Origin of the sequence: Ensifer sp. YR511 (assembly GCF_900103045.1) — a bacterium.
Taxonomy (GTDB): domain Bacteria; phylum Pseudomonadota; class Alphaproteobacteria; order Rhizobiales; family Rhizobiaceae; genus Ensifer; species Ensifer adhaerens.
This window is the reverse complement of the sequence record NZ_FNGR01000006.1, coordinates 172,242-228,052: the sequence shown is the minus strand read 5'-3', so window position 1 is coordinate 228,052 and position 55,811 is coordinate 172,242. Positions and strand designations below refer to the sequence as shown.

The window sequence follows — 55,811 nt, the reverse complement described above, 5'->3', positions numbered from 1 at the left end:
TCGATGACGGCGCGGGACGTGATGACGAGGGATATCGTCTATTGCCGCACGGACGAGACGATCGAACATGCCGTTCATCTGATGGAGGCCAAGCAGGTGCGGCGTCTGCCGGTGATCGACCAGGACAAGCGCATGGTCGGTATGCTGTCGCTGGGGGACGTCTCCCATGCGGGCAGCCAGCAATTGTCGGGCGAACTCGCCAGAGCCGTCACGGCCCACCACGTCTAAGGTCGGGCTCTACAGGGTGCGGCGCCTTTAAGAGGGCGCCGCAAGCCGTTTCGTTTGGGGCCATCAGAACCGGTAGCTGATACCGGTGCCGATCAGCCACGGATCGAGCTTGACCTTGCCGCTGACAGCACCGGCGCCGGGCAGGGTGGCGTTGACCTCCGGTTCCAGGAACAGCTTCTTCACGTCGAAGTTCAGGCCCCAGTGGTCGTCGAGCTTGATGTCGACGCCCGCCTGCAGCGCCACGCCAAAGGTGTTCTTCAGGTTGAAGCTGGAGAAATCGCCGCGGGGCTTCTCGTTGTAGAACATCGTGTAGTTCACGCCTGCGCCGACATAGGGCTTGATCTCGTCGGTGACGTTGAAGTGGTACTGTAGCGTGAGCGTCGGTGGCAGCAGCCAGGCCTTGCCGATCTCGCCGAGGCCGGCGATCGAGCCGCTGCCGCGTGCCGTGTGTGGCGTCGTGCCGAGGATCAGTTCGGCGGCGATGTTGTCGGTGAAGAAATAGGTGATGTCGAGTTCCGGCACCACGGAATTGCTGACGCCGACCTTTTCGCCGTCGAGCGCGCTGCCGTTGAGATAGAGCGTGCCCTTGTCGTCAGGCAGGACAGCCAGTGCGCGGCCGCGGATCATCCACGGGCCTGGCTCGCTTGCGAGAGGCATTTCCGGTGCCGCGACCGCGCCCGACTCGGAGAGATCTGCCGCCGTCGCGAGCGCGAGCGGCGCCGCAAGGGCGGCGAAAAGGACGGCAGATGGCAGAATGGCGCGAGTAGGCATGATTTTCCGGACCCCCAGAAGAAGTTGAACATCGCCGGTCAGGGCGTTGGCGGCAGGGATTCTGCGGCCGACGGCACTATGCTCAACAGGGCGTCTCAGCGGTTGTCTTGGATCAATGCGCGCGCGAATCACCAAGCCCTTGGGGATAAAGGTGGATTCGGCTGAAGATGCGATATCCGCGCCAATCCCCTGTCAGGCGGGCATGCGCGGAATGCTGGCAAGAAGACGCTGTGTGTATGGGTGCTTCGGGGCGGCCAAAATGTCGCGGGTCTTGCCGCTTTCGACCACCTTGCCGCGCTCCAGAATGACCATCTCCTCGCAGAGGGCCGCGACGACGCCGAGATCGTGCGAGACGAAAACCAGCGTCAGCTTCTCGGCGAGTGTCTTGAACAGCTCGACGATGCGGATGCGGGTGGAAAGGTCGAGCGCGCTGACCGCCTCGTCGGCGAGTACGATCTGCGGTCGCGCGACGATGGCGCGGGCAATGGCAATGCGCTGGCGCTGGCCGCCGGAAAACTCGTGCGGGTAGCGGTGGAGTGCATCGGCAGGAAGCCCGACCGCTTCGAGCGCCGCGGTGACCGCCTGCGTCCGGTCACCCGGGATCCGCAGCGACCGCAGCGGCTCGCCGATAATGTCGATCACTCGCTGGCGCGGGTCGAGAGAGGAATAGGGGTCCTGGAAAACCGGCTGCACGGCACGACGATAGCGCTGCATGAAGGCGCCGCTGCCGGTGTCGAGGATCTCCTCGCCGAAGCGAATGCTACCGCTCGTCGGGCGAATGAGCCCGAGCATCAGTCGAAGCAGCGTCGTCTTGCCCGATCCGGATTCGCCGACGAGACCGACGCTCACTCCCGGTCGCACCGATATCGAGACGTTGTCGAGGGTGGTCTGCTGGCGGGAATAGCCGAAGCTGACGTTTTGAAGATCGAGCATCATGATCCGGTTGCTCCCAGCGCCTCGTCGAAGAGACGGGCGGCCTCGACCAGCGTCCTGGTATAGTCGTGCTGCGGCTTGCCGAAGACCGAGCCGACCAGTCCCTCCTCGACAGCGATACCGTTCTTCAGCACGAGGACGCGCTCCACCACCTGGGCAACCACGGGCAGGTCGTGGCTGATGAACAGAAGCGCCATGCCGGTCTCGCGCACCAGCTGGTCCAGCAGCTTCAGGATCTCCGCCTGCGTCGTGACGTCGAGCGCGGTCGTCGGCTCGTCGGCAATCAGGAGCTTCGGGCGGCAGGCGAGCGCCATGGCGATGGCGACGCGCTGGCGCTGGCCGCCGGACACTTCGTGTGGGTAGGAATTGATGATGCGGTCGGGCTGCGGCAACGCCACCTTGTCGATGAGGTTGCGGACTTCGCGTTGGACCGCCTCCTTCGTTGCCTTGCCGCCGTCCCGTTCCAGACGCCGGCGAACGGGCTCGGCGATCTGTCGGCCAATCTTCATCAGCGGATCGAGCGCGGTCAGCGGCTCTTGGAAGACGACCGCTGCGGCCACGCCGCGCAGCCGGTTCATCACCCGATCTGTGGCGCCGACCACCTGTTGCCCGTCGAGCGTGATCGAGCCGGCGACAGTGATCGACGGCGGCAGCAGGCCGGTCGCTGCCATTGCCGTCATCGATTTGCCGGAACCGGACTCACCGATCAGGCCGATGCGTTCGCCGGGCCGGATTGAGAGGGAAAGGTCAGAGACCAGCGGCTTGTCGCCGGCGCGGATGTCGAGACCCTTGATGTCGAGAAGCGGCGTCATCGCGATCTCCCCCGTGTCGGATCGGCGATATCGCGCAGGCCGTCGGCTAGGAGGTTCATGCCGATGACGAGTGCAACGAGGGCGATGCCCGGCGCGATCGCGCCGATCGGCGCCGTATAGACGGTCCCTTGCGCTTCCTGCAGCAGCCGTCCCCAGGAGGCGTTCGGCGGCGGCGCACCGAGCCCGAGATAGGAGAGCGACGCCTCGGCGATAACGGCCAGGCCGAACTGCAGGGCGAAGTTGACCGAGAGCGTCGGCCAGATGTTGGGAAGCACATGGCGGAAGACGACACCGGCCCAGGAGGTTCCCGATGTGCGCGAGGCGACGATGTAATCCTGCCGCAGCACCCGCTTGGCAAGGATGCGGGTCAGCCGCGCGACGATCGCCGAGATGGCAAGCCCGAGTGCCAGGATCGCCGACCAGAGACTGGCGCTGTCGCTTGCCGCCACCACGAGCATGGCAAGCAGCAGGGTCGGAAAGGCGATCAGGATATCGAGCGTCGCGGCCATCACGTCGTCGGCAAGGCGCGTGGCGAAGGCTGCGAGAACGCCGAGGCTGACGCCGATCGCAGCCCCGATCACAACCGCACCCGTGCCGACCAGCAGCGCTGTGCGGGCGCCGATCATCAGCTGGGTAAGCAGGTCGCGGCCCAAGCGGTCAGTGCCGAGCCAGTGCAAAAGCGACGGCGCTTCCAGTCGTCCGCCTGAGGCGTTCAATGGATCATAGGGCGTCCAGAAGAGCGTCAGTACCGCAACGGCGACGTTGAGGCCGACGAGCGCAAGGCCGACGGTAAGCGCCAGCGAGCGCCGGCGCTTCGGCGCAGAAACGGATGTACCGATCGAGGTCATGCGTTGCCTCCGACGGCCCGTTCGCGCAGGCGTGGATCGATCAGCCGTTGGGTGAGGTCGGCGGCAAAGCCGATCAGCAGCACCAGCAGGGTGGAGATGAACAGCACGCCCTGAACGTTCGGATAGTCGCGCTGCTCGATCGCCAGCAGCAGCATCGAGCCAAGGCCTGGCAGCGCGAAGACGCGCTCGACGACGACCGCGCCGAGCAAGGTCGTCGCAAGCTCGATGCCGAGGATGGAAACGATCGGCACGGCGCCATTGCGGATGCCGTGGCGAATGAGCGCTTCGGGGAAGCTGGCGCCGAGGGCGCGCGCCGTTCGCAAGTAATCGCTACCGAGAACGTCCTGCGTCGCCGAGCGCACATAGCGCAGCAGTGACGCGCCCATGACGAGCCCGATCGTCATGACGGGCAGGGCGAGCGCATAGAGCACCTGCCCCTCATTCTGCCAGCCGCGGCGGGGAAAGCCGCCCGAAGGGAACAGCCGGAAGGTGACGGCGAACAGCGTGACCAGCAGAATGCCGACCCAGAAGACGGGGATGGCGATGCCGAGCTGCGAAACTGTCGAGATCAGTCCGCCATACCAGCGATCGGCCTTGACGGCTGAGAGGATGCCGAGCGGAACGGCGATCAGGATAGCGAGCACAAAACCCATCAGCGCCAACGGCACGGTGACCGTCAACCGCGCGGCGATCTCCTCGATCACCGGCTTGCCGCTGACGAAGGACGTGCCGAGATCGAAGCGGGCGAGGCTGCCGGCAAAGCGCAGGAACTGCTGCCAGAGCGGCAGGTTCGAGCCGACCTGTTCGCGCGCCTTCTCGATCTGCACGGCATCGGCGCCGACGGAGAGAAGCGCATTGGCGGGGTCGCCGGGCAACAGGCGCAACAGCACGAACAGCACCACCGCTGCGATCAGCAGGGACAGAAGCAGAATGGCAAAGCGGCGGACGAGATAGGTGAGAATGGCTGCATTCCTTTCTTCTCACGGGATCCGTGATCAGAGAGCTGGCTTTTGCACCAAAAAGAAGAGGGAGGCTAGAGCGTCTCTCGTCTTTGGGAGTGCCTGTGGAAGGCCTGAGAGGTGCTCGGACGAATTGGCGCGAAACGCAATCAGCCCCCGGAACGGATCCAGGGGCTGTCGTTTACGCATCCGGCGCGGATGCGCGCCGGATGGCCATGCCGCTTACTGCTCGCTCTTCTTGATGCCGAAGGCGAAGAACTGCGAGTTCAGGCCGTTCACGGGATAACCGGTGACGGCCGAGCTCGAGACGACGATCTGCGGGTAGAGGTAGAGCCAGTTGCTGGCGGCATCCTCGGCGATGATCGTGTTGGCTTCCTTGAGCTTGGCGGTCTGCTCGTCGGTGTTGGCCGCTGCCTCCGACGCTTTGATCAGGTCGACGACTTTGGGATTGTTGTAGCCCCAGTAGAAGTCCGGATTGCCGTAGAAGACGATGTCGCGGTGATTGACGTGCTCCTGCAAAGTCGCCTGGAAGTCATGCGCCTTGTAGACCTTCGTGTACCACTCGTTGGCGGTGATCACGTTGATCTCGACCTTGATGTTGACCTTGGCGAGTTCGCTCTGGATGAACTGGGCGACGATCGGATGAGGGTCGTAGTTCGGCGTGTCGAGCTTGAAGGTGAAGCCATCGGCAAAGCCCGCTTCCTTCAGCAGCGCCTTGGCGCTCTCGACGTCATAGGCATCGACGGCGGTGAGGTCCACGTACCAGGGGTCCGTCGGCGGAACGAAGGAGCCGATCAGCGTGCCGTATTCGCCCCAGATCGACGTCAGCAGCTTCTTGTCGTCGATGGCGCGGGCGATCGCTTTGCGGACCTTGACGTTGTCGAAGGGGGCGACGCGGTCGTTGAAGGCGAGCAGTTCCTTGGTCGTCGACTGGCCGGCGGTGACGGTGAAGTCAGGATTGTCCTTGAACTGGGCGATCGAGTCCGGGCTCTGGACGCTGGTGATGATGTCGACGGCGCCGGTCAGGAGCGCATTGTTGAGCGCGGTCGCGTCGGTGAAGTACTGGAAGACGACTTCGCCATTGGTCGGCGCGGTCCCCCAGTATTTGTCGTTGCGGATCAGGGCCAGCGACGAGCCGCGGCGCCATTCGTCGAGGCGGTAGGGGCCTGTGCCATCTTCGCTGGCGTTCAGGTCCTTGGCCGCATCGTTGACGATCCAGACATAGCTCAGATTGTAGGGCAGCGAGATCGAGCGGGCAGACAGCTTGACGACCACCGTCTGGTCATCGGGCGCCTCGATGGCGCTGATGGTTGCAAGGCTCTTCTTGCGCGAGCTCTTGGATTGCTCTGCCGTCACGCGTTCGATGCTGTACTTGACGTCTGTCGCCGTCAGCGGATCGCCGGAGTGGAAGGTGACGCCGGGGCGAAGCTTGAAAGTGTAGGTGAGGCCATCGTCGCTGACGCTCTGCTCGGCCACGAGACCCGGCTGAACGTCGCCGGCATCGGTCAGCGTGAACAGCGCTTCATAGACATTGCCGTTGAAGGCTTCGTTGATGCCCTGGCCGGCGCCGGCGGTGTTGTCGAGGTTCTGCGGCTCATAGAGCGAGCCGATGGTGATCGAGGCGTTGGGATCGAATTTCGCGTCCTCGGCAAGAACGGCCGTGCTCGACGAAAGAGCCAGCGCCAGCGTGGTGGCTGCCAAGGTTGCGCCGCGCGCCCGGCGGGTTTGCCCCGCGGTCTTGCCAAAGCCGATGATAGTGCCAGTCATGTCCCAAACTCCTGCTTATGCCTGTTGTGCGGATCGCACCGCCGCCCGAATTCTAGCCATCGGACGATTGCCGTGCATCATACTTATTCCCTAGTAATTTAGTGGGAAAATTGATTTCTTTTGTCAGGCGAAGTTGAAATTTGTACCCGCGATTGCGGCGGTTGGGCAGATGCGTGTTTCGCTTTTCATCGCTCGGTGTCGGCGGAGATATATCAGGCAGACTTTGGACGGCCCGTTGGCGCTTGAGGAATTGACGTGAACTCCTTCCGCTGATTGTGAACGCCAGGCGCCAAGCGGAAATCGATTGTCGTTCGCAAATCTTTTCCCTCGAAAATTGCAAAATGCAACGAGTCGACAAAAGGATTCGACAGTCGGGAGATTCTGATATATCGGCTGATTAATCGTTTAATCACGCGATGGCGGAAACCACTGATTTGGCGCGTTCCGGACCAAAACTGACGAGGATTGCCAGAACGCTGGGCGTCTCCGCGGCGACGGTTTCAAACGCGCTCTCGGGCAAGGGGCGCGTCTCCGCCGAGATGGTGGAAAAGATCCGCGCGACCGCTGCCGAGCTCGGCTATGTGCCGAGCCAGGCGGGTAGGGCGCTGCGCACCGGCCGCACCGGTGTTCTCGGCCTCGTGCTTCCCGATATCGCCAATCCGCTCTTCCCGCAGATCGCCCAGGCAATCGAGCTTGCGGCTTCGTCCTCGGGCTATGGCGTGCTGATCGCCGACTCGCGCGGCGACGTCTCGACCCAGACCAAGGCGATCGAGCGCCTGATCGATCGCGACGTTGATGGCCTCGTGATCGTGCCGCGGCGCGGCACGCGCATTGCCGATGTCGGCTGTCCGGTCGCTGTCATCGATACGCCCTCGACGCCGGGCAACACGGTCGCCGCCGACCATTGGGGTGGCGGCCGGCAGATTGGCGAACACCTTAAGGCTCTCGGCCACCGCCGCGTGATGATCATCGGCAACAATCCCGCCTCGAACGTGCAGAACGACCGCGCCGGCGGTATTCGCTCGGTCTTCGGCGAGGGCACCCATACCGATACGCTCTGGATCGAGCCGTTGGAAAAGGCGGCCGGCAAGGGCTGTCCGCTCGGCCTCGCCGACAAGGTGGCGGAAGGCTACACGGCCTTTGCTTGCATCTCCGATCTCCATGCGCTGAGGGCGCTCACCGAGCTGCAGCGCGCCGGCATCAACGTGCCGGAAAAGGCGAGTGTCACCGGGTTCGACGACCTGATCTGGTCGCCGGTCATCACGCCGGCGCTGACGACCGCGCGCATGGACATGACCAAGATCGCGGCGATCGCCGTCGCAGCCCTGGTCAAGGCGATCAGCGAGCGCGACCCGTCCGATCCGGCGATCGGCGCACCGGTTACGGCGGCGACCTGCAAGGTGCCGATGCATCTGGTCGTCCGGCAATCGGCCGCGGCACCGCCCGCGTCTCAACCCATTCTTACCACTGCCACCGCAGCTACATCCGTCACCGAAGGAGGACACCAGCCATGAAGAAGTTCTTGCTTGCCTCGAGCGCGCTCTTGCTCGTTACCGCCCCTGCCGCATCCGCTCAGGAAAAGACGCTCACCATTTCCGTCTACGGCTTTGCCCAGGACGCATTCAAGGAACTGGTCTACACCCCGTTCGAACAGAAGTGCGGCTGCAAGCTCGTCGTCGAAACCGGCAACAGCGTCGAGCGCCTCGCCAAGATGGAAGCCAACAAGGCGAGCCCGGTCGTCGACATGGCCGTCGTCTCGATGGCCGACGCGCTTTCGGCCACCCGCGCCGATCTCATCGAAAAGATCGACACCTCGAAGCTCCAGAACTTCAACAAGCTCTACGACCTTGCCAAGGATCCGAACGGCGACGGCATGAGCGTCGGCTACACCTTCTATGCCACCTCGATCGTCTATCGCTCGGACAAGATGGAAGTGAACTCCTGGGCCGATCTCCTGAGCGACAAGAACGCCAGCCACGTCGCCTTCCCGAACGTCACCACCAACCAAGGCCCGCCGGCGCTCTACATGGTCGGCGAAGCCATCGGCAAGAACACGCCTGACCTCAAGGAAGCGATCGCCGCCGTCGGCGCCAAGAAGGACGATATCGTCACCTTCTACGTCAAGTCCTCCCAGCTCGTTCAGCTGATGCAGCAGGAAGAAATCTGGGCCGCTCCGATCGGTCGCTTCTCCTGGGAAGGTTTCACCAAGCTCGGCCTGCCGATCAAGTGGGCAACGCCCAAGGAAGGCCAGACCGGCGGCATGAACGTCATGGTGCTGACCAAGGGCAGCAAGAACCAGGATCTGGCGCTTGAGTTCATGGACTTCTGGCTCTCGACCGAAATCCAGACCGCACTTGCCGAAAAGCTGGTCGACAGCCCGGCCAACAAGGACGTGAAGGTTTCGCCCGAGATCGCCGAAAACCTCACCTACGGCGAAGAGACCGTGAAGAACCTGAAGCTGATCCCGTCGGCCGTTGCCCTCGACAACCGCGAAGCGTGGCTGTCGGAGTGGAACGCCCAGGTCGGCCAGTAAGACCAAGCCATTGCGACCTCCACCGGCGGATCGTGATCGCCGGTGGAGACCTGATGCGACGAGCGCGATGAGACGCGCCCAGGAATGCCTTGAAAGGAAGAAGGATGTTCCAGAACCGCGCCGAAGCCCTGGCGCTCGCTCTGCCCGCAGCGGTCTTTGCGGCGATCGTCTTTCTGGCGCCAGTGGTGATCCTGCTGGCGGAAGGCTTTCGCAGCGCCGACAGCTGGTCGCTGTCGGCCTATACGACCTTCTTTTCCGATCCGCTGAACCGCACCGTCTTCCTACGCACCTTCCGGCTCGGCCTGATGGTTACCGTCGTTTCGGCGGTCATCGGCTATGCCGCCGCCTTTGCGATCGTCAATCTGACGCCGCGCAGCAAGGGACAGATGATCGGCCTTGTCGTGCTGCCGCTGATGATCTCGTCGGTTGCCCGCACCTATGCCTGGATCGTCATTCTCGGCCGCACCGGCATCGTCAACCAGGCGCTCCAGTTTGTCGGCCTCTCGGATGAGCCGATCCGCTTCCTGTTTACCGAGACCGCCGTGTTCATCGGTCTCTTGCAGCTTTTCCTGCCGCTGATGATCCTGTCCTTGATCAGCGCGCTCGAAAACATGCCGAAGGATGCGATCCCGGCTGCCCGCGTACTCGGCGCCAACTGGTTCCAGGTGTTTTTCAAGGTGATCCTGCCGCTCACCAAGGAGGGCCTTGTTATTGGTGGTACCCTGGTCTTCACCGGCTCGCTGACGGCTTACATCACACCGGCGATCCTCGGCGGCTCCAAGGTGCTGATGCTCGAAACGCTGCTCTATCAGCGCGTCACCGTCGCCAACGATTTCGTCGCGGCCAGCGTCATCGCCTTCATCCTGATCGTCATGAGCTTTGCCGCCAATCTTCTTTTGAAACGGCTTGCCACCGCGAGGAACAAGCGATGACACCCCGCGTCTTTTCACCCCTCGTCCTCTTCCTGGTGATCGGCTTCCTGATCGGGCCGTTCTTCATCATCGTCGCCGCGTCGCTCTCCGGCGGCGAGACGCTGGCCTTCCCGCCGCAGGGCTTCTCGCTCAAGTGGGTCGCCAAGGTGTTCACGGTCGAGAGCTTCCAGGAAAGTTTCGCGATCTCGATGCTGCTGGCGATCGGCGGAACGGCGGCCGCTCTCGTGCTCGGCGTTCCCGCCTCCTACGCCCTGTCGCGCTACAAGCTGCCGTTTGGCGAAACCATCCGCACGATCGTGTCGCTGCCAATCATCGTGCCCGGTATCATCGTCGGCCTGGCGCTCTTGCGTTACATCGTTGTGCCCTTTGGCCTCAACATCACGCTGACGCTGTTTCTCGCCCACACCGCGCTGGTTCTGCCCTATGCGGTACGGGTCGTCTCGGCGAGCCTCAACAACCTGCGCTCCGATATCGAGGAGGCGGCTGTGCTGCTCGGCTCCTCGCGCGCCGGCGCCTTCTTCCGCGTGGTGATGCCGAACATCCGCAGCGGCATCCTCGCCGCCTTCATCCTGGGCTTCGTCACGAGCTTCAACCAGGTGCCGGTATCGCTCTTCCTCTCCGGCCCGGGCGTGCGCACGCTGCCGATCGACATGCTCTCCTACATGGAGATCACTTACGATCCGTCGGTCGCCGCCCTCTCCGCGCTGCTCGCCTTCATGTCCATCGGCATCGTCTTTCTTGCCGAACGCTTCCTGGGATTCTCTCGCTATGTCTGACGCCCCCTTCCTCAGCCTTGAAAAACTGACGCTCGCCTATGGCGATACCGTTGCGGTGAAGGACCTCGACCTTTCGATCCGCAAGGGCGAACTGGTGGCCTTCCTTGGGCCCTCCGGTTGCGGCAAGACGACGACGATGCGCTCGATCGCCGGCCTGCTGTCGCCCGCGTCCGGCGCGATCAAGCTCGATGGTGCCGACATCACCCGCGTGTCCGCCAACAAGCGCTCGGTCGGCCTGGTCTTCCAGTCCTATGCGCTGTTTCCGCACCTGACCGTGTTCGAAAACGTCGCCTTCGGCCTGCGGCTGAAGAAGCTGCCGGCCAACGAGATCGAGAGCAAGGTGACCGCCGGTCTCAAGTCGGTCGGGCTTTCGAAGTTTTCCGCCCGCAAGCCGGGCGAACTCTCCGGTGGCCAGCAGCAGCGTGTCGCGCTGGCGCGTTCCATGGTCATGGAGCCGAAGGTGCTGCTGCTCGACGAGCCGCTGTCGAACCTCGACGCTCGTCTGCGCCTCGAAATGCGCACGGAACTGCAGCGGGTGCAGACGGAAACCGGCGTCACGATGATCTTCGTCACCCACGACCAGGGCGAGGCCCTGTCGCTGGCGGACCGCATCGTCGTCATGCTGAACGGCGCGATCGAGCAGATCGGCACGCCCGAGGATATCTACAACCGCCCGATCTCGCGCTTCGTCGCCGACTTCGTCGGTTTCGAAAACATCTTTGCCGTCGAGGGCGGCAAGCTGAAGGCCGAGAACGGCCCGATCGATCTTTCCGGATCCCTGCCGCCTGACACGGCAGGGCTTGCGTGGCGTCCGCGCATGGTGACCCTTGGTTCAGGTCCTTTCCAAGGCACCGTGCGCGGAGCCTCTTTCTCCGGCAGCACGCGCGAGTACCTGCTCGATACGCCGCTCGGCGCCATCAAGGCGGAAGAGGATGCAGCACTTGCAGCCCGTGAAACCGGTTCTGCCATTGCCTTCGACCTGCCGGTCGAGAAGGCCGCACGCCTCAAGAAGTTCGGGTAAGGTCCGATGGGTGTCTGGATCGATACGGACATGGGGTTCGACGACATTGCCGCAGTGCTTGTCGTCCTTCATGCCGGTGAAGAGATCGACGGCGTTTCGCTGGTTTTCGGTAACACGCCGCTTGACCAGGTGAAGCGCAACGCTGCCGGCGCCGCGCGCGCTTTCGGCTGGGCTTTCCCCATCCATGAGGGGCGCGCCCTGCCGGTGCTCGGCAAGCTCGAAACTGCCGAACGCATCCTTGGCGAAGCCGGCATGCCGACAGCGGGATTGACGCTGCCGGAGGCCGACGCCTTGCCGGTAAGCGACGCCTTTGCGGCACTTTGCGCCTGGCTGGAGCAGGAGGGGCCGAAGCGGATTCTGGCGCTCGGGCCGCTCACCAATCTCGCTGCCCTTTGCCTTGCCCGTCCGGACTTGGCGAGCCGGATCACCGACCTCACCTGGATGGGGGGCGGCGTCACCAGCGGCAACCATACGGCATCTGCCGAATTCAACGCCTTCGCCGATCCGGAAGCGCTGGCGATCGTGATCGCTCATGGCCTGCCGCTGCGCATGGTCGATCTCGATCTCTGCCGCAAGGTCTTTGCCTACCCCGATGACGTCGCGCCGATCCGCTCGGCGGGTGGCGTCCATGCCGCCCTCATCGCCGATCTGCTTGCCGGCTTCATTTCGATCGGCACCAGTCGCGGCCGGCCGGGCATGGCGATCTACGACCCTTGCGCTGCCGTTGCCTTCGTCAATCCGGGCGCAATCTCGTTTCGCAAGGCGCGCATTGATGTCGAACTCGGAGGGACGCTGGCCCGCGGGCGCACCGTCGTCGAAACGCGCGAAAGCCACGCGATCTTCAATGCCGAATATGCCGTCGATGCCCATGTCGAGACGACCAGGGCTCAGATCCTGGGCGCTTTGATGAAGGAAGCGCAGAAGTGAGTTCCATAGAGCAGCCTCAGGACTTGATGGATGCGGCGCTCCGCAGCCGGGCAGTGGCGGCAGCGCGTGGTGCTGAACCGTTCGACGTTCTGATTTCGGGCGGTACGCTCGTCGACGTGGTGACGGGCGAGTTTCGCCCGGCCGATATCGGCCTTGTTGGATCGTTGATCGCAAGTGTCCACGAACCGGGCACGCGCTCCGATGCGGCAACCATGATCGATGCGACGGGCGCTTACGTTTCGCCCGGTCTGATCGACACCCATATGCACGTCGAAAGCTCGATGGTGACGCCGGCGACCTATGCCAATGCGGTGCTGCCGCGTGGCGTGACGACCGTCGTCTGGGATCCGCATGAGTTTGGTAATGTCAACGGTGTGGCCGGCGTGCGCTGGGCCGCAAACGCCAGTCGCGATCTGCCGCTGCGCACGGTGCTGCTGGCACCGTCGAGCGTGCCGTCAGCACCCGGCCTGGAGCTGGCCGGTGCCGATTTCGACGCTGATGTGATCGCCGACATTTTGAGCTGGCCGGAAATCGGCGGCATCGCCGAAATGATGAACATGCGCGGCGTCATCGACGGTGAGGCACGGATCACCGGGATCGTTCAGGCGGGGCTTGCCGCCGGCAAGCCGGTCAATGGCCATGCGCGCAGCCTTGCGGGCTCTGATCTGCAGGCCTTCGTGACCGCCGGCGTCAGCTCCGACCATGAGCTCGTTTCCGGCGACGATCTGCTGGCAAAACTCAGGGCAGGGCTTTCGATCGAACTGCGCGGCTCGCACGATCACCTGCTGCCGGAATTCGTCAAAACGATCAAGGCTCTGGGCCATCTTCCTCAGACGGTAACGCTCTGCACCGACGACGTTTTCCCGGACGATCTTGCCCATGCCGGCGGTCTCGACGACGTCGTTCGCCGGCTGGTGCGCTATGGCCTGCCCGCCGAATGGGCGCTTCGGGCAGCCACGCTGAACGGCGCGGTCCGCCAGGGCCGGCATGATCTTGGACTTGTGGCGCCAGGGCGTCGGGCGGACATCGTGATCTTCGAAGATCTCGCTGATTTCCGTGCGCGCACGGTCATCGTCGACGGCAAGTCGATTGCAGACGCCGGACGGATGATCGAGCCGCTCTGCGGCATCGCCGCCGAGACCCTGCACGGCACGATGAAGATCGCGCCGCTGTCGGAGAACGATTTCCGCATTCCAGCAGATGGCACGAAGGTCCGCGTCGCGACCATCGACCGGCCGCGTTTTACCCAATGGGGCGATGCCGTTGCCGCGGTCGAGGGCGGCTTCGTCGTTCCGCCCGAGGGGACGACTCTGATCGCCGTGGCGCATCGTCACGGGCGCGCCGACAGCCGACCGGCTGTGGGTCTGCTGTCGAGTTGGGGCGCCTGGCGCGGCGCCTTTGCAACCACGGTATCGCATGACAGCCACAACCTCACGGTTTTCGGCGGCAATGCGCAGGATATGGCGGTCGCCGCCAACGCGGTGATTGCTGCCGGTGGCGGCATGGCCGCTGTGTCCGGCGGCAAGGTCGATGCACTCCTGCCTCTGCCGCTCGCGGGGCTGGTCTCCGAGGAGCCGCTGGAAGAGGTGGCGGATAGCTTTGCCGCACTCCGCGAAGCAGTCGGCCGCATCGTCGATTGGCAGCCGCCTTACCTGGTCTTCAAGGCCTGCTTCGGCGCGACGCTCGCCTGCAATGCCGGACCGCACCAGACCGATCGCGGCATCGCCGACGTGGCGACGGGCAAGGTCATGGAAAGCCCGATCCTGGAGATCCTTGAAGCCTGACATTCAACGGCCGCCCAGGCAGGGCGGCCGTTGAAGTCCGACGTCATTTCCGTATGACAGCTTGCCTCGCCCTTCAAGCGCAGGTTCTAAATCCTTGAGATCGCACGCTCCCGCCTGCTTCTTCGCGATGCAAGCGTTACTCGGCGCGTGCCAGTTCCTGCTCCACGAGGGTCGACCAGAAGGTGGCGCCCGGACCGATCGCGTCGTCGTTGAAATCATAGGCAGTGTTGTGGTGCAGCGCGCCGTCGACGGCGGGGCCGTTGCCGAGCCAGACGTAACAGCCGGGCGCTTCCAGCCCGAAGAAGGCGAAATCGTCGCCGGCGGTCGACGGTGGAAATGACGTCCGGGTCTTCTTGCCGAACACCGCCTGAGCGGCGCTCAACGCCCGAGCAGTGGCATCGGCGTCGTTGACGACGGGCGGAATGCGGCGTTCGAATTCGTAGTCAACGGAAATCCCATACATCTCGGCGGTACCACGCGCGAGCCGGCCGATCTCCGTTTCGAGCTGATCGCGCACTTCAGGCGTATAGGCGCGGGCCGTGCCGCCGATTTCCACCGTATCGGGGATGACGTTGAGCGCCTTCGGGTCGCCGGCGCGCACGGAGCAGGCGCTGACGACGGCTGGCTGTAAGGGATCGACGACGCGGCCGACGATCGACTGCAGCGAGGCAAGGAAGGTGCCGGCGGCCGTCACCGGATCGCGGCCAAGATGCGGCTTGGCGCCATGGGTGCCGACGCCGCGAAAGGTGAGCCGCCAGCTATCCGAAGAGGCAAGCTGCGGACCCGTGACGACGGCTATCTCGTTCGGGTCAAGGCCCGGCATGTTGTGCAGGCCGTAAACCGCGTCGCAGGGGAAAAGTTCAAAGAGGCCGTCTTCGACCATGCGTTTCGCACCGCCACGCCCTTCCTCGGCAGGCTGGAAGATGAAGTGCACGGTGCCGGAGAAATTGCGGGTCTTAGCCAGATGGCGGGCAGCGCCGAGCAGCATTGTCGTGTGGCCGTCATGACCGCAGGCATGCATCTTTCCGGCCTCGCGGGATTTGTAGGGACGGTCGGCGATCTCCGGCATGGCGAGCGCGTCCATATCGGCGCGAAGGCCGATCGAGCGTGTGCCGTTGCCGACCTGCAGCGTGCCGACGACGCCGGTTTTTCCCAAGCCGCGGTGGACCTTTAGACCCGCTTCCTCAAGCCACTTGGCAACGAGATCGCTGGTGCGTACCTCCTCGAAGCCGAGTTCCGGATGGGCATGCAGGTCGCGACGGAAGTCGGTGAGGAAGGTGAGGTCGTCGGCTATTCCGTCTGGCAGGCGCATCGTCAGGCATTCCCATGTTTCATTGCGCGAAGGGCTTGTGAATTCCGCGTGCTTTGCTTGAGCCGCAGCGCCCTTTCGGTTTGATCGAAGTCGCAAACGGTATAGACGAAAACGGCCGGAACCAGAACAGCAAGCCGGCCTTTTTGATCGCCTTTCATTTCGGGCGAAAGCGCGCAGACGAGGACCGGACCGATGCAGCCCCACGACTTCTGGCAGGAAATCTACCCGCCGAAAAGTTTCGATATTCAGGCGGGTTATCGCGATTTCTTCCCGGCGTCCCTCGGTGATGGCAGGCAGATTCTCCTGCCGATCCGTCAACTCGCCGACGGCAAACATGCGCTGGCCTCGCTGATCGTCAATCAGGCGAGCTTTGCTGTTGAGGACGCACTGGCAACGGAACTTGCGGCGAAGCTCGCCCCCTATGAGCCCGAAGTCGTCGCCGGTCTGCCGACGCTCGGCCTCACGCTCGCTTCGGCCGTTGCCCGCAAGCTCGGCCACAGCCGCTACGTGCCACTCGGGACGTCCAAGAAGTTCTGGTATGTCGACGATCTCTCCGTGCCGCTCTCCTCGATCACCACGCCCGACCAGAAGAAGCGTCTCTACGTCGATCCGCGAATGTTGCCCTTGCTTGAGGGTAAGCGCGTGGCTCTGATCGATGACGTCATTTCCAGCGGCACGTCGATCCTTGCCGGGCTGACGCTGATGGAAGCCTGCGGCATCGAGCCGGTCGCGATCGGTGCGGCTATGCTGCAGACCGAGCGCTGGCGCCAGCCGCTTGCGGACCTCGCGCCCCACTGGCCCGAGCGCGTGGTCGGCGTTTTCCAGACACCGATGCTTACCCGCAACGGGGACGGCAGCTGGCGAAGGGCGTGATCTCGCGGCGGCTGTAAGCCTGTGGCCGGCGCGGATTTGTACCCTTCCGCGAATGAACTCCTTTGCCTCTTGAGACATGCGCGTTAGCCTCGTCTCGTCGTATCGGCCGCGTCTGCGAGGAATTCATGCGCTTCATCAATCCGATCCCTTTTGTCAGCGACATCGAGCGATCGCGAACCTTCTACGAGACGACACTCGGTCTGACGATCCGCGAGGACTTCGGCAATTTCGTGCTTTTCGTGGGCGGCTTTGCCATCCATGAAGGACGCTCGCTCGAACGGACCATCTGGCGGCAGGAGCTGTCTTCCGCCGAAGCCTATGGCCGACGAAACGTGCTTCTCTACTTTGAAGATGACGATGTCGACGCGGCCTTCGCGCGCATTGCACCGCATGTGGACCTGATCCATCCGGTCGAGCGCCAGGAATGGGGCCAGCGCGTCTTTCGCTTTCATGATCCGGACGGACATGCCGTCGAGATCGGAGAACCGCAGGATCTGGGAGCCGCGAGCACGACAGTCTAGCGTCCATCCAACGGCCAGGCTTCATCGGCGTTCGGGCACCGCCGCGATCGCAGAGATGCCCGAACTGTTCATGGAAGGCAGCCTCGGAGACTGCCGATCGGTGGGGAACTGCTTAGTTCGCCGGCCGGACCTGATAATAAACCGTCGACTTCGCGCCGCCCGCCTTGGCGATCGTGTAGACATCGTACGAGGCCTGCGGATCGTTGCCCATGCCGAGCGAGCCTGAAGGCATGCCGGGAACCGCGATGCCGGCGACATCCGGCTTTTCGGCCAGCAGCTTCTTGACCGCTTCGAGCGGTACATGGCCCTCGATGACATAGCCGTCGATGACGGCGGTATGGCAGCCTTCCATGTCGGCAGGAACCGCAAAGCGCGTCTTGATCACCGACATGTCGGCTTCATCGCGCACCTCGACCTTGTAGCCGGCCGCTTCCATTGCGTCGGCCCATTGTTCGCAGCAGCCGCATTGCGGATCCTTGTAGACGGCCATGGTGCCGGTTGCCGCGACGGCGCCCGTCGCAAAGAGGGTGATGCCCGCGATCGTGCCCGCCACGAAATGCCTGCGTAATACGTTCATCGAACATTCCTTTCCATTCTTGCCTGATCTCAGGATTGTGGCGCCCGGGCCGCGCAAAGTCGACCCGGGCAGTTTGTCGCTGCTACTTGATCTCGGTCACGGTCAGCTTGCCGTTGACACGGTCGGCGACGAATTCGATCGACGCGCCTTCCTTGAGCTTGGCAAGCACCGCGTCATCGGCGCGGAACACCATGGTCATGGCCGGCATGTCGAGGTTCTTCAGAGCCTCATGGTCGATCGTCACCTTCTTGGCCTTGGTGTCGATCTTCTTGACCACGCCCTTGGTGAACTCCGCGGCCTGGGCGGGTAGGGAGAAGGTGGCGGTGGAAACAGCCAATGCGAGCGCTGCGAGGAGTTTGCCTACGGTTTTCATGGTTTCATCCTTTCCTGTTTTCTCGGGCTACTTCTTCACGACGTCGAGCGGGCCATGCATGCCGGCGTCGTAATGGCCCGGCACCAGGCAGGCGAATTCGAAGGTGCCGTCGTTGGTGAAGGTCCAGTAGATGTCGCCGGACTTGCCCGGCTCGAGCCGGATGGCGTTCGGGTCGTCGTGCTCCATGTCGGGGAATTTCTCCATGGTGATCTTGTGTTCCTGGATCGTCGCCTTGTCGTCGAGCACGAATTCGTGGGCGAGTTCGCCGGCGTTCTTGATGGCGAAATGGACCGTCTGGCCCTGGCGAACCTTGATGGTTGCCGGGGTAAAGATCATCTTGCCGTCGTCGGTTTCCTTCATGGTGACGCGGATCGTCTGCGTCGACTTCTTGCTGTCGCCGGGCTCGCCGATCGACACCTTGTCGTGGCCGCCGGCGTGGCTGCCGCTGGCGAGCGCCTGGGAGGAAAGGGCGGAGGCGATAACGAGCGCCAGAGCAAGTGCTGATTTCTTCATCGTAATGTTCCTGATGGATTTGAAAGAGGTCATTGCAGTCGGCCGCCCTCTCACGGTTTGGGCGTGAGCACGGTCTTGGCATCCTTGGCCCGCGTCGGTTCCGGCAATGCGCCGGTCCATTCCCAGGCCTGTGTTCCCGGCGGGTTTTCGTACCAACCGGGATCGCTGTAATCGCCGGCGGAGATACCTTCGCGCACCTTCACCACCGAGAACATGCCGCCCATCTCCAACGCGCCGTGCGGACCCCAGCCGGTCATCATCGGGATCGTGTTGTCGGGGAGCGGCATTTCCATTTCGCCCATGTCGGCCATACCGGCCGTACCCATGGGCATGTAGTCGGGCTTCACCTTGCGGATCTTTTCCGCGACCGATTTCTTGTCGGCGCCGATGAAGGTCGGGATATCGTGGCCCATCGCGTTCATCGTGTGGTGCGACTTGTGGCAATGGATCGCCCAGTCGCCCTCGTACTTGGCGTCGAATTCGTAGGCGCGCATGGCGCCGACGGGAATGTCGATCGACACTTCCGGCCAGCGTGCCTCCGGCCGCACCCAGCCGCCATCGGTGCAGGTCACCTCGAAGTCGTAGCCGTGCATGTGGATCGGATGGTTGGTCATGGTGAGGTTGCCGACCCTGACCCGCACGCGGTCGTTCTTGGACACGACCAGCGGGTCGATGTCCGGGAAGATCCGGCTGTTCCAGCACCACATGTTGAAGTCGGTCATTTCCATGATGCGCGGCACATAGGTGCCGGGATCGATGTCATAGGCATTGAGCAGGAACACGAAATCCCGATCGACACGCATGAAGTTTGGATCCTTCGGGTGCACCACGAAGAAGCCCATCATGCCCATGGCCATCTGTACCATTTCGTCGGCATGGGGGTGGTACATGAAGGTGCCGGATTTCACGAGGTCGAACTCGTAGACGTAGGTCTTGCCGGCCGGAATATGCGGCTGCGACAGGCCGCCGACGCCATCCATGCCCGAAGGCAGGATCATGCCGTGCCAGTGAATGGTGGTGTGTTCCGGCAGCTTGTTGGTGACGAAGATCCGCACGCGGTCGCCTTCGACCGCCTCGATTGTCGGGCCTGGCGACTGGCCGTTATAGCCCCAGAGATAGGCGGTCATGCCGTCGGCCATCTCGCGTTCGACCGGCTCGGCGACAAGGTGGAATTCCTTGATGCCGTTGTTCACACGGTGCGGCAATGTCCAGCCGTTGAGGGTGACGACCGGGTTGTAGTCCGGTCCGCTCGTCGGCACGAGCGGCTTCTGGGTCGCGGCATTGTCCATGCTTGCCGCTTCGGGCAGGCCGGAGTTTGAGGTTTGGGCCCAGGCGGCGGTCGAAACGAGAGCAGCACCGGCGCCGAGGAAGTTTCTTCTGTTGAACATATCTGATCCTTTTTTGATTTAGGGCGGGATGCGTACGGAAAACCGCACACACTTTTCCTGCTCCCGCCCTAGTGTCCGGCGCCGGCTTCCGCTGCCGCGGGCGCTGCCGCGCCTCCAGCCGAGCCGCCCGATCCGCCGCCGTGGATTGCGGTCATCAGATCGGCATCGGCCAGCCAGAAATCGCGCTTCGCGTTGACGGAGAGCACGGTCGAATTGACCTTGGCCCTGACGTCGGCAAGCAGCTCGAAGGTGCTGGTGATCATGCCGTTGTAGCTGAGCGTCGCTTCTTCCTCGATCTTGGTGCGCAGCGGCACGACGTTGTTGCGGTAGTGCCGGGCGATGTCGTAGCGCGAGCGATAGGCCTCGTAGGCTGAGCGTGCTTCCGAGCGGATGTTGACCGCCTTTTCCGCCAGCAGGTTCGCCGAGCGCATATGGGCAAGCTCGGCCTTGCGCATGCGCGCATTGCCGCTGTCGAAGATCGGGATCACGAATTCGAGCTCGAACTGGCCGGTCGTCTCGACCTTGGTGCCATGATCCTCCTTCTCCCGTTCCGCCTCCGCACCGGCGACGAGTTCCAGGTCGGTCACGTAGCGGGTCGCCTCGGTGAGGCTGTAGGACTTGGCCACGGCTTCGAGATCGAGGCGGGCGATCTGCAGGTCGACGCGGCGCTTCAGCGCTTCGGCCTCGATGCTGTCCTTGCGGGCCAGGTTCTTCGGCAGGTTCGGCAGGCGGTTCGGCACCTGGTAGTCGACATCGCTACCCCAGAGACCCATCAGTCGCGTCAGATTTTCCTTGGCAAGACGGGCTGCAAGCCGGGCTTCGGCTGCCTGGCCGGCGAGTTCAGCGTTGAAGACGTGCTCTCGCGCCTGGTTGCCCTTGCCCATGGCGCCGGTCTCACCGAGTTTTGCGGCGAGTTCCGAGGAGGCGTCCGCAGCCGCCTGGGCCTGGTTCAGTTGTGCGACGGTTTCCCATGCGGCAACCGCTTCGATCCAGGCGCGGCGGGTTTCGGCGGCCAGCTGCAGCGTGCTGAGCGCGGCGTTGAGCTGCGCCTGGCGGAAACGCGCGTCGGCGACCGCGATGGTCTTGTCGCGGGTCAGGAGCGCCAGGATGTTGGTGGTGACCAGCCCCTCGATCGCCTTGTAGGCCTGCAGTTCCGGTGTGCCGATCCCGGTCGTGCCGATCGAGACAGTCGGGTTGAGGAACAACGTCGCCTGCCAGGCATCCGCCGACGCGTCGCCGAGATCGGCATAGGCGGCCTGCAGGCCCTTGTTGTTGAGGAGTGCGACCTGAACGGCGGTGTCGGCGTCGATTGTCTTTCGCTTCAGGAGCGCCTTGACCTCGGCATTGACCTTGTCTGCCTGTTCGCGGTTCTGGATCCAGACGCTTTTCTTGGTCGCGGCCGTCGAGACCTTGGCATCCACGGTGGTGAAGCCCGCGTCCTTGGCCGAGTATTCGGTCACGCAGCCGGCGAGCACGAGGGGCAGACCGATGGCGGCCGCGAGGTTGAGCTTGCGAAGCCTCATGACGCGTCTCCCTTGGCGGTCGACTGTGCGTCGTTGAGCGGTCCCCAGGCCTTGGGGCCGGTCGGTTCGCGGTGAGTGTAGCCCGAAATGGGGCTGCGATACTGCGTGCTTCGAATGCCGTTCGTGCTATTGGCGGGATCGCCAAGGCTCGAGACCTCGGCAGGCAATGTGGCAGCGCATCCGCCCAGGATCATGGGCAGGAGCGCCATGGAAAACAAACGTTTCATGGTCAAACCTGAAATGTGAATGGCAGAGGTCGGCGATCGACCGGACGAAACCGGGCGAGCCTTGTCGCGGACGGCGCTAGAGGTGGTCGAGCGTCACATCGGACACGCGGAAACCACGGCAACGCTTCGCACCACTGCAGATCCTTCCGTCGGCCAAGACCAACGGAGACCCGCAGCAGCGGTCACGGATTAACGAAATCAGGCTCTTGGGGGACGATGAAGGCCGTCGAGCTCACCGGGGGTGAGCTGCGGGTGCGGGCCGAAATTGCGGATGGAGCGCGGGAAAGCCGGATGGCTTCCGTCGACATCGCCGAGCACCGCCACGGCGGCGCAGAAGGTCTTGCAGCAATCCTTCTTGTCCGCCTTGCCGTTTTCTTGTGCCGGCTTCACCTTGCCCTTGTCGAGGCTCGGGCAATGCTCGGTCGCAGCTTGCATCGGATTAGTGGCTGCCTCGATCTGCATCGAGCCGTGCGCGGCCGCATGCATCATGCCGGAGGCGGTGGAAAAAGGCAGCACCGCCAGCGACAAAGCGATCGCCAGCTTCAGCACTATCAGCAAACGCAGATATGTGGTTCGCACGTTCTCCATGATCGATCCGTAGAAACGCCTTTGATTCCTGTCAATGATGCTTGCGCCTGGCGCCGTCACGAATGCGTGAGGCTCAAGGATGCGCACTCGTCGTCACCCGTGCCGCCGGTTGCGGACCGGATCGATGCCGGCCGTACCGAAGCGGGCGGGCTCGGTTGCCTTCGTCGGCGCGTTCGTGGCGTCGGCGAGATCCTCGAGAATGGGACAGTCCGGGCGGCCGTCGCCATGGCAATGGGCGGCGAGATGTTTCAGCGTCCGGCTCATCGCCTTCAGCTCCTCGGCCTTGCGCTCCAGGATCTCGACATGTTCGAGCGCGATCTTCTTGACCTCGCCGCTGGCGCGCTCGCGGTCGCGCCAGAGCGCCAAGAGGTCCGCCATCTGCTCGACAGTGAAACCGAGATCGCGCGAGCGGCGGATGAAGCGCAGCGTATGGACGTCGTTGTCGCCATAGTTGCGATAGCCGGCTTCGCTGCGGTCGGCCTGCGGGATGAGGCCGATCGTCTCGTAATAGCGGATCATTTTCGTCGAGACGCCGGAGGCGCGGGAAGCTTCGCCGATATTCATGATGTCATCCTTTTTACCGCCGTGCGGCCATTCCCTTGAGAATATAAGGGCTCTCCCCGGCTTCCGCCATGCTGGCAATAGCCGGGGAGACGATCGAACCTAGGCCGCCTGTGCTGCGGCAACCGGGCGAAAGGCCCGAAGCCGCAGGGCGTTGCCCAACACGAAGACGCTCGACAGCGCCATGGCACCGGCCGCAAAGATCGGCGACAGCAAGAGGCCGTAGGCCGGGTAGAGCGCGCCGGCGGCAACCGGGATCAGTACCGCGTTATAGGCAAAGGCCCAGAACAGGTTCTCCTTGATGTTGCGGATCGTCGCCTTGGACAGCGCGATCGCATTCGGCACACCCAGGAGATCGCCGGACATCAGCACCACGTCGGCGCTCTCGATGGCGACGTCCGTACCGGTGCCGATCGCCAGGCCGACATCGGCTTCGGCGAGCGCCGGCGCATCGTTGATCCCGTCGCCGACGAAGGCGACCGCGCGTCCGCCTTGCTTCAGCTTCTTCAGAGCCGCGACCTTACCATCTGGAAGCACTTCGGCGATCACCTCGTCGATGCCGAGCTTGGCCGCGATCGCCTCTGCGGTGCGACGGTTGTCGCCGGTGATCATCGCAACCTTCAGGCCGAGATCGTGCAGCATGCGGATCGCCTGCGGCGTCGTTTCCTTGATCGGGTCGGCAACGGCGATGATCGCCGCCAACTTGCCGTCGATCGCGGCATAGAGCGGGCTCTTGCCTTCCGAGCCAAGGCGGGCCGCCTGGTCGGCGAAGGCCGACACGTCGAGCTTCAGTTGCGTCATCAGGCGGTCGGCGCCGACATGGACCGTGCGGCCCGAGACCTCGGCGCTGGCGCCGAACCCGGGGATTGCTTCGAACCTGGCCGGTTCGGCGATCGCCAGTCCCTTTGCTTTGGCTGCGTCGACGATTGCTTCGGCGATCGGGTGCTCGGAGCGGGTCTCCACGGCGGCGATCAGCGTCAGCACGGTATCACGATCGAAGCCTTCGGCGGTTTCGAGGTCGGTTAGTTCCGGGCGGCCTTTGGTCAGCGTACCGGTCTTGTCGACGGCGATGACGGCGGCGTTCCGCAGCGTCTGCAGCGCCTCGCCCTTGCGGAAGAGCACACCCATTTCGGCGGCGCGGCCGGTGCCGACCATGATCGAGGTCGGGGTGGCAAGGCCCATCGCGCAAGGGCAGGCGATGATCAGCACGGCGACGCCGTTGACGAGCGCGAAGGTGAGCGCCGGATCCGGACCGAAGACCAGCCAGACGCCGAAGGTTAAAAGCGCAATCGCGATGACGGCTGGCACGAACCAGGCGGTGACGCGGTCGACCAGCGACTGGATCGGCAGCTTGGCGCCTTGGGCCTGCTCGACCATCTTGATGATCTGCGCCAGCACCGTATCGGCGCCGACCTTGGTGGCCCGGAAGGTGAAGGAGCCGGTTTTGTTGATCGTGCCGCCGACGACTTCGCTGCCGGCCACCTTTTCGACCGGAACCGGCTCGCCGGTGATCATCGATTCGTCGACATAGGAGTTTCCGTCGAGGACGCTGCCGTCGACCGGAACCCGGTCGCCCGGGCGCACGACGACGGTGTCGCCAGTCTGCACGTCGGACAGCGGCACCTCGACCGTCTCGCCGTTGCGGATGACGCGGGCGGTCTTTGCCTGCAGGCCCATCAGATGCTTGATCGCCTCGGAGGTCCGGCCCTTGGCGCGCGCCTCGAGGAACCGGCCGAGCAGGATCAAGGTGACGATGACGGCTGCAGCTTCATAGTAGACGTTGGCGGTACCGTCGGGCAGAAGGTCCGGCGCGAATGTGGCAACGACCGAGTAGATCCAGGCGGCGGACGTGCCGATCGCGACCAGCGAGTTCATGTCCGGCGCCAGGCGGAAGAGGGCGGGGACACCCTTCTGGTAGAAACGCAGGCCCGGGCCGAAGAGCACCAGCGTCGTCAGCGCGAACTGCAGATACCAGCTTTCCTGCATGCCGATATTGTTCATGACGAATTCGTGCACGCCCGGGATGAAGTGCGAGCCCATTTCAAGCACGAAGATCGGCAGCGTCAGGACGCCGGCAATCAGCAACGCGCGCGCAAGCTTTCGCGTCTCCTGTTCGCGCTTCTCGCCTTCGCGGTCGACGCTTTCGTCGCCGGTGATGCGCTTGGCGGCATAACCGGCAACGCGAACCGCCTCTTCGAGTGCGGCGGCGGTGGCGATGCCCTTGGTTATGCGCACCGAAGCGCGCTCGGTCGCCAGGTTGACGTTGGCTTCGGTGACGCCCGGAACGGTCTTCAGCGCCTTTTCAATGCGGGCGACGCAGGACGCGCAGGTCATGCCTTCGATGGTGAGCTCGACCGTGTCTTCGGCCGCACCATATCCGGCATTCTCGATCGCCTTGACGATGTCGGCCGACTTGGTGCTGGCATCGAAGCGGACGTCGGCGCGTTCCGTTGCGAGGTTGACCGAGGCTTCGGTCACACCAGGCACAGCGCGAATAGCCTTTTCGACGCGCGCCACACAGGATGCGCAGGTCATGCCCTCGACGGGAATGCTGGCGCTCAATGCCGCGGCGGACATCGCTTCGAGATCGTTTGTTCTAATGGGGGTCACAGATCCCATGATCGTGCTCCTTTCTCTGTCTTTTGTCACAACATGGGGCTTCCAACGATGGGAAGGTCAAGGGCGCAAAAGAGATTTCTGCACGCCATCTTCAGAGCGGCTGGGAGAGGTCTGCCACCGTAGCGACAATGGCCCGATTCACGATGGAAGCCGCCTTGACGCAAGCTTGGCCAAGAAGCCCGGCAGGTTTGTCAAAGCGCAGTTCGAATGGCTCCCGGTTTGCCCGCGATCGCAAGGCTGCGACCGTGCTTCGCCTGCCTCTTGCGAGTGAACTGCATCGGATCCATCCTGTAGAAGTTGCGTCCCATAGAGAGGTTAGGATGACGGCTTATAATTGTGTCCGTTTCCGCGTGAGACCCGGTCAAGAGGAACGGTTTGAGCAGCTGCTTCGCAGCGCTGGTCGCGACTTTGAAGGCTTGAGGAAGATGGCGCTCAGCAAGTCAGCGGATGGATCGTATTTCTCAATTGCCGAATGGGAAAGCCTTGAGGCGATCGCCGCGGCACGGCCCATGATGAAGGCGAACCTCGACACGTTCCGCGATACGCTCCTGGAACTCAGCCAGGATCTCGGGGTCACGGACCCGATTTCCGGCGAGGCGATCTTCGAAATGACGCGTTAGAGCAATATGCTGCGCAAGGCGTGACGGCAACAGCTCCGTCGGTTGGTTGACGGGGAGGTCGGCCTTGGCTGCTAAGGTCGCGGACCCGATAACAGTGATGTCGTCGGCTTGCGAACGCGTGGGGCAGCATCAGGACGGGCGCGACATCTAGCGCCGGATTTTGGATAGATTGAGAGCAGAACACTGCGACGAAGGCGCGATGACGGGTTGAGGTCACCGCGGGCAATGGCTATGTCGTGCCGCACACACGCGTCACGAACCATAAGGCCATTCGGAATGATCCCAGACTTTCTCGTTACACATTCCGGTGGTTTCCACGCCGACGAGCTGCTTTCCAGCGTCATCCTTACGCGGCTTTTCCCTGAGGCTCGCCTCGTTCGCAGCCGGGCGCCGGAATGGCTGAAGCCCGGGGCGGACCGCATCATTTATGATGTTGGTGGCCAGTATGATGCCGGGGCCGGGCTGTTCGATCATCATCAGCGCGGGGCGCCGGTTAGAGAGGATGGCCAGCCCTACAGTTCGTTCGGCTTGATCTGGAAGCATTACGGCCGCGCCTATCTGGCAGCGTTCGGCGTTCCTGAGGCCCATGCGGAGGCGGTCCATGCGGCCTTCGATGCGCGCTTCGTGCTGCCGGTGGATCTGGTCGATAACGGCGCGCTCGACCCCTCCGTGGCCGGCCCCTTGGCGGGGCTGACGCTGTCGGCGCTGCTGGAAACCTTGAAGCCTGTCTTCGACGAATCCGGCCAGGAGGCCGAGGACCGCAGCTTCCATCAGGCCCTTTCGATCGCGCGCGCCTTCGTCGAGGCTGGCGTGTCGCAACGCGCCGCCAAGCTTCGGGCCGAGGCGCTCGTGCTGCAGCAGATCGCCCTTGCCGGTGAGAGCCGAGTGCTCGAACTGCCGCGGGGCATGCCGTTCCGCCCGGCGATCGTGAAAGCTGGCGCCGACCACCTGTTGTTCGTCGTTCATCCGCGCGAGAATGACTGGTGCCTGACGGGCATTCGCAAGGCCGATGAAGGGTTTGAGCTGCGCGCCGATCTGCCGGCTGCCTGGGCCGGCCTGACGAACGGCGAGCTGGAGGCGGCTTGCGGCGTGGCTGGCGCGCGGTTCTGCCACAACGGCCGCTTCATCGCGGCGGCAGCGACGCGGGAGGCAGCACTGGCCATGGCCGAGCTCGCCGTCAAGGAAGCAGTATCGGCGGGCAGCGGTCAGGCTTGAGGAAACTGATGAGCCGACGGCGGCGGCTATGGCCGGTGCGCTGTCGGCAGGATCGCCTGGGACGGGTCACGCCGAAAGCGTGGCCCTGAACTTGCTCGGCGATTGACCGTAGGTTTTTGCAAAAATCCGCGAGAAGTGGCCGGCGTTCTCGAACCCGACTTCGAGCGCGATGTCGATCAACGGCGCCTTCGTCTGCGTCAGCAGATGCTTGGCGCGTTCCAGCCGAAACTTCCGATAGACGAGCGCCGGCGACATTTTCGCCTTGTCCATGAACAGGCGTTCGAGCTGCCGTCGGGACAAGCCGACGGATGCGGCCAGCTCCGGGATCGACAGCGTGTTGTCCGTGTGCTGCTCCATGATGATGAGAGCGGCATTCAGGCGTGGGTCGTTGCTCTCGATCGCCAGCGGTTTTCTCGGCTGGACATGAAGATGCGAGCGGGCCTTGTCGATCTGCAGCACCTCGAGCGCATTTCGCTCGGCTTCCTTGCTGATATGCAGGCGCACGATATGGGCCGCCATGTCGGCGGCACTGCTGCCGCCAGCGCAGGATCCACGGGTGCGATCGAGATTGAAGAGACGGTCCGAGCGAACCTTGAGATCGGGGAACCGCTCGCGGAACGCCTGATAATGAAGCCAGCTGACGCAGACGGTGTGCCCGGTCATCAGGCCCGCTTCGGCAAGGACGAATGTCCCTGTACAGAGACCGATCAGAGGCACCTTGCGCGCCGCCGCCTTCTGGAGGAAGCGGACGGTGTCGTCGTCGATCGGCTGTTTGCTGTTGAGCAGGCCGCCGACCACGACGACGTAGTTGAACCCCGCCGGATCAACGAGGTCGGATGTCGGCGCCACCTGCACGCCGCAACTGGAGGCGATGAGATGCCGCGTGTTGCCCAGCACCTGCCAGTCGGCACGGATGCGGCCGGACTTGTCGAGCTCGTCGCTCGCAAGTCGCAGCGTGTCGATGAAGAGCGCGAATGCCGAAAGGGTGAAGGACCGCGCCAGAACGAAGCCGATCTTGAGACGTTCGGGCTGTGTCTCGCTGGATTTGATGGTCGTTGTCATGTGCCCTTCATGCTCGCGCCGCCAAGACCTCCCGTTCCCTATCGAGCATGCTCGGACATGTCAGGAGAGGTAGCCGCTGGCGGCCGAGACTTGCCTTTCGCTGTCCATGGGAGCCTGGGGTCCGTTCTTCCGGCACCCCATGGTGTGGCGCGGGAGGTCGACGCCCGGATGAAGGCGTCTTCGTCCGCATCATAACGAAGAGGACTGGCTCAAATTGCTCTCGTCACGACCTGCGCCGCTACGGTTACGAACATTGCGGCCAGTGTCAGCGCCGCACTGAACCGTGCGACCTTCATCCGCCGTTCGCGCGAGCCGCTCCAATCATACCCCATCACTTCCCTCCCTCCCGACCGGGCCAGAACGCGTTTGCTCGGTCTTCCGCCGAACTGCAGGTCTCGCCAAGTCACGGCTTTGAGTTACCCCTCATGCTGCCGCGATGCCGCCGATCGTGTCAAGTTTGCCTCGGCGCGAGCAATGTTCAGGTGCCCGTCATAGCTCTGCGCAAAGGCGGCTGCGCAAAGGAATTTGCTGTTCGAGGGCGCAAACCCCCTAGTTGTGCGGGGAGCCTCTTTCCGCCGTTGTGATAGTTTTCTCTTTGGTGTGATTTTTTAAAGGGAGGGCGAAGAATGCCCGGCACATTCTCTACCGCCGACATGGACGTGATCAAACAGCAGCACGAGGATTGGTGTCGCGCGAACGACACCGACCCGAACAGTCCCGCGGGAATAGAGAAAGCCATGCAGATGCTGGTGAATTATGGCGGCAGCGCCAGCCAGCAACCGTCCGCGCAGCCGCAGAAGGTGCGCGCCAAAGCGCGCGCCTGATCTCCGCATCCACCCACGTCATTTAGCGGTCCGCGCCTGTCCTCGATCGCCTTGAACGAAGGCGCCTGGTCATAGTCGGGTGCGTGGGGCGGGCCTCCTCACGCGCCTGCCGGCGGCGCCGTCGCGATCAGGCGTTGCCCCCATCTGCTTGGGGTGCGCACGTCAAAGATGCACTCTCCGAGGGTCAGAGGTTCTCCTTGAGGAGGACCTCTATTCTGATCTTGTCCTGTGCGGCGTGCGGTTCGCGAAAATCCGTTCGCGCGCGCATGATGCGGATGGCGCTGCGCACCGCGTGTCCCGGGTCCTGGGCGATGACGGCGTCAACGCTGGCGTCGCGCAGGCCGCGTTCGCTGAAGGGGGTTCGTTCGTGGACGACCACCGTGATCTTTTGCAGATCGGTGAAAGATGCGGCGCCCTCGAGCGGGATCCGGGCCTCGGAACTCAACACGTAGATCGCCGCAACCTCTTGATTGTTTTCAAGGACTCGCTGGAGGATCTGGGTGGCCCTGCGCTCGTCGCCGTGGGTTTCGACCGAGGGCAGACATTGCAGGTGAGGAAACTGTGAGTTGACAATATCGTCGAAGCCGAAGCGTCGCTGGATGCTGTCGAGCGACTGCATCGTCTCGGCCACGATCAGGACCTTTCCCGCCCTCCGGCCGACAAACCGGCCGATGATCTTGGCCGCCGTCGCACCGGCGGCGTAGTTGTCGACGCCCACGAAATCGGCGGTCGGGAGCTTTTCCTGTCCGGACAGAAACTGCACGAACTTGACGCCGCGTTCGATCAGGCGGCCGATCGCGTCGCGCACTTGCGGCGATTCCGGCGCCATCATCGCGATCCCGTCGAATTCGTTCTCGTCTATATCGGCGAGGTACTTGGCAACCTTATGCGGGTCGTCGATCGGGATCTGGACGAAATCGAGGTCGATGAGATCCCCCTTCATCGACACCCGCGCCTCTTCCACCCGATGGATGAGTTCCGCCAGATAGAGATCGCCGCTCGTCGGCAGCACGAACCGGAACCGGTAGCTCTTGTTGCGGGCAAGGCTGACGGCTGCCGGGTTTCGAATAAATCCAATGCGCTCAATGGCTTCGTTGACACTGCGAACGGCCCTCGGGCTGACATTCGGCCTGTCGTTCAGCACGCGGTCGACGGTTGCGAGGCTCAAGCCCGCTGCCTCAGCAAGATCTTTGGCTGTTGGCCGCATGCGGAACTCCCAGTGTGTATCGTCTCCAATCTACTCCACCAAAATCGCCGCGAAATCAAGAATTGATGTGCGCACCTCAAAAATCGCTTGCGCTGAGGTGCGCACCTCAGTTATGAATCCTTCAGCGAAGAACGCAGGCTCTGAATGCGGCCGCGCCCACCGCTAGTGCCAAGAGGATTTAGGTACGCCAACCGCCCGGTCAGGGCGCTTTCCTTCTGATGGAGGTCAGAAGGTACAAGGGGGAGGAACCCAATGATGAAACGGATTCTGTTGAGCTCCACAGTCATGGTCGGAGCGTATTTTGCCATTGCGGGTGCGTCCGGTACGCACGCTTCCGCAGCCGAACTGACCCTTTGCTGGGCCGCCTGGGATCCGGCCAATGCGCTCGTCGAGCTCAGCAAGGATTTCGAAGCCAAGAGCGGCAACACGATGAAGTTCGAATTCGTGCCGTGGCCGAACTTCGCCGACCGGATGCTGAACGAGCTGAATTCCGGCGGCAAGCTCTGCGATCTGATGATCGGCGACAGCCAGTGGATTGGCGGCGCCGCCGAGAATGGCCAGTACATCAAGCTCAATGATTTCTTCGACAAGGAAGGGATCAAGATGGACGACTTCATTCCCGCAACCGTCATCGGTTACGCGGAATGGCCGAAGAATTCGCCGAACTACTGGGCTCTGCCGGCGTTCGGTGACGTGGTCGGTTGGACCTATCGCAAGGACTGGTTCTCGCGTCCCGAACTCCAGGCGGAGTTCAAGCAGAAATACGGCCGGGATCTCGCCGTGCCGAAGACCTTCGCCGAACTCAAGGATATCGCCGAATTCTTCCAGAAGCGCCAGGTCGACGGCAAGACCGTCTATGGCGCTGCCATCTATACGGAGCGCGGCTCAGAAGGCATTACCATGGGCGTCATGGACGTGCTCTACAGCTACGGCTTCGAGTACGGAAATCCGAAGAAAGCCTATGAGCTCGACGGCTTCGTCAACTCGGCGGACGCAGTCAAGGGCCTGGAATTCTACAAGGCGCTCTACGATTGCTGCACACCGCCCGGCCATTCCGACGCCTACATGTCGGAGGATATCGACGCCTACAAGTCCGGCCAGGTCGCCCTGCAGATGAACTTTGCCTTCACCTGGCCCGGCATCCATGCCGACGCCAATGTCGGCGGCGACAAGTCCGGCTACTTCCCCAATCCTGCTGGGCCGACCGGTGTGCAGTTCGCCCAGCTCGGCGGCCAGGGCATCTCGGTCGTCGCAGCGTCCGACAAGCAGAAGGAAGCGCTGGATTACATCAAGTGGTTCGCGCAGCCTGAAATCCAGAAAAAGTGGTGGGCGCTCGGCGGATACTCCGCACTGCGCTCGGTGGTCGAGGACCCGAGCTTCGCCACGAGCCAGCCCTATGCGCAGACCTTCCTGGATTCGATGGCAATCGTGAAGGACTTCTGGGCCGAGCCGTCCTACGCCTCGCTGCTGCAGGCCTCGCAGAAGCGCTTCCACGATTACGTCGTTGCCAACCAGGGCACGGCGAAGGATGCGCTCGACGGTCTCTCTGAGGACTGGAAGGACATCTTCGAAGACGAAGGCAAGTATTGACGCAAACACCCGCCGCCTCCCGGCGGAAGCGTCCATGCGGGGCCGGCCGGCCGATCTCTCGCGCCGGCCCCGCATGCCCATTCGTCAATGCCTTAGGGGAATACCATGCTCCATTCTTCGATCGATCGCGCTGCGCACGCGACGCCGCCCGTGCTTGCACGGCGCATCAGAGGGTTGTCGGACCGCGCGATCGCCTGGATCTTCGTCGCACCGTCCATTGTGCTTTTGCTTGCGATCAACATCTTTCCGCTGATCTGGACCGTCCGGCTGAGCTTCACCAATTTTCGCGTAAACCGCCCGAACGAACCTGTTCAGTTCGTCGGTCTGCGCAACTACCTCAACATCCTGACCGACAAGGATATCTGGCTGACGATGCAGGCGACGGCCCATTTCCTGATCTGGACGATCGTCCTGCAGGTGCTGATCGGCTTTGCTCTCGCCTATCTCATCAACAAGAAGTTCCGCGGCAATGACCTGTGGACGACCATCATCGTGCTCCCGATGATGCTGAGCCCGGCCGTCGTCGGAAACTTCTGGACCTTTCTCTACCAGCCGCAGATCGGCCTGTTCAATTACGCGATCGGGTTCCTGACCGGAGCAGACCCGTCCAGCTTCTCGATGATCGGCGACACGTCGCTGGCGCCCTGGGCGATCATCATCGTCGACACCTGGATGTGGACGCCATTCGTCATGCTCATCTGCCTTGCCGGGCTGCGCTCCATTCCGAGCAGCATCTATGAGGCGGCGGAGTGCGACCGGGCCAGCAGCTGGCGCCAGTTCTGGACCATCACCATCCCGATGGTGCTGCCGTTCCTGATGCTGGCCATCCTTTTCCGCGGCATCGAGAACTTCAAGATGTTCGACCTGGTCGTGCAGCTGACGGGCGGTGGCCCGGGCTCGATCACGGAGCTGACGTCGATCAACCTGAAGCGTGAAGCCTTCGAGAAATGGCGCACCGGATACGCGTCCGCCTATGCCGTCATCCTCTTCGTGACCGTCTTCGGCCTTGCGTCGATCTATGTCAAAGCACTCAACAAGGTGAAGCAGAGATGAGCAGCTTTTCTGTAACGGAGCCATCCGCACGGCAGAAGTGGTTCGCAGGCGCCCTAGTCGTGCTTTATGCGGTGATCACCATTCTCCCCTTGCTCTGGATCATCGGAACGGGTTTCAAATCGCCCTCTGACGCGATCGCCTATCCGCCGAAGACCTTCTTCGAGCCAACGCTCGAAGGCTATGTGAACCTCTTCACGACGCGCACCCGCGTTTCGGAAGAACAACTGAAGGAAATGGGCGAACCGAAGACCTGGTACGAGCGTCTCGTTCGCAAGGATGGGCTGATCATCGCCGGCCCGTCGCGGTTCCCGGAGCGCTTCTACAATTCCGTCATCATCGGGTTCGGCTCGACGGTGCTGTGCATCGTGCTCGGAACGGCCGCGGCCTATGCCTTCTCGCGCTTCAAGGTGCCGCTCAAGGACGACCTGCTGTTCTTCATCCTTTCCACGCGCATGATGCCGCCGATCGCGGTCGCCATTCCGATCTTCCTGATGTTCCGCTCGCTCGGGCTGAACGACACCCATGCCGGCATGATCCTGCTGTATACGGCAGTCAACCTGTCGCTCTCGGTCTGGCTGCTCAAGGGCTTCATCGACGAGATCCCGATCGAGTATGAAGAGGCAGCTCTGATCGACGGCTACACTCGCTTCCAGGCTTTCTACAAGGTCGTGCTGCCCCAGGCGGCGACCGGCATCGCGTCGACGGCTATCTTCTGCCTGATCTTCGCCTGGAACGAATACGCCTTCGCCGTGCTGCTCACGTCGGGCACCGCGCAGACCGCACCGCCCTTCATCCCGACGATCATCGGCGTCGGTGGGCAGGACTGGCCGGCGGTGGCCGCCGGTGCGACCCTCTTCCTCGTCCCCGTGATGGTGTTCACGATCCTGCTTCGCAAACACCTCCTGCGCGGCATCACCTTCGGAGCGGTAAGAAAATGACAGCTTTCCTCAACCAGTTGCTCCGCCTTCGCCGTGGCGCATGGGAAATGGTGGCATCGGTGCTCATCGCGCTCGGCGTGGTCATGCTCATGCAGCCAGTCTCGCTCACGCTCTACTCCTTCTCCTTCCTCGTGACGCTGCTTGGAACAGTCATGTTCATCATCGTCAGCCATTTTCCGGAGTGACCCATGGCACAGATCAGAATTGAAAATGTGCGCAAGGAGTTCGGAGCGTTCACGGCTGTCCAGTCTTCGAGCTTCACGGTGGAAGACGGCGAGTTCTTCATGCTGCTCGGCCCATCGGGATGCGGCAAGACGACGACGCTTCGGATGATGGCGGGACTGGAGCTGCCGACGAGCGGCCAGATCTATATCGGCGGCGAAGAGGTCGGCATGAAGCGGGCGAGGGAGCGCGATATCGCCTTCGTCTTCCAGATGTTCGCCCTCTATCCCCACATGAACGTACGCAAGAACATCTCCTATCCGCTCGTCAGCCAGGGGATGAAAAAGGCGGATGTCGCGGCGCGTGTCGCCGAGGTGGCAAAGATCCTCAGAATTGAAGGCATTCTCGACAAGCCGGTCGGCGGGCTCTCGGGCGGTGACCGCCAGCGTGTTGCGCTCGGCCGGGCGATTGTCCGCAACCCGAAGGCCTTCTTCATGGACGAGCCGCTCGGCGCGCTCGACGCGGAGTTCCGCGAACATATGGCGGGGGAACTGCGGGCGCTGCACGATCGCATGGGCGCCACCACCGTCTATGTGACCCACGACCAGCTGGAAGCGATGCAGATGGGTGACAAGATCGTCGTCATGAACCACGGCGTCATCGAGCAATTCGGCCGGCCGCAGCAGATCTACGACTGGCCGGCGACGAAGTTCGTCGCCAAGTTCATCGGCTCCCCGTCCATGAACTTTCTGGAGTTCGAGGGCATGATCGGTATCGGCGGCGACAGCATCGATCTCGGTGGGAAAAAGGTGGCGGTGCCGGCGTCGCGTGAGGGCAGGGCCGGCACGCTGTCGCTCGGTGTGCGTCCCGAGCATGTCCGTTTCGTCGACGACTCCAGCTACAGAGGCCGCGTGATCGCCGTCGAGTATCTCGGCACGACACAGATCGTCACGATCGAAACGCCCAACGGCGAGATCAAGGCGCGCACGCCCTCCAGTCAGGCAGCCCGTACTGACGAGCTTCTCGGTCTCGATTTCAACGCGCGGACCTTGACGCTCTTCAATGCGGAGACGGGTCGTGCTCTTGTCTCCGAAGCCAACGAGGGAGTGCTGCGCCGTGGCTGAAGTCATCCTAAGAAACGTGACGAAGACATTCGGCACCCACACAGCGCTGGACGATGTCTCGATGACGATCCCGGACGGGTCGTTCGTGGTTCTTCTGGGCCCGACAGGCGCCGGAAAGACGACGACGTTGCGCATGGTCTCGGGGCTCGACACGCCTAATAGCGGCGAGATCTTTATCGGCGGGATGTCCGTGCAAGGACTGACGCCGGCGCAGCGCAACGTGGCGATGGTATTCCAGCAATATTCGCTCTATCCGCATCTGTCCGTCCGGCAGAACCTGGAATTTCCGCTGAAATCCCCGCTCTTGAAAACGCCGCAGAAGACGATCGACGAAAAGGTGAACGCCATCGCCGAGGTCTTGCAGATTTCGCACAAGCTCGACAACAAGGCGACCGCCTTGTCCGGTGGCGAAATGCAGCGCGTGTCGATCGGGCGTGCGCTTGTCAGAAACCCGCAGATATACCTGATGGACGAGCCCTTGAGTTCGCTCGACGCGAAGCTTCGAGCCGATCTGCGCGTCGAACTGAAGAACATTCAGGCAAAGTCCGGGGCGACGCTTCTTTACGTCACCCACGATCAGATCGAAGCGATGACCATGGCAACGCATATCGGTGTGCTCGAAGAGGGCAGGCTTGTTCAGTTCGGATCACCAAGAGAGGTCTACGAAGCGCCGGTCAGCGTTTACGCCGCGACCCGCCTCGGCCAGCCGCGCATCAACGTCCTGCCTGCCAAGCTTTTTGCGGGCGCGCCGGACAAGGCGCAGTCGATCGGCCTTCGCCCCGAAAATATCGTCCAGGGCGCCGGAGAAGATGCACTTGTGACCCGTGTCGAACATCTGGGCGACCAGACGCGCCTGCATCTCACGTTCAAGCAGCACAACCTCGTGACGGTCACGGACCCCCATACCGGGTTCCGCGGCGGCGAGACCATCAAGATCCAGCCAGACAAGCCGCTCTTCTTCGACGCGGCCGGAATGCGCATCGCTTAGGAGGCGAACATGAATCAGTTTATCAACCGCAAGGAAAATGCGGTTACGGAAGCGATCGACGGGGTTCTTGCCGCATCCGGCGGCGCGCTCAGCCGCCTCGACGGATATCCGCACATTCGCGTCGTCCTGCGCTCCGACTGGGACAAGGGCAAGGTCGCGCTCGTCTCCGGTGGCGGCTCGGGACACGAGCCCGCGCATATCGGCTTCGTCGGCAAGGGCATGCTGACGGCCGCCGTCTGCGGCGACGTCTTCGCATCGCCGAGCGTGGACGCGATCCTCGCCGGTATCCTGGCGGTGACGGGACCTGCCGGCTGCCTGCTGATCGTCAAGAACTACACCGGTGACCGGCTGAACTTCGGCCTCGCGGCCGAACGCGCCCGCGCCTACGGCCTCAATGTGAGCATGGTCATCGTCGATGACGACATCGCGCTGCCGGACCTTCCGCAGGCGCGCGGTGTCGCCGGTACCCTTTTCGTCCACAAGATCGCCGGAGCGCTCGCAGAAAGCGGGGCGGACCTCGATACGATCGCCAATGCGGCGCGCAAGGTCATATCGGGCACGAGCACCATCGGCATGTCGCTCGATACCTGCACCGTTCCGGGCTCGCCGAAGGAACATCGCATCCCCGAGGGCCATGCGGAACTCGGCCTCGGCATCCATGGAGAAGCTGGCGTCGAACAGATTGTGCATTCCGATGCGAGAAGCGCCGTTGCCGCCATGGTCGAGCGTCTGCAGGCGGCGATGGAGGACAAGCCGCACGTGGTGCTCGTCAACAATCTCGGCGGAACGTCTATCCTGGAAATGTCTATTCTCATGCACGAACTCGCCCAGTCGGCGATCGCCGATCGGATCGTGCATCTCGTCGGACCTGCGCCGATGATGACGTCGCTGGACATGCGCGGCTTTTCCGTCTCCGTCTACCCGGCCGACAAGGCCGAGCTGGAGCTGTTGTCCCGGCCCGTGGCGCTTCCGGCCTGGCCAGGCGTGACCGCCGTCAGGCCGGTGAATGTTCTCGCCCTGCCTGATGGCCTGACGCCGATTTCACCTCTGCCTTCGCGGCACGATGCGACGCGGCAGTTCCTGCTTGCCTGCTGCAACCTGCTGATCGATGCGGAAAAGGACCTGAATGCACTCGATGCCAAGTCCGGAGACGGAGACACCGGCTCGACACTCGCCGGCGCCGCACGGGCACTCATTCAGGCCCTCGATCGCCTGCCGCTATCCGACCACACGCAGCTCTTCCGCGCCATCGGGCAGGAGTTGAGCCAGACGATGGGCGGCTCTTCGGGCGTGCTTCTGGCGATCTTCTTTGCCGCCGCCGGGGATGGCGCCTCGAGCGGGCTTTCGATCCGCGAAGCGCTGAAAGCCGGGTTGGCGCGCATGCAGGAAATCGGCGGGGCGCAGATCGGCGACCGCACCATGGTCGACGCGCTTTCTCCGGCACTGGACGCGCTCGACGCGAGCATCGGCGCGGCCTCCAAGGCGGCGCGCGACGGCGCCAATCTGACCGCGACGCTGGTGCGGGCAAGGGCAGGGCGTGCCGCTTACATCAATGCCAAGCAACTCGAAGGGCACATCGATCCCGGCGCCGAAGCGGTCGCTCGCCTGTTCGAGCACCTGGCACGGCATCCGGATATGCTCGGGCGCCAGCCGGAGGGGGCTGCAGCCGTCGCCGGCTGACGGTGACCGAAACATTGCCCTGACAACAAAACGCCCCGGAAAGCCGGGGCGTTTCGTGACGGGAGGTGTCGGAGGGGAGCGTGCGCTCAGAGCGCGCGGCTCTCGTATCCGGCCGCCTTCAGGGCGTCTGCGATCGGCCCTGCCGCTGCGGCGGTCTCGACGCTGACTTCCCGATTGCCGAGATCGACCTTGATCGTTGCCTGCGGGTCGACGCTCAGGATCGCCTTCTGGACGACGCCGGCGCAGTGGCCACAGGTCATGTTGTCGATCTTGTAGTTCTGCATGCTTGTCTCCTTGGTTCGGTTGTGAGACAAACATGGCGTCTCCCACCGTTGGAAGGTCAATAGGCCTTCAAGATATTTGTTTGCGGCATTTCCAGTCGCGCGAACGGTGGAAAATACCCCCGCAAGTGTAGTCCAGCGGCCCCTCAAATTCTCCGAAAAATTTGAAAGTCTTTCATCATCGATCCCGGGAATGGACGGCTAGCGGTCTGCGTCCGGAAGTCGCACAATCCAAAGGCTGTGCAAGAGGCATTCGCGTCGTCCGAAAGAGGGCGGACGATCGCCAGCCGGCACGAAGCCTAAAGCGAAGCGATCGTTCCGGACTGTCCGGGCGTTCGAAATGCACTGGTCGGGAACTGGAGGAGACGGTTTCCCGCTCACTGTCGTTCGGCTGCGTCGTGGTGACGCCGCCAAGGGAGGAAAGATGTTTGAACGACTATTCAAGCTGAAAGAGCATCAGACGACGGCGCGCACCGAGGTGATCGCCGGTATCACGACATTCCTGACGATGTCCTACATCATCTTCGTCAACCCCGACATCCTGTCGAGCACGGGCATGGATAGGGATGCCGTCTTCGTCGCAACCTGTATTGCCGCGGCACTCGGCTCTGCGGTCATGGCGCTCGTCGCCAACTGGCCAATCGGCATGGCGCCGGGCATGGGCCTCAACGCCTTCTTCGCCTTCACCGTCGTTGCGGCGCTTGGCTTCACCTGGCAGCAGGCGCTGGGTGCTGTCTTCATCTCGGGCGTGATCTTCCTGATCCTGACCGTGACGGGGGTCCGAAGCTGGCTGATCGCCGGCATTCCGCATTCGCTTCGAAGCGCGATCGCCACCGGTATCGGCCTCTTCCTTGGCATCATCGCCCTGAAGAACGCCGGCATCGTCGTCGACAACCCGGCAACGCTCGTCGGTCTCGGCGACCTCAAGCAGACTGGCCCTCTGCTCGCGATCCTCGGCTTCTTCGTGATTGCCGTTCTGGACTCGCTAAAAGTTCGCGGCTCGATCCTGATCGGCATCCTGGTCGTCACCGTCCTGTCGATGATCCTCGGCGTCAGCGAGTTCAAGGGCATCGTCTCGGCACCGCCGAGCATCGCGCCGACCTTCCTGCAACTCGACATCATGGGCGCCCTGCACGGCGGCCTGCTGCATGTCATCCTCGTCTTCGTGCTCGTCGAAGTCTTCGACGCCACCGGCACGCTGATCGGTGTCGCCAAGCGCGCCAAACTGGTGGAAGAAGGCAAGCCGAACCGTCTGGGCCGCGCGCTTCTCGCCGACAGCACCGCGATCGTCGCCGGCTCGCTGATCGGTACCAGCAGCACGACCGCCTATGTCGAAAGCGCCTCGGGCGTCCAGGCCGGCGGCCGCACGGGCCTGACCGCGCTCACCGTCTGCGTGCTCTTCCTGGCCGCGCTGTTCTTCTCGCCGCTGGCAGCTGCCGTTCCGTCCTATGCGACGGCCCCGGCTCTGCTCTACGTTGCCGGCCTGATGATGCGCGAACTGACGGAAGTCGAGTGGGACGACCTGACGGAAGCGGCTCCGGCAGCGCTTACAGCACTCGCCATGCCCTTCACCTACTCGATCGCCAACGGCCTCGCCTTCGGCTTCGTCAGCTATGTCGTCTTGAAGGTCTTCACCGGTAAGTGGAGCGTCATCCACCCGGCAACCCAGCTCGTGGCAGCGCTCTTCATCGTGCGCTTCGCGTTCTTCGCCGAATAACGAAAATCGGCCGGGGCATGCCGCCTCGGCCGATCAGAACTTCCCCGTAAGTGCTGGCCGGAGCAACGAAATGTTGCTTCGGCCTTTTTGCCTCGATCTGGCTTAAAGAGCGCAAATCCGAACGGAAAGCCGCTTCACACTTTTCCTGGATTTGCTCAGTATTGCCCGGCGGGCAGATGCACCACAAGGCCGTCGAGTTCAGCCGACACCGTGATTTGACAACTCAGGCGGCTGCGCTCGTTCGGATTGACGACGCACTCGATCATGTCCTGTTCCTGGAACTCGGGCGCCGGCAGGCGGTCGCTCCATTCGCCGTCGATGTAACAGTGACAGGTGCCGCAGGCGCAGGAGCCGCCGCATTCGGCAGCAATGGCGTCGATGCCGTTCTGCACGGCGGCTGACATCAGCGATTGGCCGATCTCCGCCTGAATTTCTTTCGTCGTGCCGTCCGCGTCGATGAAGACGATCTTGGGCATGGGTATGCTCCGATTGCGTATGTTGGTGTCGAGGATATGGGATCAGGCCGGCCGGATGGCGATCTTCAGCCGCTTGGGTCCACGGACAGAAAGACCGCGCTTGTATTCCGGCTCCCGGTCGACGAGTTCGATGGTTGGGAAACGGCGAAGCAGGGTGCTGAAGATGATATCCATGTCGAGGCGCGCGAGGTGGTTGCCGAGACAGAAATGCACGCCGCCGCCAAAGGCGAGATGACGGTTGGGCGTCCGGCCGATGTCGAACGTGTCGGCATTCTCGAACTGCTTGGGGTCGCGGTTGGCGGCGCCATAGAGCAGGCCGAACTTGGTGCCGCGCTCGAAGCGACGGCCGAAGATCTCGATGTCCTCGACGCAATGGCGGTGGAAGAACGGAAGCGGCGACTCGTAGCGGAACATCTCCTGCACGCCGGTCTGGATCAGGCCGGGTTCGCTCCGCAGCCGCGCCATCTGCTCGGGGAAGCGCAAGAGTGCGTGCATGCCGCTGCCAAGCACATCGATCGTGGAACCGTGGCCGGCCATCAGGATCAGCATGCAGGTGGAGATGAATTCGTCGAAGTTCATGGCGCCGGAGCGCTCCGCCTCGATCAGCACCGAGATGAGGTCATCCTTCGGCGCCCGCTCACGTTCGGCCTTCAACGCTGTCAGGTATTCGTAGAACTCGGTCGTATTGCGCTCGGCGAGCTCCTTGCGCGCGTCGGATCGGTCGACGTCGAAGAACTGCACGATGTTTTCCGACCAGATCCGCAGCTGCGGACAGTCCTCGTCCGGCACGCCGAGCAGGCGGCCGATGATATGGCCGGGAACATGGGCGGCCAGATCATCGACAAAGTCGATCTCGCCGCGATCGGCGAGGCTATCGATCAGCCGGTCGACATAGGCCTGGATCTGGTCGCGGAGCTTCGCAATCATAGCCGGTGTGAATAGTTTGAAGACCTGCTTGCGCAAGCGGTCATGCACGGCACCATCGCTGTCGAGCAGGCTGAACTGCACGAAACGCTCGTGGTGTGGCATGTCGTGCCAATTGGCGGCGCGCTGCAGTTTTGAGAGCTCTTCCTTGGTCGCGAGGTCTTCGAGCGAGCGCACCATGCGCTTGTCCATGACGATCGCCGAGACGTCCTCGAAGCGCGAGGCAAGCCAGATGTCGAAATCCGCAAAGTAGTGCAGCCCCTCTTTTTCGCGCAGCGCGCGATAGGTCGGATAGGGATCGCGAGCAAAATCCGGGGACAGCGGCGCGAAGGTGAAATTCGCGGCATCGCCATTCGGCGCGGCTTCGGTCATGGGCAATTCTCCGTGCATAAAGCTGCATGATAACGTCACTGCCGTAGCTCTGTGAATGGCGCCCTGTCGCAAGATGATGGACAAAACTCGCGTCGGATGCCAGAAAATGGCATGCTGACCGAAAGCGAAGAGATCCATTTCCACACCCCGGCAAAATTCGCAGGTGCGTTTCCCTATCTGGCGCTGGTGGCCGGAAGCCGGACGGCGCGCCCTGACGAGGCGCCGATCCGCAAACGGTTCCACCAGCACGTCTTCGTCTACACAACAGGCGGACGCGGGTTGATCGAGGTGCACGGTCAACGTTTCCCTGCCGAAACCGGCAGTGTTGCCTGGCTCGATACCTCTCAGGCCTATGCGCATAGCTGCGCTGCCGACAGCGAAAGCTGGCGTTATCTCTGGATGGGGATCGAGGGACACGGGCTTGATGCGCTCTACCAGTTTCTCGGCGTGCAGCAGTCGCCATTGTTCGTGCCGAGAGACCCGCGGAGGGCACAGGCGGCGTTCGAAAGTGTGAGCGGATTTCTTGCCGAACGCTCGCCGGCGACGGACGCCCTGTCGAGCGCCGCGATCGCGGGGCTGATGGCGGACATGATCGCGCCACGGCTGATCGGAGCCGAACCGGCCGAGGACAGGTCCGGTGAAGACCGTTTGCTTCAGGTGCTGTCGGTGATGCGCGGCGATCTCGCCAGGCCCTGGACGATCGACGATCTTGCGGCGCTTGCGCGGCTGAGCCCGTCGCAACTCTTTCGTCGCTTTCGCGATATGGTGGGAACGACGCCGATGGACTGGCTGCGCCACGAGCGGATCAACCAAGCGAAACGCCTGCTGGTTGGACCCGATGCCAAGGTCTCGGCGGTGGCCGCCGTCTGCGGCTATCCGGATCCCTATCATTTCTCGCGCGATTTCCGCCGCGTGACCGGATACACGCCGACGAAATTCCGGCGGGATGGCGGCTATTGAGGTCGCAGTCTTCGTCCGATTTCGGCGGCCAGCGAGGCCCTGGCGCACCGATAACCCGACCGGACGACCGGGTCATGCATTGATTCACACGATCAGGAACGGCTCCTTGAAGAAATGTTCCTCGAGATTGACGCCTTCGCCGCCGCGATCGACCACCGCGAAATCCGAGACGTCATCGAGCGGCGTCAGGATGCCGTGCCAGACATTGCGGGCGATGTTGACGCCCTGGCCCGGGGTGGTCTTGAAGGCGATCGGTTCACTCGGGCCTTCGTCGGTTTCCCGGGAGACGACGATCAGAAACGGGTTGTCGCTCAAGGGGATGAAGGCCTGGCTGCCGAGCGGATGGCGCTCGACCATGGTGAGTTTCAGCGGCAGCGGATAGGGTACGCCGCGCACCAGGCTGATCATGGGCCGGGCCTTTTCGCCTGTTGTATCGATCTTGGCGAGGTCGTGGTAGCGGGTTGCATTGCCCCCGTTGATGGGGAAGTTGTTGGCATTCTCCGTTTCGATCACGTCGCCGAAAGGCGCAAAGGCCTCCCGGGTCAACGGCTGTATGACGATCTCCTTCATGTGACGCTCCTCCGTCCAATGTTGATGGGTTGCCTGGAAGTTTGATCGCTTCGCCTCCTCGGCGAAACGATCTAGATGCCGGCTTTCGCAATACGCCCGAAGACACGCAGCCGGCTGACGCCGCCGTCGGGGAAGATGTTGAAGCGCACGTGGGTTACCGGACCCGCGATCGCGAGTGCGCTTGCTTCATAGGTGTGGATGCTGTCGGCGGCGAGTTTCTGCGGCGGCAGGACCTCGCGCCAGAACATCGACGATGCCGTAACGGCTGCGGCCACTTCGCAAGCGGTCGCTCCAAGGTCTGCAGCCTGCAGCGAACAGGCGTCCGGGTAGTTGCCCTTGAAGTGGGCGGTATCGACCACGATCCGGTCGATCTCGCCGCGCGCGGCGAGTTTCACCACGATCCAGTCGTTGCCGGGCTCGCGCCGCCGGCGGGTCTCCCAACCGTCGCCCATGTTGATGCCGCGTCCGGGCGCAAGCAGCCGCTGGTGGCCGTAGTGTCCGTTGGAATAGGCGATGATGCGCCCGCCGAGCAATGATGAGGCCAGATCGACCACCGCGTCGCCGATCGCTGCCCGGTCTAGCGCAGGCGCGCCGTAAACCCGAAGGCGGGCGACGCCGCCGTCGGGATAGATGCGCAAGCGCACATGGCTCCAGACAGAATCCGACCGCGCTTCGAAGTGATGCAGCGCGCTCGGGCCAAGCGGCCGAGGGCAGACCAGCTCCGTCCAGACCGTCCGATCGTCGGGGCCATCCGGTGCCAGGCAGGCGTCGATGGCGCAAGCGCTCGGGTAGTTGCCGGTGAAATGAGTGGTATCAACCTCGAAGCCCCGGATGAGGCCGTTCGTCGCGAGTGCCACGATGGCGTGGTCGTTGCCGGGGCCGCGGCGTCGCCGCGTCTCCCAGCCGTCCATCCACTTGCCGTTCTCGTCATAGACACCGGGATGATAGACCGGCGGCGCGTCCTGCAGCATGCGTTCGAGCGGCGCGAAGAACTCGTCGGTTGCAAAGACCGGCCGCGCGCCGAGACCGGCGGAGGCAAGGTTGATCGCGTTCAGCGCGAATTCGGGCGGGTTCACGCCGTCGATCGTCATCGCGAGACCCTCAGCTCGGCAGCATGTCCTTGAGGCGCAGATAGGCGATCCGCTCCACCTGCCGGCACGCGGTCTCGAACTCCGTATCGCGATCGTTGCCGATCCGGCTTTCGAAGGCGGCGAGGATCTCGTCCTTGCTGCGCCCCTTGACCGCCATGATGAACGGGAACTTGAACTTCTCGACATAGGCGGCGTTGAGCGTGGTGAAGCGTTCACGCTCGGCATCGGTCAGCGCATCGAGGCCGGCACCGGCCTGCTCGTTGGTCGAGCTTTCGGTCAGGCGCTTGGCCTGCGCCAGCTTGCCGGCGAGATCGGGGTGGGCGATCAGCACAGCAAGCCGCTCCTCGGCCGAAGCTTCGCGGAAGACTGCGGAAAGGGCGGCGGCAAGGCCGATCGCGGTGTCGTTGGCCGGCGAAAGTTCGCCCTGGAAGGCGCGCTTCGCGATCCACTTCGAATGTTCGAAGACGCCGCCGAACCTGGCGACGAACGCCTCTTCGCCAAGCCGCGACGGACGATCGTCCCAGGCCTTGTACGGGTAGTTTTCGGCCCAGTGGCGGGCGATATCGACGCGTTTTGCGAGCCACACCTTCTCGTGGCCCTGCACATAATCGAGGAAGCGGGCGAGTGCCGCGGCGCGGCCGGGCCGGCCGACGAGGCGGCAGTGCAGCCCGATGCTCAGCATCTTCGGCGCACCGGCCGTACCTTCGGCGTAGAGCACGTCGAAGCTGTCCTTGAGGTAGCTGAAGAACTGGTCGCCGCTGTTGAAACCCTGCGGCGTGGCAAAACGCATGTCGTTGCTGTCGAGCGTGTAGGGGATGACCAGCTGATGGCGCCCCGCATGCTCATGCCAATAGGGCAGGTCGTCGGCATAGGCGTCCGATACGTAGTCGAAGCCGCCGGCTTCGGTCACCAGGTCGAGCGTGTTGTCGGAACAGCGCCCCGTGTACCAGCCGCGCGGGCGCTCTCCGGTGACGATGGTGTGCAGCCGGACCGCTTCGGCGATCTCCTGGCGCTCGCGCTCCGGCGAAAAGTCCTTGTGTTCGATCCATTTCAGGCCGTGCGAGGCGATTTCCCAACCGGCGTCCTGCATGGCGGCGACCTGTTCCGGCGAGCGCTTCAGCGCGGTTGCGACGCCATAAACGGTGGCCGGCACGCCGCGCTCGCTGAACATGCGATGCAGCCGCCAGAAGCCGGCGCGCGCGCCATATTCGTAGATCGATTCCATGTTCCAGTGGCGCTGGCCCTGCCAGGCCTGCGCACCGACGATTTCCGACAGGAATGCTTCGGAGGCTGCGTCGCCGTGCAGCACGCAGTTCTCGCCGCCTTCCTCGTAATTGATGACGAATTGCACGGCGATCCGCGCGCCGTCGGGCCATGTGATCTTGAAGTTCGGGCCGTGGCCGTGAAGATCGCGGGGGTATCTCATCTAAGCAGCTCCTCCAGACATTTTCGTCTCTGCATCCAATTTCTAGCGGCATTTGTTTCGAGCCATTCCCCCCAAAAAATTTGAAAGTCTCGAATGATCCGGTCGCTACCAAGCGGGTGGGAATGCCGGAATACTGCGAGGTGGAAAGCTGACTTCGGGAGGAGCGAAAACTATGCAATCTCAGGGTGGAAACGCCGGCCGTTTGACGACGCACGTGCTGGATACGGCCAGCGGCAAACCGGCCGAAGGGCTGCGCATCGAGCTCTACCGGGTCGATGGCGATCGCCAGACGCATATCAAGTCCGTCAAGACCAATGACGACGGCCGCTGTGACGAGCCGCTTTTGAGCGGCGAGCGCATGCAGACCGGCACCTACGAGCTGCAGTTCCATGCGGGCGATTATCTCGGCGGCGCAGCCAAGCGCGGTGACAACCCGTTCCTCGACGTGATCCCAATCCGCTTCGGCATCGATAACCAGGGCGCGCACTATCACGTGCCGCTGCTGCTTTCGCCCTATGGCTACTCCACCTATCGCGGGAGCTGAGCAATGACGATCCAGATCCGCAACACCATCCGCTTCATCCTGAACCACCGCCTCGTCGAACTTGCCGATGTTTCGCCGGTTCAGACTCTGCTCGATTTTCTGCGCATCGACCGCAATCTGAAGGGCACGAAAGAAGGCTGCGCCGAGGGCGACTGCGGTGCCTGCACCGTGCTTGTCGGCCGCCTGCTCGACGGCAAGCTCAAGTATGAATCCGTCAATGCCTGCATCCGTTTCGTCGGCTCGCTCGACGGCTGTCATATCGTGACGGTGGATAGTTTGGCGCAGCCGGCTGGCCCGTTGCATCCGGTGCAGCAGGCAATGGTCGACACGCATGCCTCGCAGTGCGGTTTCTGCACGCCGGGCTTCGTGATGTCGCTCTATGGCCTCTGGATGGAGAACTCGAAGCCGTCGATCGCCGAAATCGAAAAGGCGCTGCAGGGCAATCTTTGTCGCTGCACCGGCTATGCCGCGATCATTCGCGCCGCCGAGGCGATCTCGACGATCGGCGATATCGGCAAGGATCCGCTGGTGGCCGAACGCGACCGGATCGCAGGCGAACTGGCAGCACTTCAGGACGGCCGTCGCGTGGAAATCGGCTCCGAGACCGAGCGCTTCATCCTGCCGGGCTCGGTCGATGATTTCGCCGCCGTGCTCGAAGCCAACCCGAAGGCGACGATCGTTGCCGGTTCGACCGATGTCGGCCTCTGGGTCACCAAATTCATGCGCGACATCTCACCGGTCATTCACCTGACCCATCTTGAAGAACTGCGCCGCATCACGGTCGATGCCGACGGCGTGACGCTCGGCGCCGGCGTCAGCTACGCCGAAGCCTACCCCGTTATCGTCGCGCACTTCCCTGAACTGACCGAGCTTTGGGATCGCATCGGCGGCCAGCAGGTCCGCAACATGGGCACCGTCGGCGGCAACATTGCCAACGGCTCGCCGATCGGCGACACGCCGCCGGCGCTGATTGCGCTTGGCGCCGCGATCACGCTGCGCAAGGGCGATCGCCGCCGCACGGTGGTGCTCGAGGACTTCTTCATCGCCTACGGCAAGCAGGACCGCGAGCCGGGCGAGTTCGTGGAAAGCGTGCGCATTCCTTTCGTTTCCGATAACGCGCGTGTGGCCGTCTACAAGGTGACGAAGCGTCTGGATGAGGACATTACCGCCGTCTGCGGCGGCTTCAACATCGCCTTCGAGGCAGGTCGGGTCAGCGACGCCATCATCGCCTTCGGCGGCATGGCCGCTACGCCGAAGCGAGCCGCTCATGTGGAGGCGGTGCTAAAAGGCGCCGAGTGGAACGAGGAGACGATCGAGCGCGCTGTCGCTGCCTTCGATCAGGACTTCACGCCGCTGACGGACTGGCGCGCCTCGGCGGAGTACCGCCAACTGGTGGCGAAGAACCTGCTTCGCCGCTTCTATCTCGAAACGCAGTCGAGTGGCGGCCAGCTCCGTCTCGATCGCACCATTGCCGTCGCGGTTTAAGGGAGGAAGCCATGAACGTGATGCAGCCCATCGACCGCATTCGCGGCGGCGTACACGAAAACGAACGGCACGAGTCCGGCCACAAGCATGTGTCCGGAACGGCCGAATATATCGACGATATTCCTGAGCCCCAGGGCACCCTGCACGGCTATCTCGGCCTCTCGCAGCGGGCACACGCCGACATTCTGTCGATCGACTTTGAGGCCGTGAACGCCAGCGAAGGCGTGATCGGCGTTCTGACGGCCGCCGACATTCCCGGCGAGAACGATATCAGTCCGGCGCACAAGCACGACGAACCGATCTTCGTCACCGACAAGGTGGAGTTCCACGGCCAGCCGATCTTCGCAGTCATTGCCACTTCACGCGAGGCCGCCCGCCGTGCCACAGCCAAGGTCAAGATCGAATATCGCGACCTGCCGCATGTGACCGACGTGCTCGAAGCGGCTGCCGCCAACTATCCGCTGGTCATCGATCCCTTGAAGCTCGAGCGTGGCGACATCGACGCCGGCTTTGCCAAGGCGAAGAACATTCTCGAAGGCGAGATGCGCATCGGCGGCCAGGACCACTTCTATCTGGAAGGCCAGATCTCGTTTGCCATTCCCGGTGAGGACGACGAGGTGCTCGTCTATTCCTCGACCCAGCACCCGGCCGAGACGCAGCACATGGTCGCGACCGTGCTTGGCGTTCCGTCGAACGCGGTCACCGTGAATGTGCGCCGCATGGGCGGCGGTTTCGGCGGCAAGGAAACCCAGGCCAACATTTTCGCCGCCGTTGCGGCCGTCGCGGCCAAGAAATACCGCTGCCCGGTCAAGGTTCGGCCGGACCGCGACGACGACATGAGCGCCACCGGCAAGCGTCACGACTTCCACGTGGACTACAAGCTCGGCTTCGACGACGAGGGGCGCATCGAGGCGGTGGACGCCGTTTTCTCGGCACGCTGCGGTTACTCGGCTGATCTCTCGGGTCCGGTCACCGACCGCGCGCTCTTCCATGCCGACAACTGCTATTTCTATCCGAACGTGCGCCTGCGCTCGCGTCCGCTGAAGACCAACACCGTTTCCAACACTGCGTTCCGCGGTTTTGGCGGCCCTCAAGGGATGGTCGGTGGCGAACGAATGATCGAGGACATCGCCTATGCCGTCGGCAAGGACCCGCTGGAAATCCGCAAGCTGAACTTCTATGGCGGCGAGGGCCGAAACCTCACGCCCTATCACCAGACCGTGGAAGACAACATCATCGGCCGCATTATCGAGGAACTGGAAACCTCGGCGGATTATGCCAAGCGTCGCGAAGCGGTGATCGCGTTTAACCGCGAGAGCAATGTGGTGAAGCGCGGCATCGCGCTGACGCCGGTAAAGTTCGGCATCTCCTTCACCAAGACCGAGTACAACCAGGCCGGCGCGCTTGTGCATGTCTATACGGATGGTTCGATCCATCTGAACCATGGCGGCACCGAGATGGGGCAGGGGCTCTATACCAAGGTCGCCCAAGTGGTGGCCGACGAGTTCCAGGTCGATCTCGACCGGATCAAGGTGACGGCGACGACGACCGGCAAGGTGCCGAACACGTCTGCAACCGCGGCGTCCTCCGGCTCCGATCTCAACGGCATGGCCGCTGCCAATGCCGCCCAACAGATCAAGGAACGGCTGGTGAAGTTTGCTGCCGAGCGCTGGAACGTCGCCGAGGCCGATGTCGTCTTCGAACCGAACGTGGTGCGGATCGGAGCGGAACGCTTGAGCTTCAACGAGTTCATCAAGATCGCCTATGGCGCCCGCATCCAGCTTTCGGCCGCCGGTTTCTACAAGACGCCGAAGATCCACTGGAACCGCGCCGAGGGCCGAGGCCGGCCGTTCTTCTACTACGCCTATGGCGCCTCGTGCTCCGAGGTCAGCGTCGATACGCTGACCGGTGAATATCAGGTCGACCGCACGGACATCCTGCACGATGTCGGCCGCTCGCTGAACCCGGCGCTCGATCTTGGTCAGGTCGAAGGCGCCTTCGTTCAGGGCATGGGCTGGCTGACGACGGAAGAGCTCTGGTGGGATGCCAAGGGCCGGCTGCGCACGCACGCGCCCTCGACCTACAAGATCCCGCTGGCTTCGGATCGGCCACGCGTCTTCAACACCCGGCTTGCCGAGTGGTCGGTCAACCGCGAAGAAACGATTCGCCGCTCGAAGGCTGTCGGCGAACCGCCGTTCATGCTCGGCATCTCCGTGCTGGAAGCCTTGTCGATGGCGGCCGCGAGCGTTGCGGAGTATCGTATAGCACCGCGCCTTGATGCGCCGGCAACGCCGGAACGGGTGTTGATGGCGATCGAGCGGCTGCGGGCGGCCGCACGGCAGAAAGGGTAACAGGGGCTGATTGTCATGGTGGCGAGCCGCGAGGATATCAGGGACTTTCTCCGACGCGAGCGCGACTGCGTGCTTGTGGAGGTGACCGGTGCCGCCGGTTCGACGCCACGCGATACCGACGCCTGGATGCTCGTCGCCGCCGATAGCCTGTTCGGCACGATCGGCGGCGGGCAACTCGAATACATGGCGATCGACCATGGCCGGCGGGCGCTGAAGCGTGGCGACGCGCCGGAGGCGATGACGATCCCGCTCGGACCGGAGATCGGCCAGTGTTGCGGCGGGCGCGTGGCGCTTGCCTTCACACGAATCGATCGGGAGAAAGCCGCCATGCTGATTGAACGCAGCGACCTGGAAATCGCCAGCCGGCCGCATGTCTATGTCTTTGGCGCGGGCCATGTCGGCGATGCACTGGCGATGGCGCTCTCCCTGGTGCCGGTGCGCACCGTTCTCGTAGATACCCGCGAGAACGAGCTTTCGGCCGTTGCCGACATTCCCGGCATCGAGACCTGCCTGACGGCGATGCCGGAGGCAGTGGTGCGCGACGCGCCCCCCGGCAGCGCCTTCGTCATCCTCACCCACGACCACGCGCTCGACTTCCTGATCGCGGCAGAAGCGCTTCGCCGCGACGATGCCTCCTATGTCGGTATGATCGGGTCGAAGACGAAGCGCTCCACTTTCAAGAACTGGCTGTCGCGCGAGATCGGTCGACCGGACCTCTTCGACCGGCTAGTCTGCCCGATCGGCGGCACGACGGTGAAGGACAAGCGGCCAGCGGTGATCGCTGCGCTTGCCGCCGCCGAAGTCATGGCGGCTGCGCTCAATTTTCGCCAGCCGGTGCAAGTGGACATCTCGCGTCGGCCGGCTGCCGCCAAGCTTGCTCGTTAGCAAATCCGCCCGTCAGCGGAGCGCCGTTTCGCCCCGGTGCGCACCGTTGAGGTGGAGCGCAAAGCCGTTGATGCGCGGGTCGCCGACCTCCGGTCGGAGTTCAAGCGTCGGGATTGCATAGTCCCCGCCGTTCTGCCGGCGATAGGGAATGGGCGCAGTTGTCGCGAGCGTGTGCATTCTTTCTTTCAGTTGTTCCGCCGTGGCTTGAAAACCAGCGTCGTCAAGGCTGTCTACGCGGTAGGCGACGAACGGCGGGAGCACGTCGTAACCGGGATAGAAGAGGATCCCGTGGTTGATCGGGAAGAGCAGGTCGTCGATCGGCCCGTTCACGCCCCGCGGCGAATAGTGCTCCTCCCAGCCGCCCGTCGTCACGACAAGCATGGCGCGTTTGCCGGCCAGCGTTCCCTCGCCGAAGCGCCTGCCCCAATATTTGTCGCTGTGCTCGCCGACGCCATAGGCAAAACCATAGGCATAGACGCGGTCGACCCAGCCTTTCAGGATCGCCGGCATTGAATACCACCACAGCGGAAACTGCAGAATCAGCGCGTCGGCCCAGAGCAGCTTTTCCTGCTCGGTCTTGACGTCGGCGGTCAGCGTATCGGTGGCAAAGGCCTCCTTCGACGCGCGGCTCGGCTTGAGCCGGGCATCGGGGGCAAGGGCCGGAAAATCGGCGCGACCGATCTCGGACTTCCATCCCTCGGCATAGAGATCGGTGACACGAACCTCATGGCCTTCCGCCTCAAGCGTCTTGACGGCGATATCGCGCAGCGCGCCGTTCAGTGAACGCGGTTCGGGGTGGGCATAAACAAGCAGAACTTTCATGGTCGATATCCTCGGTGCCATCAACTGAGACTCTAGGTAGACCGCCCCATCCCTATGCGGTAGATATTCGAAATGCATAGGATCATGCCGAAAAATGGATAAGTCTGATGTTACGCTTGAACGCATGCGCACCTTCGTGCGCGTCGCCGAGCGGGGCAGTCTTTCGGCTGTTGCGCGTGAGTTCGGCATCGGCCAGTCGACGGTGACGCGGCAGCTGCGAGAGCTCGAGGAAGCGATCGGCGTGCCGCTGCTTAGCCGCACCACCCGTCGCGTCACGGTGACCGACGAAGGCAGCCGTTACTACGCCGATAGCGTCCAGATTCTGCGACTGGTAGAACAGGCCGGCGACGAAGCGCGCGGTGCGCGTGGGGCTGCTGCCGGTACCATTCGTGTGTCCTGCACGTCCGCATTGGGAGTGCTGCACGTTACCCGGCTGATCTTTGCTTTCCAGGACAGGCATCCCGACATCGGCGTCGATCTGAGCCTGACCGACGAGCGCATCGACCTCGTGCGGGAAGGCATCGACGTCGCGTTGCGGCTCGGGCCGCTTAGCGACAGCTCCATGAAGCTTAGGCCGCTTGGGCAGAGCCGGCGTCTTCTGGTGGCTGCTCCGGCCTACCTGGCCGCGCGCGGATTTCCGCGCGCCCCAAGCGACCTCTCGGCGCATGAGGGGATCCGCATGTCGAACATTGCCGGCAGTGACAGGCTCAACTTCGAAGCCACAGACGGGCGGCATCTGTCCGTGCCCTTCGGTGGACGCCTTCGCATCGATCATGGGCTTGCTGCACGTGAGGCCCTCGTCGCCGGCCGGGGCATCGCGCCTGCCCACCGATGGCTCGTCGACGATCTGGTCGAGGCCGGCCTGTTGGTGCCGCTGCTTCCGGACTATTCATTGCCTGCGGTGCCGCTCAGCCTGCTGATCGTGCCGGAACGCTCTGGCATCGCCCGTGTTCGTCTGTTGGTTGATTTCCTGGTCGAGGCGATCGGCAACCTTCCGGGGATCGAGAGGTCCAGAGCCTAGCGGCCTCGGCCGTCCGCCAGCTGCGACAGCGTGATCCCTAACCCGAATGGATCGGTTGCATGACCCGTGCGCCGTAAGCCATACCACAAATGTGTCGCTTACCCTTTGCTTCCGGATCTGTCTATCATCAGTAGTTTCTAAAATAAGGTTGACGCTGAGGTCGACCTTAGCGGAAGTAACGCGTCCAGGATTTTCTTTAGTGCTTTTCAGACAAATCGCGTTTTACGCAATTGCACAGAGACGGGGACGCATCAGATCGGGAGACGACTATGAAGAAACTGACGCGTGCTCTGCTCTTGTCCACGGCATTCGCGGTGCTGACGCACTATAGCGCGCCGTTCATGATCGGCGTTGCCCACGCCGATGGGGGTACTACCAGTGGTGAAGGCAGCACGGGCGGCACCGGTGGTGATGGTGGTACGGGCGGTGATGGCGGTACGGGTGGTACCGGCGGTGACGGTGGAACGGGGGGCGGTGGCGGCACGGGCGGCACCGGTGGTGATGGCGGCACGGGCGGCGATGGCGGTGGCACCGGTGGTGACGGTGGTGGCACGGGCGGTGATGGCGGCGGCACCGGTGGTGACGGTGGTGGCACGGGCGGTGACGGTGGTGGCACTGGTGGCGATGGCGGCGGCACCGGTGGCGACGGTGGTGGCACGGGCGGTGATGGCGGCGGCACCGGTGGCGATGGCGGCGGCACGGGCGGTGACGGTGGTGGCACGGGCGGTGATGGCGGCGGCACTGGTGGCGATGGCGGCGGCACCGGTGGCGACGGTGGTGGTACCGGCGGCGATGGCGGCGGCACGGGTGGTGACGGTGGCGGCACCGGCGGTGACGGCGGCGGTGGCGGCAAGCCCAAGCACGCCAACAACGGCTTCGGCAACGGCGGCGGTGACGGCGTTCCCGGCAAGTCGAAGCACAGCGACGTGAAACGCTGATCTCTGAAAAATATTGAGGGCGCGCCGCATCGGCGCGCCTTCTTTCTTTTGCAAACCACGTTGAGATCGCCCGGCACCGGGCGAAAGAATCGGCTCTCCGTCGATAGGAGCCGCCGGCAGGATGCCTAGGGTGTGCAGTCTTGCTCCTTGGTCCAGGCCGAAGCGGCCGGAAGACGAACGGTCAGGCCAGCATTCCGTTGATCAGGCGCTGACAGCGCTCGGCCATGTAATCGATCATCAGTCGCACCTTCGGGTCCTGGAACCGCTTGTGCGGATAGATCGCCGCAAGCTGCACGCTGAGCGGCGGCGTGTCGACGAGGATCGGCACGAGTGCGCCGGAATTGATGTGCGCCTTCACCTCGAACAGCGGCTTGTTGATAATGCCGCGGCCGTCGAGCGCCCACTGCGTCAGGACGTCGCCGTCGTCGGAATCATAGGGTCCGGTGACTTCGAGCTTGCGCACGCCTTCCATGGTCTGGAGCGTCCAGAAATACTCTTTCGAACCGGGATACCTGAGCAGCAGACAGTCGTGCTTGTCGGCGATGAGTGCGTCGGGCGTCTGAGGGATGCCCCGCTTCTCGAAATAGGCAGGCGCACCGCAGACAACGCGCTCGCAATTCATGATGCCGCGCATGCGCAGGTTCGAATCTTCGAGGATGCCGAGCTTGAAGGCGACGTCGACGCCTTCCGACAGGATATCGACATTGTGGTCCGACAGGCGAAGCCGCACTTCGATGTCGGGATACTTGTCGTGAAACTCCGGAATGCCCGATGCAATCAGCCGCCGACCTATCCCCAAAGGAGCGGTAATCTTCAGCGCGCCCTTCGGATTGCGCGAGAGATCGGCGATCGCATTTTCTGCTTCGTTGACAGCCTCGAGGATCTTCACCGCGCCGTCGTAAAAGACGCGACCGTGCTCCGTCGGGGTCAGCTTGCGCGTCGTCCGATTGAACAGGCGAACGCCCATATGGCGTTCCAACTCTTTGATTCTATTGCTTGCAACCGCCGGCGTCACGCGCTGGTCGCGACCCGCTGCCGACAGGGTTCCAAGCTCTACGACGCGTACGAAGACGCGCACATTGTCCAGATAAGACATGCCTCCGTCCCACTCCTTCAGGCTCTCTCTAGCCTATCCATTCCGTCGCTATTTTATAGATTTTTTTGAAAGTGTTGGTGAAGCAGCGACGTTCCCGCGACCTCCAGCAATGACACATAATGGTCCGAGGAGAAATGGGAGAATTTCATGTACGACTATGCCATCGCCTGGGATTGGCTGACCTTTGCCGTGAGATGGCTGCACGTCATCACCGCCATTGCATGGATCGGTTCGTCCTTTTACTTCGTCGCCCTCGACCTCGGTCTGAAGAAACATCCCGGCCTGCCGGTCGGCGCCTATGGCGAGGAATGGCAGGTGCACGGTGGTGGCTTCTACCACATCCAGAAATACCTGGTTGCCCCGGCCAACATGCCGGAGCACCTGATCTGGTTCAAATGGGAGTCCTATGTCACCTGGCTCTCCGGCTTCGGCATGCTCTGCCTGGTCTACTACGCCGGCGCCGACCTCTACCTGATCGACCCGAACGTGCTCGACGTCTCGAAGCCGGTGGCGATCGCCATCTCGCTCGGCTCGATTGCCTTCGGCTGGCTCGCCTATGATACGATCTGCAAGTCGCCCTTCGGTCGCGACAACACCCGACTGATGGTGCTGCTCTACTTCATTCTGGTCGGCATGGCCTGGGGCTACACGCAGCTCTTCACCGGCCGCGCAGCCTTCCTGCATCTCGGTGCGTTTACCGCAACGATCATGTCGGCCAACGTCTTCTTCATCATCATTCCGAACCAGAAGGTGGTCGTCGGCGACCTGATCGCTGGCCGCACGCCCGACGCCAAGTACGGCGTGATCGCCAAGCAGCGCTCGACCCACAACAACTACCTGACGCTGCCGGTTCTGTTCCTGATGCTGTCGAACCACTATCCGCTGGCGTTCGGTACCCAGTACAACTGGATCATCGCCTCGCTGGTCTTCCTGATGGGCGTGACCATCCGCCACTATTTCAACACCCGTCACGCGAACAAGGGCAACCCGACCTGGACCTGGCTCGTAACCGCGCTGCTCTTC

The 55,811-nt window shown here is 63.1% G+C and carries 55 protein-coding genes (2 of these 55 cut by a window edge); 29 read left to right on the top strand and 26 right to left on the bottom strand.

From position 1 onward, the window contains the following. Positions 1–228, top strand: partial view of a CBS domain-containing protein gene (locus BLU15_RS14075; RefSeq protein WP_034799235.1) — the 3' portion only. 192 nt of this gene lie to the left of the window's left edge; only the last 228 of its 420 coding nucleotides appear in the window; the start codon falls outside the window, past its left edge; it ends in the stop codon at positions 226–228. 63 nt (positions 229–291) lie between these two features. Here BLU15_RS14075 and BLU15_RS14070 read toward each other — a convergent pair whose 3' ends face one another. The 6 genes from BLU15_RS14070 to BLU15_RS14045 form a co-directional block, all read right to left on the bottom strand. Then, complete coding sequence (locus BLU15_RS14070) at positions 292–999, bottom strand: OmpW/AlkL family protein (protein ID WP_034799236.1); 708 nt, start codon at positions 997–999, stop codon at positions 292–294. 192 nt (positions 1,000–1,191) lie between these two features. Further along, entirely contained in the window at positions 1,192–1,938 is a 747-nt protein-coding gene (locus BLU15_RS14065; RefSeq protein WP_060521750.1) for an ABC transporter ATP-binding protein, read from the bottom strand. Further along, the gene (locus BLU15_RS14060; protein WP_090295982.1) at positions 1,932–2,744 is read right to left on the bottom strand and encodes an ATP-binding cassette domain-containing protein; all 813 of its coding nucleotides are present in this window, start codon (positions 2,742–2,744) and stop codon (positions 1,932–1,934) included. The genes BLU15_RS14065 and BLU15_RS14060 overlap by 7 nt, the downstream gene beginning before the upstream one ends. Then, positions 2,741–3,592, bottom strand: coding sequence for an ABC transporter permease (locus BLU15_RS14055; protein WP_060521747.1), 852 nt, complete (start codon positions 3,590–3,592; stop codon positions 2,741–2,743). Before BLU15_RS14055 ends, BLU15_RS14060 begins: the two co-directional genes overlap by 4 nt. Then, positions 3,589–4,554 (bottom strand): ABC transporter permease, encoded by a 966-nt coding sequence (locus BLU15_RS14050; RefSeq protein WP_090295980.1) that lies wholly within the window; start codon positions 4,552–4,554, stop codon positions 3,589–3,591. Before BLU15_RS14050 ends, BLU15_RS14055 begins: the two co-directional genes overlap by 4 nt. A 219-nt stretch (positions 4,555–4,773) precedes the next feature. After that, positions 4,774–6,318 (bottom strand): ABC transporter substrate-binding protein, encoded by a 1,545-nt coding sequence (locus BLU15_RS14045; protein ID WP_090295978.1) that lies wholly within the window; start codon positions 6,316–6,318, stop codon positions 4,774–4,776. Positions 6,319–6,752: 434 nt separating this feature from the next. On the opposite strand from BLU15_RS14045, the gene BLU15_RS14040 reads away from it, so the two are divergent. The 7 genes from BLU15_RS14040 to BLU15_RS14010 all read left to right on the top strand — a co-directional run bounded on the left by BLU15_RS14040 (position 6,753) and on the right by BLU15_RS14010 (position 14,291). Then, a complete protein-coding gene (locus BLU15_RS14040; protein WP_034799249.1) occupies positions 6,753–7,832 on the top strand; it encodes a LacI family DNA-binding transcriptional regulator in 1,080 nt (359 codons plus the stop codon). Next, positions 7,829–8,851, top strand: coding sequence for an ABC transporter substrate-binding protein (locus BLU15_RS14035; protein WP_034799250.1), 1,023 nt, complete (start codon positions 7,829–7,831; stop codon positions 8,849–8,851). The genes BLU15_RS14040 and BLU15_RS14035 overlap by 4 nt, the downstream gene beginning before the upstream one ends. A 104-nt stretch (positions 8,852–8,955) precedes the next feature. Further along, a complete protein-coding gene (locus BLU15_RS14030) occupies positions 8,956–9,783 on the top strand; it encodes an ABC transporter permease (RefSeq protein WP_034799251.1) in 828 nt (275 codons plus the stop codon). Further along, on the top strand, positions 9,780–10,559 hold the full coding sequence (locus tag BLU15_RS14025) for an ABC transporter permease (protein ID WP_058323510.1): 780 nt from the start codon (positions 9,780–9,782) through the stop codon (positions 10,557–10,559). Before BLU15_RS14030 ends, BLU15_RS14025 begins: the two co-directional genes overlap by 4 nt. Beyond that, entirely contained in the window at positions 10,552–11,580 is a 1,029-nt protein-coding gene (locus tag BLU15_RS14020) for an ABC transporter ATP-binding protein (RefSeq protein WP_090295975.1), read from the top strand. Before BLU15_RS14025 ends, BLU15_RS14020 begins: the two co-directional genes overlap by 8 nt. Before the next feature lie 6 nt (positions 11,581–11,586). Beyond that, positions 11,587–12,507: a nucleoside hydrolase gene (locus BLU15_RS14015; RefSeq protein WP_034799255.1), complete on the top strand. Its 921-nt coding sequence runs from the start codon at positions 11,587–11,589 to the stop codon at positions 12,505–12,507. Positions 12,508–12,533: 26 nt separating this feature from the next. Continuing rightward, complete coding sequence (locus BLU15_RS14010) at positions 12,534–14,291, top strand: adenine deaminase (RefSeq protein WP_051659489.1); 1,758 nt, start codon at positions 12,534–12,536, stop codon at positions 14,289–14,291. Between the two features lie 136 nt (positions 14,292–14,427). Here the strand turns inward: BLU15_RS14010 and BLU15_RS14005 are convergent, their stop codons facing one another. Next, the gene (locus BLU15_RS14005) at positions 14,428–15,603 is read right to left on the bottom strand and encodes a M20 aminoacylase family protein (RefSeq protein ID WP_034799257.1); all 1,176 of its coding nucleotides are present in this window, start codon (positions 15,601–15,603) and stop codon (positions 14,428–14,430) included. Positions 15,604–15,759: 156 nt separating this feature from the next. On the opposite strand from BLU15_RS14005, the gene BLU15_RS14000 reads away from it, so the two are divergent. Both BLU15_RS14000 and BLU15_RS13995 read left to right on the top strand, forming a co-directional pair. Beyond that, positions 15,760–16,476 (top strand): phosphoribosyltransferase, encoded by a 717-nt coding sequence (locus tag BLU15_RS14000; protein WP_256385293.1) that lies wholly within the window; start codon positions 15,760–15,762, stop codon positions 16,474–16,476. Between the two features lie 125 nt (positions 16,477–16,601). Next, positions 16,602–16,997 (top strand): VOC family protein, encoded by a 396-nt coding sequence (locus BLU15_RS13995; RefSeq protein WP_060530268.1) that lies wholly within the window; start codon positions 16,602–16,604, stop codon positions 16,995–16,997. A gap of 112 nt (positions 16,998–17,109) precedes the next feature. Here the strand turns inward: BLU15_RS13995 and BLU15_RS13990 are convergent, their stop codons facing one another. The 9 genes from BLU15_RS13990 to BLU15_RS13950 form a co-directional block, all read right to left on the bottom strand. After that, a complete protein-coding gene (locus BLU15_RS13990; RefSeq protein WP_034799270.1) occupies positions 17,110–17,574 on the bottom strand; it encodes a DUF411 domain-containing protein in 465 nt (154 codons plus the stop codon). Between the two features lie 82 nt (positions 17,575–17,656). Continuing rightward, positions 17,657–17,947 (bottom strand): copper-binding protein, encoded by a 291-nt coding sequence (locus tag BLU15_RS13985; RefSeq protein WP_090295973.1) that lies wholly within the window; start codon positions 17,945–17,947, stop codon positions 17,657–17,659. 27 nt (positions 17,948–17,974) lie between these two features. Further along, a complete protein-coding gene (locus tag BLU15_RS13980; RefSeq protein ID WP_060530269.1) occupies positions 17,975–18,460 on the bottom strand; it encodes a cupredoxin domain-containing protein in 486 nt (161 codons plus the stop codon). 50 nt (positions 18,461–18,510) lie between these two features. Continuing rightward, on the bottom strand, positions 18,511–19,848 hold the full coding sequence (locus BLU15_RS13975) for a multicopper oxidase family protein (protein ID WP_060530270.1): 1,338 nt from the start codon (positions 19,846–19,848) through the stop codon (positions 18,511–18,513). A 68-nt stretch (positions 19,849–19,916) separates the two neighbouring features. Then, entirely contained in the window at positions 19,917–21,371 is a 1,455-nt protein-coding gene (locus tag BLU15_RS13970; RefSeq protein ID WP_060530271.1) for a TolC family protein, read from the bottom strand. Next, entirely contained in the window at positions 21,368–21,598 is a 231-nt protein-coding gene (locus tag BLU15_RS13965; protein WP_060530272.1) for a hypothetical protein, read from the bottom strand. The genes BLU15_RS13970 and BLU15_RS13965 overlap by 4 nt, the downstream gene beginning before the upstream one ends. Positions 21,599–21,796: 198 nt before the next feature. Then, positions 21,797–22,186, bottom strand: a complete 390-nt coding sequence (locus BLU15_RS13960) for a hypothetical protein (protein ID WP_143034214.1) — start codon at positions 22,184–22,186, stop codon at positions 21,797–21,799. Between the two features lie 93 nt (positions 22,187–22,279). Further along, positions 22,280–22,750, bottom strand: coding sequence for a Cu(I)-responsive transcriptional regulator (cueR, locus tag BLU15_RS13955; protein WP_034799282.1), 471 nt, complete (start codon positions 22,748–22,750; stop codon positions 22,280–22,282). A gap of 99 nt (positions 22,751–22,849) precedes the next feature. Beyond that, entirely contained in the window at positions 22,850–25,324 is a 2,475-nt protein-coding gene (locus tag BLU15_RS13950; RefSeq protein ID WP_176960294.1) for a heavy metal translocating P-type ATPase, read from the bottom strand. 170 nt (positions 25,325–25,494) lie between these two features. Between BLU15_RS13950 and BLU15_RS40840 the strand changes: the two genes are divergently transcribed. After that, a complete protein-coding gene (locus tag BLU15_RS40840) occupies positions 25,495–25,986 on the top strand; it encodes an antibiotic biosynthesis monooxygenase family protein (RefSeq protein ID WP_371589937.1) in 492 nt (163 codons plus the stop codon). A 276-nt stretch (positions 25,987–26,262) separates the two neighbouring features. After that, a complete protein-coding gene (locus tag BLU15_RS13940) occupies positions 26,263–27,201 on the top strand; it encodes an MYG1 family protein (RefSeq protein ID WP_090295964.1) in 939 nt (312 codons plus the stop codon). 66 nt (positions 27,202–27,267) lie between these two features. Here BLU15_RS13940 and BLU15_RS13935 read toward each other — a convergent pair whose 3' ends face one another. After that, positions 27,268–28,263 (bottom strand): GlxA family transcriptional regulator, encoded by a 996-nt coding sequence (locus tag BLU15_RS13935; protein ID WP_060586146.1) that lies wholly within the window; start codon positions 28,261–28,263, stop codon positions 27,268–27,270. Positions 28,264–28,889: 626 nt separating this feature from the next. Between BLU15_RS13935 and BLU15_RS13930 the strand changes: the two genes are divergently transcribed. Continuing rightward, positions 28,890–29,087, top strand: coding sequence for a hypothetical protein (locus BLU15_RS13930; protein ID WP_034799295.1), 198 nt, complete (start codon positions 28,890–28,892; stop codon positions 29,085–29,087). 184 nt (positions 29,088–29,271) lie between these two features. Here the strand turns inward: BLU15_RS13930 and BLU15_RS13925 are convergent, their stop codons facing one another. Further along, positions 29,272–30,294 (bottom strand): LacI family DNA-binding transcriptional regulator, encoded by a 1,023-nt coding sequence (locus BLU15_RS13925; RefSeq protein ID WP_034799296.1) that lies wholly within the window; start codon positions 30,292–30,294, stop codon positions 29,272–29,274. Between the two features lie 255 nt (positions 30,295–30,549). Here BLU15_RS13925 and BLU15_RS13920 point away from each other — a divergent pair, with 255 nt between their 5' ends. From BLU15_RS13920 to BLU15_RS13890, 7 genes are all read left to right on the top strand, one after another. After that, complete coding sequence (locus tag BLU15_RS13920) at positions 30,550–31,884, top strand: ABC transporter substrate-binding protein (protein ID WP_034799738.1); 1,335 nt, start codon at positions 30,550–30,552, stop codon at positions 31,882–31,884. A 105-nt stretch (positions 31,885–31,989) separates the two neighbouring features. After that, entirely contained in the window at positions 31,990–32,937 is a 948-nt protein-coding gene (locus BLU15_RS13915) for a carbohydrate ABC transporter permease (RefSeq protein ID WP_043613808.1), read from the top strand. Next, positions 32,934–33,875, top strand: a complete 942-nt coding sequence (locus tag BLU15_RS13910) for a carbohydrate ABC transporter permease (RefSeq protein ID WP_043613810.1) — start codon at positions 32,934–32,936, stop codon at positions 33,873–33,875. The genes BLU15_RS13915 and BLU15_RS13910 overlap by 4 nt, the downstream gene beginning before the upstream one ends. After that, positions 33,872–34,060: a hypothetical protein gene (locus BLU15_RS13905; protein ID WP_034799314.1), complete on the top strand. Its 189-nt coding sequence runs from the start codon at positions 33,872–33,874 to the stop codon at positions 34,058–34,060. Before BLU15_RS13910 ends, BLU15_RS13905 begins: the two co-directional genes overlap by 4 nt. A 3-nt stretch (positions 34,061–34,063) precedes the next feature. Continuing rightward, positions 34,064–35,161: an ABC transporter ATP-binding protein gene (locus BLU15_RS13900; protein ID WP_060601486.1), complete on the top strand. Its 1,098-nt coding sequence runs from the start codon at positions 34,064–34,066 to the stop codon at positions 35,159–35,161. After that, entirely contained in the window at positions 35,154–36,149 is a 996-nt protein-coding gene (locus BLU15_RS13895; protein ID WP_034799319.1) for an ABC transporter ATP-binding protein, read from the top strand. The genes BLU15_RS13900 and BLU15_RS13895 overlap by 8 nt, the downstream gene beginning before the upstream one ends. Before the next feature lie 9 nt (positions 36,150–36,158). Then, positions 36,159–37,829, top strand: a complete 1,671-nt coding sequence (locus BLU15_RS13890; protein ID WP_034799333.1) for a dihydroxyacetone kinase subunit DhaK — start codon at positions 36,159–36,161, stop codon at positions 37,827–37,829. An 86-nt stretch (positions 37,830–37,915) separates the two neighbouring features. On the opposite strand, the gene BLU15_RS13885 is transcribed toward BLU15_RS13890, so the two are convergent. Beyond that, positions 37,916–38,113, bottom strand: coding sequence for a heavy-metal-associated domain-containing protein (locus BLU15_RS13885; RefSeq protein ID WP_034799336.1), 198 nt, complete (start codon positions 38,111–38,113; stop codon positions 37,916–37,918). 421 nt (positions 38,114–38,534) lie between these two features. Between BLU15_RS13885 and BLU15_RS13880 the strand changes: the two genes are divergently transcribed. Beyond that, positions 38,535–39,827 carry an NCS2 family permease gene (locus BLU15_RS13880; RefSeq protein ID WP_034799339.1) on the top strand — a complete coding sequence of 431 codons (1,293 nt, stop codon included), beginning with the start codon at positions 38,535–38,537 and terminating at the stop codon, positions 39,825–39,827. A gap of 155 nt (positions 39,828–39,982) precedes the next feature. Here the strand turns inward: BLU15_RS13880 and BLU15_RS13875 are convergent, their stop codons facing one another. Together BLU15_RS13875 and BLU15_RS13870 are read right to left on the bottom strand one after the other, a co-directional pair. Beyond that, positions 39,983–40,303 carry a 2Fe-2S iron-sulfur cluster-binding protein gene (locus BLU15_RS13875; RefSeq protein WP_043613820.1) on the bottom strand — a complete coding sequence of 107 codons (321 nt, stop codon included), beginning with the start codon at positions 40,301–40,303 and terminating at the stop codon, positions 39,983–39,985. Positions 40,304–40,345: 42 nt separating this feature from the next. Beyond that, positions 40,346–41,599, bottom strand: a complete 1,254-nt coding sequence (locus BLU15_RS13870; RefSeq protein WP_090295961.1) for a cytochrome P450 — start codon at positions 41,597–41,599, stop codon at positions 40,346–40,348. Between the two features lie 111 nt (positions 41,600–41,710). Between BLU15_RS13870 and BLU15_RS13865 the strand changes: the two genes are divergently transcribed. After that, complete coding sequence (locus BLU15_RS13865; RefSeq protein ID WP_159416072.1) at positions 41,711–42,559, top strand: helix-turn-helix transcriptional regulator; 849 nt, start codon at positions 41,711–41,713, stop codon at positions 42,557–42,559. 84 nt (positions 42,560–42,643) lie between these two features. On the opposite strand, the gene BLU15_RS13860 is transcribed toward BLU15_RS13865, so the two are convergent. The 3 genes from BLU15_RS13860 to puuE form a co-directional block, all read right to left on the bottom strand. Next, on the bottom strand, positions 42,644–43,129 hold the full coding sequence (locus tag BLU15_RS13860; protein ID WP_034799348.1) for an ureidoglycolate lyase: 486 nt from the start codon (positions 43,127–43,129) through the stop codon (positions 42,644–42,646). Positions 43,130–43,200: 71 nt separating this feature from the next. Then, a complete protein-coding gene (alc, locus tag BLU15_RS13855) occupies positions 43,201–44,220 on the bottom strand; it encodes an allantoicase (RefSeq protein ID WP_090295956.1) in 1,020 nt (339 codons plus the stop codon). A gap of 10 nt (positions 44,221–44,230) precedes the next feature. After that, positions 44,231–45,646 (bottom strand): allantoinase PuuE, encoded by a 1,416-nt coding sequence (puuE, locus tag BLU15_RS13850; RefSeq protein WP_090295953.1) that lies wholly within the window; start codon positions 45,644–45,646, stop codon positions 44,231–44,233. A 172-nt stretch (positions 45,647–45,818) separates the two neighbouring features. Here puuE and uraH point away from each other — a divergent pair, with 172 nt between their 5' ends. Genes uraH through xdhC form a run of 4 tightly spaced genes read left to right on the top strand, consistent with a single transcriptional unit; the run spans position 45,819 to position 50,911 of the window. Further along, positions 45,819–46,190 carry a hydroxyisourate hydrolase gene (gene uraH, locus BLU15_RS13845; RefSeq protein WP_034799357.1) on the top strand — a complete coding sequence of 124 codons (372 nt, stop codon included), beginning with the start codon at positions 45,819–45,821 and terminating at the stop codon, positions 46,188–46,190. A gap of 3 nt (positions 46,191–46,193) precedes the next feature. Next, positions 46,194–47,675, top strand: a complete 1,482-nt coding sequence (gene xdhA, locus BLU15_RS13840) for a xanthine dehydrogenase small subunit (protein ID WP_090295951.1) — start codon at positions 46,194–46,196, stop codon at positions 47,673–47,675. 11 nt (positions 47,676–47,686) lie between these two features. Continuing rightward, positions 47,687–50,026, top strand: coding sequence for a xanthine dehydrogenase molybdopterin binding subunit (xdhB, locus tag BLU15_RS13835; RefSeq protein WP_090295948.1), 2,340 nt, complete (start codon positions 47,687–47,689; stop codon positions 50,024–50,026). 18 nt (positions 50,027–50,044) lie between these two features. Beyond that, positions 50,045–50,911 carry a xanthine dehydrogenase accessory protein XdhC gene (xdhC, locus tag BLU15_RS13830; protein ID WP_060521827.1) on the top strand — a complete coding sequence of 289 codons (867 nt, stop codon included), beginning with the start codon at positions 50,045–50,047 and terminating at the stop codon, positions 50,909–50,911. Positions 50,912–50,923: 12 nt separating this feature from the next. Here the strand turns inward: xdhC and BLU15_RS13825 are convergent, their stop codons facing one another. Continuing rightward, positions 50,924–51,733, bottom strand: a complete 810-nt coding sequence (locus tag BLU15_RS13825; protein ID WP_090295947.1) for an NAD(P)H-dependent oxidoreductase — start codon at positions 51,731–51,733, stop codon at positions 50,924–50,926. A 94-nt stretch (positions 51,734–51,827) separates the two neighbouring features. Here BLU15_RS13825 and BLU15_RS13820 point away from each other — a divergent pair, with 94 nt between their 5' ends. Both BLU15_RS13820 and BLU15_RS13815 read left to right on the top strand, forming a co-directional pair. After that, entirely contained in the window at positions 51,828–52,754 is a 927-nt protein-coding gene (locus BLU15_RS13820; protein WP_090295945.1) for a LysR family transcriptional regulator, read from the top strand. A 269-nt stretch (positions 52,755–53,023) separates the two neighbouring features. After that, positions 53,024–53,692 carry a hypothetical protein gene (locus tag BLU15_RS13815; protein ID WP_176960290.1) on the top strand — a complete coding sequence of 223 codons (669 nt, stop codon included), beginning with the start codon at positions 53,024–53,026 and terminating at the stop codon, positions 53,690–53,692. A gap of 181 nt (positions 53,693–53,873) precedes the next feature. Here BLU15_RS13815 and BLU15_RS13810 read toward each other — a convergent pair whose 3' ends face one another. Further along, positions 53,874–54,788, bottom strand: a complete 915-nt coding sequence (locus BLU15_RS13810) for a LysR family transcriptional regulator (protein WP_034799367.1) — start codon at positions 54,786–54,788, stop codon at positions 53,874–53,876. A gap of 147 nt (positions 54,789–54,935) precedes the next feature. On the opposite strand from BLU15_RS13810, the gene BLU15_RS13805 reads away from it, so the two are divergent. Further along, positions 54,936–55,811, top strand: partial view of a urate hydroxylase PuuD gene (locus BLU15_RS13805; RefSeq protein WP_034799370.1) — the 5' portion only. It continues 363 nt past the right edge of the window; the window shows 876 of its 1,239 coding nt (coding positions 1–876); its start codon is at positions 54,936–54,938; its stop codon lies off the right edge, out of view.

What these genes read in the sequence shown, in the direction of transcription:
- xdhB (WP_090295948.1), top strand. Translation starts at nt 47,687, where the DNA reads ATGAACGTGATGCAGCCCATCGACCGCATTCGCGGCGGCGTACACGAA.
- BLU15_RS13985 (WP_090295973.1), bottom strand. Translation starts at nt 17,947, where the DNA reads ATGAAAACCGTAGGCAAACTCCTCGCAGCGCTCGCATTGGCTGTTTCC.
- uraH (WP_034799357.1), top strand. Translation starts at nt 45,819, where the DNA reads ATGCAATCTCAGGGTGGAAACGCCGGCCGTTTGACGACGCACGTGCTG.
- BLU15_RS13940 (WP_090295964.1), top strand. Translation starts at nt 26,263, where the DNA reads ATGATCCCAGACTTTCTCGTTACACATTCCGGTGGTTTCCACGCCGAC.
- BLU15_RS13865 (WP_159416072.1), top strand. Translation starts at nt 41,711, where the DNA reads ATGCTGACCGAAAGCGAAGAGATCCATTTCCACACCCCGGCAAAATTC.
- BLU15_RS14010 (WP_051659489.1), top strand. Translation starts at nt 12,534, where the DNA reads ATGGATGCGGCGCTCCGCAGCCGGGCAGTGGCGGCAGCGCGTGGTGCT.
- BLU15_RS14045 (WP_090295978.1), bottom strand. Translation starts at nt 6,318, where the DNA reads ATGACTGGCACTATCATCGGCTTTGGCAAGACCGCGGGGCAAACCCGC.
- BLU15_RS13890 (WP_034799333.1), top strand. Translation starts at nt 36,159, where the DNA reads ATGAATCAGTTTATCAACCGCAAGGAAAATGCGGTTACGGAAGCGATC.
- BLU15_RS13810 (WP_034799367.1), bottom strand. Translation starts at nt 54,788, where the DNA reads ATGTCTTATCTGGACAATGTGCGCGTCTTCGTACGCGTCGTAGAGCTT.
- BLU15_RS14005 (WP_034799257.1), bottom strand. Translation starts at nt 15,603, where the DNA reads ATGCGCCTGCCAGACGGAATAGCCGACGACCTCACCTTCCTCACCGAC.
- BLU15_RS13885 (WP_034799336.1), bottom strand. Translation starts at nt 38,113, where the DNA reads ATGCAGAACTACAAGATCGACAACATGACCTGTGGCCACTGCGCCGGC.
- cueR (WP_034799282.1), bottom strand. Translation starts at nt 22,750, where the DNA reads ATGAATATCGGCGAAGCTTCCCGCGCCTCCGGCGTCTCGACGAAAATG.
- BLU15_RS13820 (WP_090295945.1), top strand. Translation starts at nt 51,828, where the DNA reads ATGGATAAGTCTGATGTTACGCTTGAACGCATGCGCACCTTCGTGCGC.
- BLU15_RS13900 (WP_060601486.1), top strand. Translation starts at nt 34,064, where the DNA reads ATGGCACAGATCAGAATTGAAAATGTGCGCAAGGAGTTCGGAGCGTTC.
- BLU15_RS13995 (WP_060530268.1), top strand. Translation starts at nt 16,602, where the DNA reads ATGCGCTTCATCAATCCGATCCCTTTTGTCAGCGACATCGAGCGATCG.
- BLU15_RS13930 (WP_034799295.1), top strand. Translation starts at nt 28,890, where the DNA reads ATGCCCGGCACATTCTCTACCGCCGACATGGACGTGATCAAACAGCAG.
- BLU15_RS14035 (WP_034799250.1), top strand. Translation starts at nt 7,829, where the DNA reads ATGAAGAAGTTCTTGCTTGCCTCGAGCGCGCTCTTGCTCGTTACCGCC.
- BLU15_RS13915 (WP_043613808.1), top strand. Translation starts at nt 31,990, where the DNA reads ATGCTCCATTCTTCGATCGATCGCGCTGCGCACGCGACGCCGCCCGTG.
- BLU15_RS13920 (WP_034799738.1), top strand. Translation starts at nt 30,550, where the DNA reads ATGAAACGGATTCTGTTGAGCTCCACAGTCATGGTCGGAGCGTATTTT.
- BLU15_RS14055 (WP_060521747.1), bottom strand. Translation starts at nt 3,592, where the DNA reads ATGACCTCGATCGGTACATCCGTTTCTGCGCCGAAGCGCCGGCGCTCG.
- BLU15_RS13860 (WP_034799348.1), bottom strand. Translation starts at nt 43,129, where the DNA reads ATGAAGGAGATCGTCATACAGCCGTTGACCCGGGAGGCCTTTGCGCCT.
- BLU15_RS14025 (WP_058323510.1), top strand. Translation starts at nt 9,780, where the DNA reads ATGACACCCCGCGTCTTTTCACCCCTCGTCCTCTTCCTGGTGATCGGC.
- BLU15_RS13905 (WP_034799314.1), top strand. Translation starts at nt 33,872, where the DNA reads ATGACAGCTTTCCTCAACCAGTTGCTCCGCCTTCGCCGTGGCGCATGG.
- BLU15_RS13960 (WP_143034214.1), bottom strand. Translation starts at nt 22,186, where the DNA reads ATGGAGAACGTGCGAACCACATATCTGCGTTTGCTGATAGTGCTGAAG.
- alc (WP_090295956.1), bottom strand. Translation starts at nt 44,220, where the DNA reads ATGACGATCGACGGCGTGAACCCGCCCGAATTCGCGCTGAACGCGATC.
- BLU15_RS13935 (WP_060586146.1), bottom strand. Translation starts at nt 28,263, where the DNA reads ATGACAACGACCATCAAATCCAGCGAGACACAGCCCGAACGTCTCAAG.
- BLU15_RS13975 (WP_060530270.1), bottom strand. Translation starts at nt 19,848, where the DNA reads ATGTTCAACAGAAGAAACTTCCTCGGCGCCGGTGCTGCTCTCGTTTCG.
- BLU15_RS13880 (WP_034799339.1), top strand. Translation starts at nt 38,535, where the DNA reads ATGTTTGAACGACTATTCAAGCTGAAAGAGCATCAGACGACGGCGCGC.
- BLU15_RS13990 (WP_034799270.1), bottom strand. Translation starts at nt 17,574, where the DNA reads ATGAACGTATTACGCAGGCATTTCGTGGCGGGCACGATCGCGGGCATC.
- BLU15_RS13825 (WP_090295947.1), bottom strand. Translation starts at nt 51,733, where the DNA reads ATGAAAGTTCTGCTTGTTTATGCCCACCCCGAACCGCGTTCACTGAAC.
- BLU15_RS13815 (WP_176960290.1), top strand. Translation starts at nt 53,024, where the DNA reads ATGAAGAAACTGACGCGTGCTCTGCTCTTGTCCACGGCATTCGCGGTG.
- BLU15_RS13870 (WP_090295961.1), bottom strand. Translation starts at nt 41,599, where the DNA reads ATGACCGAAGCCGCGCCGAATGGCGATGCCGCGAATTTCACCTTCGCG.
- puuE (WP_090295953.1), bottom strand. Translation starts at nt 45,646, where the DNA reads ATGAGATACCCCCGCGATCTTCACGGCCACGGCCCGAACTTCAAGATC.
- BLU15_RS13925 (WP_034799296.1), bottom strand. Translation starts at nt 30,294, where the DNA reads ATGCGGCCAACAGCCAAAGATCTTGCTGAGGCAGCGGGCTTGAGCCTC.
- BLU15_RS13980 (WP_060530269.1), bottom strand. Translation starts at nt 18,460, where the DNA reads ATGAAGAAATCAGCACTTGCTCTGGCGCTCGTTATCGCCTCCGCCCTT.
- BLU15_RS14060 (WP_090295982.1), bottom strand. Translation starts at nt 2,744, where the DNA reads ATGACGCCGCTTCTCGACATCAAGGGTCTCGACATCCGCGCCGGCGAC.
- BLU15_RS14015 (WP_034799255.1), top strand. Translation starts at nt 11,587, where the DNA reads ATGGGTGTCTGGATCGATACGGACATGGGGTTCGACGACATTGCCGCA.
- BLU15_RS13875 (WP_043613820.1), bottom strand. Translation starts at nt 40,303, where the DNA reads ATGCCCAAGATCGTCTTCATCGACGCGGACGGCACGACGAAAGAAATT.
- BLU15_RS14020 (WP_090295975.1), top strand. Translation starts at nt 10,552, where the DNA reads ATGTCTGACGCCCCCTTCCTCAGCCTTGAAAAACTGACGCTCGCCTAT.
- BLU15_RS40840 (WP_371589937.1), top strand. Translation starts at nt 25,495, where the DNA reads ATGGCCCGATTCACGATGGAAGCCGCCTTGACGCAAGCTTGGCCAAGA.
- BLU15_RS13970 (WP_060530271.1), bottom strand. Translation starts at nt 21,371, where the DNA reads ATGAGGCTTCGCAAGCTCAACCTCGCGGCCGCCATCGGTCTGCCCCTC.
- BLU15_RS14070 (WP_034799236.1), bottom strand. Translation starts at nt 999, where the DNA reads ATGCCTACTCGCGCCATTCTGCCATCTGCCGTCCTTTTCGCCGCCCTT.
- BLU15_RS13950 (WP_176960294.1), bottom strand. Translation starts at nt 25,324, where the DNA reads ATGTCCGCCGCGGCATTGAGCGCCAGCATTCCCGTCGAGGGCATGACC.
- BLU15_RS13910 (WP_043613810.1), top strand. Translation starts at nt 32,934, where the DNA reads ATGAGCAGCTTTTCTGTAACGGAGCCATCCGCACGGCAGAAGTGGTTC.
- BLU15_RS14030 (WP_034799251.1), top strand. Translation starts at nt 8,956, where the DNA reads ATGTTCCAGAACCGCGCCGAAGCCCTGGCGCTCGCTCTGCCCGCAGCG.
- xdhA (WP_090295951.1), top strand. Translation starts at nt 46,194, where the DNA reads ATGACGATCCAGATCCGCAACACCATCCGCTTCATCCTGAACCACCGC.
- BLU15_RS13965 (WP_060530272.1), bottom strand. Translation starts at nt 21,598, where the DNA reads ATGAAACGTTTGTTTTCCATGGCGCTCCTGCCCATGATCCTGGGCGGA.